Here is a 57,671-nt window from a genome sequence, read left to right as displayed (position 1 = left end):
CATCGCGCCACAGGGCCCAGCCCAGGCCGGGGAAGACATGCCCGTACTTGTGCCCCGAGGTGTTGATGGAGGCGACCCGTTCGAGCTGGAAGTCCCACATCAGGCCGGGGTCCAGGAACGGCGCCACCATGGCACCGGACGCACCGTCGACGTGCACGGGGATGTCGGTGCCGGTGGCGGCCTGGTAGCCGTCCAGGGCCATGCAGATGTCGGCGACGGGCTCGTAGGAGCCGTCGAAGGTCGAGCCGAGGACGGTCACGACACCGATGGTGTTGTCGTCGCAGTAGGCGGTGAGCGTGTCGGGCGTGAGGTGGTAGCGGCCGGGCTCCATCGGGACGTAACGCGGCTCGACCTCGAAGTAGTTGGCGAACTTCTTCCAGCACACCTGGACGTTCGCGCCCATCACCAGGTTCGGGCGCCCGGTGTCCTTGCCCTGGGCCCGCCGGCGGTCCTGCCAGCGGCGCTTGAGCGCGAGGCCGCCGAGCATGGCCGCCTCGCTGGAGCCGGTGGTGGAGCAGCCGCGGACCCGCTCGGGGCGCGGCGCGTGCCAGAGCCGGGCGAGCATCCGTACGCAGCGTTCCTCCATCGCGGTGATCTGCGGGTACTCGGCGCGGTCCGCGAGGTTCTTCTCCGCGGTGTCCGCCATCAACTGCCGTGCCTGCGGTTCCATCCAGGTCGTCACGAAGGTGGCGAGGTTGAGCCGCGCGTTGCCGTCGAGCATCAGCTCGTCGCGCACCCGCCGCAGCACCAGGTCGGGCGACGAAGCCGACTCGGGCAGTTCGTCGACCGGCAGCAGGAGACCGGTGCCGGTGGGCGTGGTCAGGGTGTCGAACTCGGACGCGGACATGACGTCGGTAGCGGACACGACGTCGGTATTCGGGATGGGCATGCGTGCCTCGGTGCTTTCTGGTGCGTGTGGCCCCCGTGCACTTCGACGCTAGATCGCCAAGCGGTCCGACATGTCTGCCGATTACACCGATCCGGTGATCGGTTTGCGCACTGATGAACTGAATTTTCCCTCGCATATACAGGGCGGTGCCGCGCCGCGGACGCGGGTGCCCCGGCGCATCAGATCGCCTTCGCCTCGGCGATGCGCAGGGCGCCCGAGGTCTCCGTCATGCCGGTGAGGCGGAAGCCGCCGTCTTCGAGGAGCACGGACAGCTCGCCCTCGGTGCGCTCCCGGCCCCGGGTCAGGGCGAGCATCATGACGTCCATCGCCAGCGCCGCCGGGGACGGCCGCTCGTCGGGCAGGACGTTCTCGACGACGAGCAGGGTGGCTCCGGCGGCGGCCGCCTTCCGGATCGTGGCGAGGATCCGCGCCGCCCGTTCGTCGTCCCAGTTGTGCAGGACGTGCATCAGGGCGTAGGCGTCGGCGGCCGGCACCGAGTCGAAGAAGTCCCCGGCCCGCAGCGCCAGGCGCGGGCTGTCGGGGAAGTCCAGGGCCTCGATGACGCCCGGCTGGTCGAACAGGATGCCCTCGGCGGCGGGCGCACGGTCCAGGATGCCGCGGAGCAGCTGCCCACGGCCGCCGCCTATGTCGACGATCACGCCGAACGACGTGAAGTCGTACGCCCCGACGACCGCCGGGACGTCGGCGGCCGACTTGGCGGACATGGCGTGGTTGAAGATCTCGGCGTCGTCGGGCCGGTCGTGCAGGTAGGTCCAGAGCCCGCCGGGTGCGAGCACCTCGATGGCCGGCTCCCCGGTCATCACGGTGTGCCGGAGCAGCGTGAGACTGTCCAGCTGGATCGGCAGACCCATCATGCGGAGCCGTGGACGCGCGCTCTTCGGATGGTCACCGCGCAGCACCCGGGACGCGGGGGTGTGCGCGTACCCGCCGTCCCGTTCCTCGAAGACGCCGTACGCGGTGAGCAGCCGCAGGACCCGGTCGAGCGTGCGGGGGTCTGCGCCGGAGCCGGCCGCGAGCCTGCCGACGGGTACGGGTCCGTCGTCGACGAGGTCGGCGACGCCGAGCTCGGCGACGACCTGGAGGCAGCGGGCCGGGTACGCGCCGTAGGTGAGCGCGTGAATCGTCTCGTGGGCTCGCTGTGTCATGACGGGAAAGCTAGTACCCCGCTGCCGGCACCGGCAGGGAATTGGTGGGACGCCGACCGATGCCAGGCATCGTGAACGCCCATTTCCGCCGCGCCGCCGGGCTGCTTAGCGTGACACGAGTTCCACGCCGGCCCGAAGTCCCACAGGAGGAGCGCCTTCATGAGCCAGCCGCCGCGCCGGATCGTCACCGGGCACGACGAGACGGGCGTCTCCGTGTTCCTCTCCGACGGCCCGCCGCCCGTGATCCGTACCGCTCCGGACGGCGCCGCCTTCTACGAGATGTGGAACACCGACTCCGTACCGGCCCCCGTCGCGGCGCACGAGCCCGAGCCGACGGAGCGTGACCTGACCGTGCCGCCGGCCCCCGGTGGCACCAAGATCCGCGTCAACGAGTTCCCGCCGGGCTGTGTCTCCCCGATGCACCGGACGCAGACCGTGGACTACGGCATCGTCCTGGACGGCGAGGTCGTCCTCGTCCTCGACGACTCCGAACGGGTGCTGCGCGCCGGGGACGTGGTGATCCAGCGCGGTACCGACCACCGCTGGGAGAACCGCACGGACACGGTGGCCCGGATGGCGTTCATCCTCGTGGACGGCGTCTTCAGCGAACCGCTGCTGAAGGTGCTGGGCGCCGAAGTGCTCGGCTCCCTCCACGGCAGCCCGCTGGCCCCCGGTCAGGCGTGACCGCCGGCCGACCGTACTCCCTGGCCGAACGGCCCGTTCCGCACGCGGTATGGCAGCCATACCGGAGATCGATCCACCCGTCGCGTCAGGTCCGTTGAACCCTGACCTCGGCTTCGGGAGAGTCTCCGGCAGTCCGCCGAGCCACCGGTACGGCAGCGAGTCGTGCCGGTCCGGTGTCGGCGCGTCCGGCTGTCCCCGGCCGGGCCCGCAGCCCGCGCACCCGTGTTCCGCCGCCGTACCCGCACCCGTGCGCAAGGCCGCCGTCGGGCCCGCCCCCAACTCCTTGGAAGGGCACACATGATGGCACCCCGCACCTCGTCCCGGACCTCCCGGAGACTCGCCCTGGCCGCCGTACCGGCGGTCTCCGCGCTGCTGCTCGGTCTCACCGCCGCCCCCGCGTCGGCCGGTGCGGCACGCGGCGCGGAGTGCGGCCCGTCCGCGGACGGCGCGTCGGCGTACGCGCAGAGCGAGGGCACGGTGTACGAGGACCACACCGCGTTCGCGTCCGCCACGAGCGACGAGTCGGCGGTCCTGGTCACCGGCGGTGAGCTGTTCCTGCGGCACTCCACCGTCGCCAAGACCGGCGACAGCTCCGACGCCCAGACCAGCAGCTTCACCGGCCTCAACGCCGGTGTCCTGGCGAACAACGGCGGCGCCGTCCACCTGGACCACACCTCCGTGACCACCAACGGGCTCGGTGCGAACGGGGTGTTCGCCACCGGAGCGGCCAGTGTCCTGACGATGACCGGCTGTTCGATCACCACGACCGGCCAGGGCGCGCACGGCGCCGACGCCACGCACGGCGCCACCCTCTCGCTGCGCGACGTCGACGTCTCCACACACGGCACCAGTTCCTCCGCCATCGCCACCGACCAGGGCGGCGGAACCGTCGACGTCCGCGGCGGACACATCGTCGGCGACGGCGAACGCACCGCCGGCATCTACTCCACCGGCGACATCACCGTGCACGGCGCCGACGTGACCTCCGTCCAGGACAAGGGCGCCGTCATCGACGGCGCCAACTCCATCACCCTCGACCACGCCCGACTCACCGGCGCGCTGGGCGGGTTCATGCTCTGGAACACCCTGCCGTTCCGCGAGGGGATCGACACGGTCAAGGTCGACGGCGGCGCGGTGACCGCCGAGTCCGGCGACCTCTTCTACGTCACCAACACCGAGTCCGACATCACCGTCGGCGACGGCGCCCGGCTCGTGCACCCGGACGGCGCCCTGGTGAACGCCGACAGGGCGAGCGTCGTCCGCTTCACCGGCGACCGGGTCCGTCTCCACGGCGACATCACGGCGAGCTCGGACAGTTCCGTCGCCGCCACCCTCAAGGACGGCGCGGCCCTGACCGGCACGGTCACCAACGCCGCGCTGACCCTCGACTCCGGCGGGCACTGGACCGTGACCGGCGACTCGGTCCTCACCTCCCTGACCGGAGCGGCGATCCACGGCGACCGGATCACCGACATCGCGGGCAACGGCCACACCGTCACCTACGACGCCTCCCTGGACGCCAACAGCGCGCTGAGCGGCCTCACTTACCGACTGGCGGGCGGCGGCGTCCTGACACCGGCCTCCTGACCCCGGCGTCCTGAAAGGGGTACGGGAGCCGGCCCGTCCGGTGTCGGGCCGGCTCCCGTACCCGCGCCGCCATTCCCAATTTCTGGAACACGTTCTACGGTGTGCGCCGTCAGGACCGCCCTTGGGGAGCCTGGAGGCGCCGTGCACCTCGACCACACGCCCGAGCAGCAGCGGCTGCGCACCGAACTGCGCGCCTACTTCGCCGGCCTGGTGCCGGACAACGCCTACGCCCGCTACGCCGACCCGGCCGCGCAGAAACGCTTCTACCGTGAGACCGTGCGGCGCCTCGGCACGGACGGCTGGCTCGGCGTGGGCTGGCCGAAGGAGTACGGCGGGCGCGGCCTGACCGCGATGGAACAGTTCATCTTCTTCGACGAGGCCGCCCAGGCGGGCGTACCGCTCCCGCTGATGGCGCTGAACACGGTCGGCCCGACGATCATGCAGTACGGCACCGACGAGCAGAAGTCGTACTTCCTGCCCCGCATCCTCTCCGGCGAGATCGACTTCGCCATCGGCTACAGCGAGCCCGACGCCGGCACCGACCTCGCCGCCCTGAAGACCCGGGCCGTACGGGACGGCGACGAGTACGTGGTCGACGGCCAGAAGATCTGGACGACCAACGGCGACACCGCCGACTGGGTCTGGCTCGCCACCCGCACCGACCCCGAGGCCCCGCCCCACAAGGGCATCACCATGCTCCTGGTGCCGACCTCCGACCCCGGCTACTCCTGCACGGTGATCAACACCCTCGCCTCGCACGACACCACCGCCAGCTACTACGAGAACATCCGCGTCCCCGTCTCCCGCCGGGTCGGCGAGGAGAACCGGGGCTGGCGGCTGATCACCAACCAGCTCAACCACGAACGCGTCACCCTCGCCGCCCACGGCACCATGGCGATCCGCGCCCTGCACGACGTACAGCGCTGGGCCACGGAGACCAAGCTCGCCGACGGCCGCCGGGTGATCGACCTGCCCTGGGTGCGCCGCCGCCTCGCGCAGACCCACACCCGCCTCGACGCCATGAAACTGCTGAACTGGCAGATGGTGACCGCCGTCCAGGAGGGCACCCTCACCCCGCAGGACGCCTCCGCCGTCAAGGTCTACGGCTCCGAGACCCGCCGCGACGCCTACGCCTGGCTGATGGAGATCGTCGGCGCGGCGGGCCCGCTGAAGGAGGGCTCGGCCGGTGCCGTGCTCCACGGTGACCTGGAACGCGGCTACCGCTCGGCGGTCATCTTCACCTTCGGCGGCGGCAACAACGAGATCCAGCGGGAGATCATCTCCTGGATCGGACTGGGGATGCCGCGGGTACGGCGCTAGTCTGCGGTCATGGGAGCCGACCCCGGGCTCTTCACCCCGGACTCCGTGACCTGGCAGCTGCACGGCGACCCCATGATGTGGGTCGCCGGCATCCGCGCGCTCTACCTCCAGGCCCTGCACCCGCGCGCGGTGCGCGGTGTCATGGAGAACTCCGACTTCCGGCGCGACGCCTGGGGCCGGCTGATGCGGACCGCGAACTTCGTCGGTACGACGACCTACGGCACCGCCGAGGCCGCCGAGCGGGCCGGGGCCCGGATCCGGAAGATCCACAGCATGCTGGGCGCGACGGACCCGGACACCGGTGAACGGTACGGCGTGGACGAACCCGAGCTGCTGCTGTGGGTGCACTGCGCCGAGATCGGCTCCTATCTGCACGTCCTGCGCCGCTCCGGCTTCCCGCTCACCGACGCCCAGGCCGACCGCTACATCGCCGAACACCGGGTCAGCGCCCGCCTGGTGGGCCTCGACCCGGACGCCGTACCGGGCGACCGGGGCGAGCTGACCGCCTACTTCGAGAAGGTACGACCGCGGCTCGCCGTCGGAGCCGACGCACGCACGGTGGACGACTTCCTGCTCCGCCCGCCGGCCCACCCGCTGCTGATCCCGGCGCGCGAGGTGCTGTGGCGGCGCGTGGCAGGGCTGGCGTACGCCTCTCTGCCGCCGTACGCCCACGAGCTGTACGGCAGACCGGCCCCCGCACCCGCCGTCGTGACCCGCCGACTGCGCGCCACCGGCACCCTGCTGCGCTGTGTTCCCGCACGTCTGCGCTGGCAACTCCCGCCCAAACACATTCTGCGCGCCATGGCGAGGCTCGGTCCCGACGCGCGCCCGGCACCGTACAAAGTCGGGCGATAGGTCGCCATACTGGACGAGTCGGGGGTGTGCGGCACGGCGCGGCCACGCTGTGCCGGTGACCCCCGGGGGAGGGCCGGGCTGGAGGCGACGGGGGGCGACGGCGCGCGATGGCGGACAGCAGGCTGGTCCAGGGGCGGTACCGGCTGCTCGATCTGATCGGGCGGGGCGGGATGGGCGAGGTGTGGCGCGCCCGCGACGAGTCCCTCGGCCGGCAGGTCGCCGTGAAGTGCCTCAAGCCGCTCGGCTCGCACCACGACCAGACCTTCACCCGCGTCCTGCGCGAGCGGTTCCGCCGCGAGGCGAGAGTGGCCGCCTCGCTCTCGCACCGCGGGGTGACCGTCGTCCACGACTTCGGCGAGTACGACGGCGTCCTCTACCTGGTGATGGAACTGCTGGACGGCCGCAACCTCTTCCAGCTCCTGGAGGACAACAGACACCATCCGCTGCCCGTCGGCGACGTCGTCGACATCGCCGAGCAGGTCGCCGCCGCCCTCGCCTACACCCACCAGCAGGGCGTGGTGCACCGGGACCTGAAACCCGCCAACATCATGCGGCTCACCGACGGCACGGTGAAGCTCTGCGACTTCGGCATTGCCCGCCTCGGCCACGACATCGGCCTCACCTCCCGGCTGACCGGCACCGGCATCGCCATGGGCACCCCGCACTACATGTCCCCCGAGCAGATCGGCGGTACCGAGGTCGACCAGCGCAGCGACCTGTACTCCCTGGGCTGTGTGCTGTACGAGATCGCCACCGGGGCACCGCCCTTCGACCTCGAGGACGCCTGGGCGATCCTCGTCGGCCACCGCGACACCCCGCCCGTTCCGCCCCGCGACCACCGCCCCGAACTGCCCGGCTGGTTCGAGAAGGCCGTCCTCGACCTGCTGGCGAAGAGGCCGGACCAACGCCCTTACGACGCGAAGGAGCTGGGGCGCCGGATCACCCTCGGGCGGACGACACCCACCTACGTCCCCACCGTCGTCACCGCGCAGCCCCGGCTCCGGCCCCCGCAGTCCCGCGAGCCCCGGCTGCCGTCCTGGACCCGGGGCATGACCACCGGCCACAAGGCGACCGGCACCACCCTGAGCGCCACCCCGCCCGACCCGGGCGCCGGCCTCACCGGCGAGTGGATCGCCCGCCCGGCCACCGGCGTCGCCGAACCCCCGCCGGCCGTCCCCGCGCCCTCCCAGGAGACCCTCGCCGCCCTCGCCGGCCGCCACAACGCGGGGCTCAGCCTCGGACGCCTCGGACGCTGGGCCGAGGCCGGCGAGGTGCACCGCGGCGTCGCCGCCGAACGCGCCCGGCTCCTCGGCCCCGACCACCCAGACACCCTCGCCAGCCGCTACGAGATCGCGTTCACCCTCAGCCGCACCGGCCGCGCCGCCGACGCCCTGCGCGAGTACACCGCGGTCGCCCGCGCCAGGGAGCGCGTCCTCGGCGCCGACCACCCGGAAACCCTCGCCGCCCGCCAGGAGATGGCCTACGTCCTCGGCCAGTTGGGCCGCCACTTCGACGCCCACCAGGTGTACACGGCCGTACTCGCCGCCCGGCAGCGGCTGACGGGCCCGGACCATCCGGACACCCTGCGCTGCCGCCACAACCTCGCCTTCAACCTCAGCAGACTGGGCCGCCTGGAGGACTCGTACCGCATGGCCCGCGACGTCGCCGTCGCCCGCGCCCGCGTCCTCGGCCCGCAGCACCCCGACACCCTGGTCACCCGCTACGAAGTCGCCTACGCACTGGGCCAGTTGGGCCGCTGGGAGCAAGCCCTCGGGACCTACCGCGAGGTCGCGGAAGCCCGCGCCCGCGCGCTCGGCCCCGACCACCCCGACACCCTCGCCGCCCGCTACGAGGTCGGCATCAGCCTCGGCCGCCTGGGCCGCAGCGCCGACGCGCTCACCCTCTACCGCGCCCTGACAGAGGACCGCACCCGCGTCCAGGGCCCCGCCCACCCCGAGACGCTGCGCGCCCGCCACGGCCTCGGCGTCAACCTCGGCCGCCTGGGCCGCTGGGAGGAGGCCCTCGCGGAATCACGTGACGTGTGCGCCATCCGCGAGCGCGTCCTGGGCCCCGACCACCCCGACACCCTGGTCAGCCGGCGCGAGGTGGCGGTGAGCCTGGGATGGCTGGGACGCTGGGCGGACGCGCTGACGGAGTACCGGCGGGTGGCCGGCGCACGGGAGCGGGTCCTCGGCCCGGACCATCCGGACACCCTGGCCAGCCGCAACGACGAGGCGCACTGCCTGGAGCAGCTGGGGAGGGGCGCGGAGGCGGTGGAGCTCTACCGGAGGGTGGCGGTACTGCGACAGCAGGCGTCACTGAAACGGGCCCCGTGAGGGGCGCGGGGAACTGCGCGAGCAACCACATGCGGCCCGCGCATGCGAACGGCGCCGTCGCGGAGCGAACCGGCAAGCCTCTTACCCCCCTAGATCATCATGTGTTACGAAGAACCATGCCCGCTGCCACCGAATCCCCCCGCACCTACGACGCCGTGATCGTCGGCGGCGGCCACAACGGCCTGGTCGCCGCGGCCTACCTCGCCCGCGCCGGGCGCACCGTACTCGTGCTGGAGCGGCTCGGCCGCACCGGCGGCGCCGCCGTCTCGACCCGCCCCTTCACCGGCGTCGACGCGCGCCTGTCGCGCTACTCCTACCTGGTCAGCCTGCTGCCGAGGAAGATCGTCCGCGACCTCGGCCTGAACTTCCGCGTCCGCGGCCGCACCATCTCGTCGTACACCCCCGTGGAGCGCGACGGCCGGCCGACCGGACTGCTGGTCGGCGGCGGCGAACGGCGGATCCGCGAGGCCTTCGAACGACTGACCGGCGGCAAGGCGGAGTACCAGGCCTGGCAGCGGTTCTACGGCATGACCGGCAAGGTCGCCGAACGCGTCTTCCCGACGCTCACCGAGCCGCTGCCCTCGCGCGAGGAGCTGCGCCGCCGTATCGACGACGAGGAGGCGTGGCGGGCGCTGTTCGAGGAGCCGATCGGGGTCGCGATCGAGGAGAACTTCACGGACGACCTGGTGCGCGGGATCGTCCTCACGGACGCCCTCATCGGCACCTTCGCCGACGCCCACGACGCCTCCCTCCGCCAGAACCGCTGCTTCCTCTACCACGTCATCGGCGGCGGCACGGGCGCCTGGGACGTGCCGGTCGGGGGCATGGGCGCCCTCACCGACGCGCTGGCCGCGGCCGCGCGCTCGGCGGGCGCGGAGCTCGCCACCGGGCACGAGGCGGTACGGATCGAGACGGACGGCCGCAGTGCCGAGGTCTCCTACCGCACGGCCGACGGCGAGGGCGTCGCCGCCGCCCGGCACGTCCTGGTCAACGCGTCCCCGCAGGAACTCGCCGCGCTCACCGGCGACCCGGCCCCGGAGCCCGCCGAGGGCGCCCAGCTCAAGGTGAACATGCTGCTCAAGCGGCTGCCCAGGCTGCGCGACACCGCCGTCGACCCGCGCGAGGCGTTCTCCGGCACCTTCCACATCGCCGAGGGCTACCGGCAACTGGCCACCGCCCACGCCGAGGCGGCGGCCGGCCGGCTCCCCGCCGCCCCGCCCTCGGAGATCTACTGCCACTCCCTGACCGACCCCACGATCCTCGGCCGCGACCTGGTCGCCCGCGGCTACCAGACCCTCACCCTCTTCGGCCTGCACGCCCCCGCCCGGCTCTTCGCCGCCGACAACGACGCCGTACGCGCGCAGCTCCTCAGGTCCACCCTCGCCCAGCTCGACGCCCACCTCGCCGAGCCGATCGTCGACTGCCTCGCCCTCGACGCGGACGGCCGCCCCTGCATCGAGGCGAAGACCCCCCTGGACCTCGAACACGACCTCCGTCTCCCCGGCGGCAACATCTTCCACCGAGACCTCTCCTGGCCCTACGCCCAGGACACCACCGGCCGCTGGGGCGTCGAAACCCGCCACGCCAACGTCCTGCTGTGCGGGGCGGGCGCGGTACGCGGGGGAGGGGTGAGCGGGGTACCGGGGCACAACGCGGCGATGGCGGTGCTGGAGGGCGAGTGACGGGCAACCCGCCTCTCCCGTCCGGGAGTCCGGGTGCCGGGGTCGGCGCGTGACTGATCTCCCCGCCCGGCCAGAAATCTGACGGAGCATCAGAAAACCTCTTCCGTCGGCCGCCCGGCTGCGGCATCCTGCGCCCATGCAGACGGAGCTGAGCAAGACCCTGGGAGTCGAGCACGCCGTCTTCGGCTTCACGCCGTTTCCCGCCGTGGCCGCGGCCATCAGCCGGGCCGGCGGATTCGGAGTGCTCGGCGCGGTCCGCTACACCGACCCCGACGACCTCAAACGCGACCTCGACTGGATCGAGGCGCATGTCGACGGCAAACCGTACGGACTCGACGTCGTCATGCCCGCCAAGAAGGTGGAGGGCGTCAGTGAGGCCGACGTCGAGGCGATGATCCCGGAAGGGCACCGGCAGTTCGTCCGGGACACCCTCGCCAAGTACGGCGTGCCCGGCCTCGCCGAGGGTGAGGCCTCCGGGTGGCGCATCACCGGGTGGATGGAGCAGGTCGCCCGCACCCAGCTCGACGTCGCCTTCGACTACCCGATCCGGCTGCTCGCCAACGCCCTGGGCTCCCCGCCCGCCGATGTCGTCGCCCGCGCCCACGACCGCGACATCCTGGTCGCCGCGCTCGCGGGCAGCGCCCGGCACGCCGTGAAGCACAAGGACGCGGGTATCGACATCGTGGTGGCGCAGGGCTACGAGGCGGGCGGGCACACGGGTGAGATCGCCTCGATGGTCCTCACCCCGGAGGTCGTCGACGCCGTGGCCCCGCTGCCCGTGCTGGCGGCCGGCGGCATCGGCAGCGGGCAACAGGTGGCGGCCGCGCTGAGCCTCGGCGCCCAGGGGGTGTGGCTGGGCTCCATATGGCTGACCGTCACAGAGGCCGATATGTCCTCACCCGCCGTGACCCGCAAACTCCTCGCCGCCGGCTCCGGCGACACCGTCCGCTCCCGCGCCCTGACCGGGAAACCGGCCCGTCAGCTGCGCACCGAGTGGACCGACGCCTGGGACGACCCCAACGGCCCCGGCACCCTCCCCATGCCGCTGCAGGGCCTGCTGGTCGCCGAGGCGCTCACGCGTATCCAGAAGTACGAGGTCGAGCCCCTGCTCGGCACCCCCGTCGGCCAGATCGTCGGCCGTATGACCGGCGAACACAGCGTCCAGGCCGTCTTCGACGACCTCACCCGCGGCTTCGAACAGGCCGTCGACCGGATCAACCGCATCGCCGGAAGGAGCGGCAAGTGACCAGCACGCCCCCCGCCGGATTCTGGGCCCAGGCCACGAGCGACCCCGACCGCACGGTGCTGATCGCACCCGACGGCTCGGAGTGGACCGCCGGCCGTCTGCTCGCGGCCACCAACCGCCTCGTCCACGGACTGCGCGCCGCCGGCCTGGAACGCGGCGACGCCTTCGCGGTCGTCCTGCCCAACGGCATCGAGTTCTTCACCGCGTACCTGGCCGCCACCCAGGCCGGCTTCTACCTCGTCCCCGTCAACCACCACTTCGTCGGCCCGGAGATCGGCTGGATCGTCGCCGACTCCGGGGCGAAGGTGCTGATCGCCCACGAACGGTTCGCCGGTCCCGCCCGCCACGCCGCCGACGAGGCCGGCCTCCCGGCCACCCACCGGTACGCCGTCGGCGAGGTAGAGGGCTTCCGGCCGTACACCGAACTCCTCGACGGACAGCCCGGTTCTGCGCCCGCCGACCGCGAACTCGGCTGGGTCATGAACTACACCTCGGGTACGACGGGACGCCCCCGCGGCATCCGCCGCCCACTGCCCGGGAAGCTCCCCGAGGAGGCCTACCTCGGCGGCTTCCTCGGCATCTTCGGCATCCGGCCCTTCGGCGACAACGTCCACCTGGTCTGCTCGCCGCTCTACCACACCGCCGTACTGCAGTTCGCGGGAGCGTCACTCCACATAGGCCACCGGCTGGTGCTGATGGACAAGTGGACCCCCGAGGAGATGCTCCGCCTGATCGACGCACACAAGTGCACGCACACCCATATGGTCCCCACCCAGTTCCACCGCCTGCTCGCCCTCCCGGAGGATGTGCGCGCACGCTATGACGTCTCCTCCATGCGGCACGCCATCCACGGCGCCGCCCCCTGCCCGGACCACGTCAAGCGGGCGATGCTCGACTGGTGGGGCCCCAGCGTGGAGGAGTACTACGCGGCCAGCGAGGGCGGCGGCGCCTTCGCCACCGCCGAGGACTGGCTGAAGAAGCCCGGTACGGTCGGCAAGGCCTGGCCCATCAGCGAGCTCGCGGTCTTCGACGACGACGGCAACCGGCTGCCCGCGGGCCAACTCGGCACCGTCTACATGAAGATGAACACCGGCGGCTTCTCGTACCACAAGGACGAGGACAAGACGAAGAAGAACCGCATCGGCGACTTCTTCACCGTCGGCGACCTCGGCTACCTGGACGAGGACGGATACCTCTTCCTCCGCGACCGCAAGATCGACATGATCATCTCGGGCGGGGTCAACATCTACCCCGCCGAGATCGAGTCCGTGCTCCTCTCCCATCCCGCCGTCGCCGACGCCGCCGCCTTCGGCATCCCGCACGACGACTGGGGCGAGGAGGTCAAGGCCGTCGTCGAACCCGCCCCCGGACAGGAACCGGGACCGGACCTCGCCGCCGCCCTCCTCGCCCACTGCGCCGAGCAGTTGGCGGGCTACAAGTGCCCCAAGACCGTGGACTTCATCACCGAGATGCCCCGCGACCCCAACGGCAAGCTGTACAAGCGACGGCTGCGGGACCCGTACTGGGAGGGGCGCACCCGGCCGGTGTGACCGGGTCCCGCGTCCTCAGGGGCGCGGGCGGTGACGGGCCTGGAGGAACCCCGCGAGGCCGGCCGCGTCGGTGCCGATCTTGCGGTACACGCGGGACAGCAACTGCCGTACGCCCTGCTCGGTGAGGCGCAGTTCCTTGGCCACCACCGCCACCGGGTGCCCCTGGACGGTCAGTTCCGCGGTGCGCAGCTCCTGCGCGGTCAGTGTGTCCGCCTGCACATAGCGCAGCGGCAGCGGACGCAGCCCGGCCGCCGAGAGCTCCTCCCGGGCCCGGCCGGCGAGCGCCTCGGCCCCGCAGTGGACGGCTCCTTCCAGCCCCTGGTAGAGGCGTTCGGCGGCCTCCTGCAGCCGTCCGTTGCGGGACAGCGCGGCACCGTGGCCGATCTGGGCCCGGGCCAGCTCGTAGGCGGCGGGCGACTGCTCCAGGTGGTCGACGGCCGCCGCGTACAGGCCGACCGCCGACGGCCCGCCGGTCACCTCGGCGAGCGTGTGCAGGGCCTGGCCGACGGCGGAGGCGGCACCGAAGTCCCGCGCGCGCCGTACGGCGTCCTTGGCGTGCTCGACCGCCTCGTCCGGGGCGGTCGGGGCGAGCGCGGAGGCGAGCCGCAGCTTCCACGGGCACCAGGCCGGATTGCGCCAGCCCCGCCCGTCCAGCCAGTCCCCGACCGCGGACAGCAGCCGGGCGGCTTCGGCGTGCCGGCCCTCCGCGAGGAGCAGTTCGGCGTACACGGTGCGCGGGTCGGGATAGATGACCGTGTTGAGGGGGGTCTCGTCGAAGTGGTGCTCGTCGGCGAGCGAGCGCGCTTCGGCGACGCGCCCCCGGGCCAGCAGGGTCTTGACGAGAATGCTCACGCCGAACCACTCGGCGGCCACGACCCCGTCCACCTTGCCGGCGATGCGCAGACCCTCGCGGACGGCGTTCTCGGCCTCGGCCAGCGAGCCGCGGCGGTAGCGGATGTAGCCGGCGATGGTCTGGCCGAAAGCCAGGTGGGAGCCGTGCCAGCCCTTGGCCACGCATTCGGCGATCCCCTGGCCGAACAACTCCTCGGCCCGTTGCGGCTGGTCGCCGTACATGAACACCAGCGCGACGGAGAGGGGTACCTCGAACCCCCGGTTCTCGCCGGTCCAGCTCATCCCGCCGCGCAGTGCTTTCTCGGCATATGCCAGGGAGGTCTGCCTCGGCTCGCCGCGCATGGCCGCGTCCCATGCCCGCAGCCCCAGGATGTAGCGCTCCTCCAGACTGCGGCCGGGCAGCTGTTCGGCCAGACGTGCCAGGGTCCGGGAGCGGGCGGGGGAGTCGTGGTCGTCGGAACGCACCATGCTCCAGACGAACTGATCGGCCTGCATGCGCAGTTTGACGCGTGGATTCGTCGCCTTCCGGGCCTCTTCGGCGGCCACGGTCACGGCCTCCGCCAGCTGGTTCGTGTGGGCCAGAGCCGTCGTCAGCAGGTAGACGACGGAGGCGCGCAGATCGGGGTCGACGTCGGGCTGCGCCAGCGCCTGGCGCAGATGCCGCACCGTGGCCGTGGGCTCGATCAGGAAGGTGGCGCAGGCGAGTTCGTGGAGGACCGCGGCGTGGTCCCGGGGCAGGGGCGGTTCTTGCAGCGCCCGGGTCAGCAGGCGCCGGGCCGCGTCGGTGGCCCCGGCGCGAAGGTAGTCGCGAGCGGCCTCGCGCAGACAGGCGACCGTCTCGGGACGTTCCTCGCAGGGGACTTCCAGCAGATGCCGGGCGGCGGTGGTGGGTCCGTAGCCCGCGGCCAGGAGGGCCTGCGCGGCGGTGTTGTGCAGACCGGTCCGGAAGCCCGTGCGGATGGACCGGTAGATCGTCGTGGCGATGAGGGGGTGAACGAACTCCAGCTCGCCCTCGGGGCCGTGGCCGTAGGCCAGGATCCGGGCCGCGCGCAGTTTCCCGGTCGCCTCCGCGACGGCCTCGTCGCCGAGCACCGAGATGGTCGCGGCGAGCTGGGGCGAGAAGGGCGAACCGAGCACGGCCGCGGTGTGCGCGAAGCGGACGGTCGCGGTGCCGAGCCGTTCCAGACGCTCGATCAGCCCCGGGCCCTTGATGGTCGCGGCGAGCTCGCGCATCGCGGGCAGGTCGTCGTCGGTGCCGCGCAGTTTCCGCTCGGCGAGTCCGATGGCCAGCTCCACCGCCTCGAAGGGGCTGCCACCGGTGGCCGACCAGCATTCCTTGCAGAACGGGTCCTCGGCGGCCTCCCCGATCTCGCTCCTGACGATCCGGGCCACCCCTTCGGGGGTGAGCAGCGCCAGGCTGTGGGGGCGGTCCCCGTGATCTCCCATGAGCCCGCGGAGTTCGCCCGCCTCGGAGGGCAGTTCGTCGGGCCGGTAGGTGACCACGATCAGCAGGGGGAGGTCGTCCACCCGCGGTGCGAAGGAGGCGAGCCAGCTCAGTGACTCGGGGTCCGTCCAGTGCAGATCGTCCAGGAGCAGGACGACGGGAGCCTTCCGCACCGTGAGACGCGTCATGACCCAGTCGAGACCGTCGCGGACGCCGGTCGGGTCCGGCGCGGGGGCGGGCCCCCGCGCTTCGAGACTGAGCACGGCGGCGACGGTGTCGTACCAGCTGCCCAGGAAGGCGTGGAGTTCCGCCTCGTCCATCCTGGCCAGTGAAGGCTGCATCAACTGGCGAACGACGCGGAACGCGGAACCCTGTTCCGCCTCGCCGCCCCTGCCCGACAGCACGGTGAATCCGTGTGCCGCGGCCCGGGCACGGGCTTCCGTGAGCAGTGCCGTCTTGCCCAGTCCGGCCGGTCCGGTGAAGGCGAGCAGGCCTTTTCGCCTTGCCCGCGGTTTGCCGTCAGCGGTGCGTCGCAGCTCCTGGAACGCGGCGTCGAGGGCCTGAAGTTCCTGCCGGCGTTCGATCAACGTCTCCTCGTCCGTGACCGATTGCCGCAGCTCCGTCGCCATGTGCCGTACCGCTTTCTGTCGTTCGGCCTGCGGGACAGCCGAGCGTACGCCCCGGTCAGGTGCGATAGGCCGGATTGAGCACTATAGGGTGAATCATTAACCGGGAAACGGGAGAATGTCCGCGCCGCTGGGTACGAGGCCTGGATGGACGCCTCCGGTGGCGCTGTCCCCGGAGTGCGCCCGGGTCCTTACGGCACGGCGGGGACCGAGGCCACGTCCGAGTAGCGCGGCACGGCGCGGGACCAGTGGTAACACCCCTGGATCCAGCCGGCCATGCCGTCCACATAACCGACGCCGGTGGTGCTCAGCTCCGGTCCGACCCTTTGGCGGAGCCTCTGGAACTCCTCGATCGTGCGGTTGATCTGCTGGACGGCGAGGAGGACGGCAACCTGCAGAGAGCACCGGTGCTCGCGCTGGTACGCCAGGGCCAGGTTGATCATTTCGCCCGCACGCTGTTCCTTCACCGCGGAGAACAGGTCGGCCGTCCACACCGCCGCGTCGGCCGACAGCCGGCCGAGTCGCTGTACGTCGGGGTGGTGGAGTTCGGCAGGGGACATTTCGTGCGGTTGGGCGGCCTCGTACAGCGGGTGGAACGGCTCGACTCCGGCGGTGAGCGACCGTATGGAGGTGCAGTCTCCCGGCCGCAGGGGGAAGGGCTGGGCCTGCGCCACCGCCTCGTACAGCAGACCGTGCACGTATTCACGGCTCTTCCAGGCCCACCGCGCGGCCTGCGCCGGTGTGCACCGTTCGCGGACCTGCCGGTGGAGATCGGCCAGGGCCGCGCCGAGGCGTGTGCCGGGCGGGCGGCCGTCCCGCAGGATCGCGATGCTCTCGCACAGCATCGGCACCAGCAGGCCCGGAGAGCGCCGGCCGACGTCCTCCGCACGGTCGTCGAAGACGAACTGGTAGGCGATCTGATGGGCGACGATCTGGAGCATCCCGGAATCCACGGCGGGGCTGGTGCGGGAGGCGAGCTCGGCAGGGCGAGTACGGGCGATCATCGTCGCCACACCCGGTTCGTCGGTCAGCCCCCACCTCCTCAGCCAGGCGTCGACGCCGGCCGCGGCCTCGGATTCATGAGGGTTGCGCGCGCACGGGAAGGGCATGTGGAGATGGGAGTCGATCAGGTCCCTGAGGCTGGAGTCCCGGGTGACGTTCAGTACACCGGGCATGCTTTCCTCATGTGTTGTCGACAACGTGATCACCTGCCGTTCGGGGTGAAGTGCGACGGGTGGGACGGGCTTCGCACGCCATGACCAGTGATCGCGGCCCCAGGGTGATCGCCGGCCGCGGTGTCCGTGCGACGTACCCGGGCAGGTGGCTCAGACGCCGGCGACCGGCGATGGTCGCGAGCGCGAGGGTGGTCTCCACCATGGCGAACTCGTCGCCGAGGCACTTGCGGCTGCCCACGGCGAACGGCATCATCGCGCGCCGCTGTTCGGCGGTCGGGCACCCGGGCGCCCAGCGACCGGGGTCGAAACGCTCGGGGTCGGGGAACGACGAGGGATCGTGGTGCAGGAGGTAGGGGCTGTAGAGCACGGTGGCCCCCTCGGGCAGCCGGCGCCCGGCGAGTTCGGTCTCCCTGGTGGTGACGCGGGTGAAGAGCCAGCCGGGTGACGAGTGGCGCAGCGTCTCGGAGACGACGGACCGGGTGTAGACGAGGCGCGGCAGATCGTCGGGGCCGGGGCGGCGGCCGTCGGTGAGAACGGTGTCGAGTTCGGCGTGCAGACGGCGTTCCGCCTCCGGATGACCGGCCAGCAGGCTGAAGGCCGCGGCCAGGCACAGTGCCGTGGTCTCGGCGCCCGTGAGCAGCAGGGTGATCAGGTGGTCGTGGATCTCCTGGTCCGTGATCGCCGCCGCTCCGGCGTCACCGCGCCCTGCCGCCAGCAGAGTTCCCAGCACGTCGTCGCGGTCGGCGTCCCGGCGGCGCTGTGCGATCGCCGTGTCGATGACGGCGTGCAGGCGGTCGAGCGCGCGCCGGTAGCGGCGGTTGGCGGGGGTGGGGAGGCGGAACAGGACGTCGACGGGTACGACCGTGCGGACGAAGAGGCCGCGGACGACATCGGAGAGACAGTCCCGCACCTCGGCGGTCGTGGTGTCGTCCAGCGAGTCGGAGAGCAGGACCCGGCTGATCACGCGGGTCGTGAGGGTCATCATCGCCTCGGTGACGGGAACGGCCCGTCCCGCCTGCCAGCCCTCGCACACCGCCTCGGCCTCCTCGGTGACGAGGTCCGTGTACCCGGCGACGTGCGAGGAACGGAAGCCGGGTTGCAGCAGCCGCCGCTTGTCCCGGTGCGTCGGCCGGCGGCAGGTGACGATTCCGTCCCCCATCAGCTTTCCCAGCCTGTCGTAGAGCGGGCCCCCCTTGTCGAAGGTGTGCGGATCCATGAGCACCTCGTGGGTCAGCTCCGGGTGGCACACCATCCAGGCACGCCGGGGGCCAAGGCGTATCTCGACCAGATCCCCGTGCGCGGGCAGAGAATTCAGAAACGCCAGCGGGCGTCGGTACAAGGCGATACCGTGGCCCAGAAGAGGGAATATGCCGGGAGCAGTACCTGTCGTCCACGTTCGTTTTTGTTCAGGCGTAGCACGGTTCATGGGAACCTCCTGCCCGGTGCGCTACGTGTCCTGCCCAATTGAACGGAGTTCGGGTTTCCGGAAACCTTTCTCCAAAGGGGCGCACAGGGGCACGCCGAAGCAAAGGTCATATGCGGCGAACGACCATTGATGTACTGTGCATCGACTGCGATTTCCTCTCGTCACACGAGTGTGGTCCCGCCCCACAGGAAGAGCGGGACCACATGTGCTCAGTGCCCGTGTACGCGGACGGATTTCAGTACGGGTGACGACAGGATGTCCTTCTCGCAGAACCGCGCGGTCACCCATTTCTCACCCGAGAACAGCAGCGTCTGGTCGCTGTAGTGGGGCGAGTCCGGGTTCGAGGACTGGGAGTACGTCAACAGGGTGCGGGCCACCGGGCAGCCGGTGCCGTCCCAGCCGACCGCCTGGATGTGGCTGGAGCCGGTCGTCACCTCGGTGTAGCCGCCCTGCGCCGCGTTCCAGACCGGCTCCACCTTGTTCCACACCCCCAGCCTCTCCGTGCCGCCCGGCACGGGGATCCGCTTGCCGTCACGGACCACGAACTGGTGCTCCCCGAGCGGGGAGTCGAGCGGTATGCCCGCCGCGCGCAGCTCGGCGACGGTGTCGGCCAGGGCCGTGGCGAAGCCCGGAGCCGCGGTGTCGAGCGTGTTCGGCGTGTGCACCGGGTCCGCCGTGGAGAACGGCACCTTCCAGAACTGGGCCGCCGGCACCGAGACGATCAGCTTCCGCCAGAAGCGGTCGAAGAGCAGGGCTCCTCGGCTGTCCGTGTTCATGGTCCGGTCCCAGGACGCGAGCACCGGGCAGGCCGCGGAGACGTCGACGACCGTGCTGTCACTGCCCGTCGCCGTACCGCCCGGCAGCGCGGCACACGCCTTCGCCGCGTCGGCCGCCGCCAGGGCGCCCGCGGGCGCCCGGTTCGCGAACTCCTGGTCCTGCAGGTCCCGGACAGTCAGCCCGCCCCGCTCCGCCATCGCGGACACGTCCGCGAGCGCGCCCCGGGTCCGCAGCGAGCGCGGCGTCCCGACCGTGCCGAAGATCCGCTCGTACCCGGTGAGCGGCCGGTCGGCATTGGCCAGCCAGGCGCTGTCGTTGGAGTTCTCCGCGTACGGCGCGTCCTTCCGGGTCGGCATGCGGGACGGCCCGAAGATGCCGGACTGGACGGCGTCCGCGTCACTGCCGGGTGCGCAGTCGCTCCGTGAGCCGTCGAGGACCGCGAGGCCCGCCTGCGGGTAGGTGATCCTGCCGAGGTCGGTGGAGCAGCGTGCCGCGAGGTCGTCGGTGATCCTGGGCAGCACCTGCGACTGGGTGTAGAGGGTGTGTCCGGCGGAGTCCGCGGCGACGGTGTTCACCCAGGGCAGGCCCTGGTGCCGGTCGAGGGAGGCGAGGACGTCCGCGGTGGAGCGCGCCTTGCCGAAGCCGAGCGAGGTGTCGGCGAACCGGAAGTTCGCGGCGTTGGGGTCATTGAACGCGTACGCCGTCGTGGCGGTCCAGGGCAGCGGCGGCTCGCCCCCGGGGTCGGCGACCACCGGGCCGTACCGCGTCCACCACTGGGTACGGGTGACCGGGGCGCCACCCTCGACGGGGACGGTCACGGTCCGTTTCGTCATCCGCTCCGGCTCGCCGTCCACCAGGTAGACGGTCGGGTCGGACGGGTCGAGTGTCAGCCGGGTCAGGTTGAAGGGGACACCGGTCGAGACGGTGTGGCTCCATGCCACCCGGGAGTTGTAGCCGATGGCGATGGTCGGCGTGCCGAGCAGCGACGCCCCGGCGACGTCCAGCTCGCCCGGGATGGTCTGCTGCGACTGCCAGAACCGGCGCCCGCCCTGCCACGGATAGTGCGGATTGCCCAGCAGCAGACCGCGGCCGTTCGCGGTGGTCGCCCCGCTGAAGGCGACCGCGTTCGATCCCATGCCGGAGGTCGCGGACCGCGCCTGCACCGCCTTGACCAGGGCCTCGGCGTCGACACTCCGCTCTGGGGCCGCGGTGCCGGTGGGGGGTTCGGCCCCGGTGATCTCGTCCACGGCGCCGCCCTGGCCGCCGAGCACGGAGATGGCGTAGTAACGGGAGGCCACGTCCAGCGTGCTGATGGGCCGCACCCAGGCGGCGCCCCGGCAGGCCGGGTCGGTGATCCGGTGCTGCGCCAGCCAGGCGTCGTACCCGGCGGCGAAGCCCCGCATCAGGTCCTTCACCTGCCGGCTCGGGCCCAGCGGAGCCGGTTCGGCGAGCAGCTTCGCCACCGTGCCGGACCGGCGTACGCCACGGAAGTACAGGTCGCTGGAGAGATTGTCGCCGGCGGACGACAGCGAGAAGTCGGTGGCGGCGGTGGGCCCGAAGAACCGCGAGCGGTCGCCGCGCACGGTCACGAAACCGTCGGCGAGGGTGCAGACCTGGTCGGCGGCCTGCGCCCAGCCGGAACCGAAGCCGAGGTCGGCGTAGTTCCCGGCGAGGATGTGCGGAATGCCGTACTCGGTATAGCGGATGACGGCGGACAGCCCGCCGTGCGAGGGACGGTCCTGACGGCCTTGCGCATCGGCCGCGGCGGCCGGTAACGCGGCCGATGCGGTGAGCAGCGCGACGGCTCCGACGAGCAGCTGTCTCATACGGGTGGTGCGCATCCGTGCCTCCCAACGTCGTTGCGGGAAGGAGAAGTTGAGCACGTACGTACAGGTGCTGTGGCCATGGTGCTTGACCTGCCCCGGCCACGGACCGAGGATCATGAGTCATGACGCAGGGACAGGGCAGCACGGTTGACGGGGTACTGCGACGCAGCGCCCGGCGCACCCCCGCAAGGGTGGCGGTCGAGTACGGCGAGCGCCGGTGGACGTACGAGGAACTCGACGACGCCGTCTCACGGGCGGCGAGCGTGCTGCTCGACCAGGGCCTCGAACGCGGCGACCGGGTCGGCGCCTACGGCCACAACTCCGACGCCTACCTGATCGCGTTCCTCGCCTGCGCCCGGGCCGGCCTGGTGCACGTCCCCGTCAACCAGAACCTGACCGGCGCCGATCTCACGTACATCGTCGGCCAGTCGGGCAGCACGCTCGTGCTCGCCGACCCGGGCCTCTCCGGCCGACTCCCCGACGACGTACGGGTGCTGCCGCTGCGGGACGCCGACGGCTCGCTGCTCGCGCGACTCCCCGACGCGGCGCCCTACGACGGGCCCGAACCGCGCACCGAGGAACTGGTGCAGCTGCTCTACACCTCGGGGACCACCGCGCTGCCCAAGGGCGCGATGATGACCCACCGGGCGCTGGTGCACGAGTACTTGAGCGCGATCGCAGCCCTCGACCTCAGCGCCGGGGACCGGCCCGCGCACGCCCTGCCGCTCTACCACTCCGCCCAGATGCATGTGTTCCTGCTGCCGTATCTGGCGGTCGGGGCGACCAACATCATCCTTGACGGACCGGACGGCGACACGCTCTTCGACCTGGTCGAGGCCGGGCGCGTGGACAGCCTGTTCGCGCCGCCCACCGTCTGGATCGGCCTGTCCAACCGCCCCGACTTCGCGACCCGCGACCTGAGCGGACTGCGCAAGGCCTACTACGGGGCGTCGATCATGCCGGTCCCCGTGCTCGAACGGCTCCGTGAACGGCTCCCGGAACTGGCCCTGTTCAACTGCTTCGGGCAGAGCGAGATCGGTCCCCTGGCCACCGTGCTCGCCCCCGAGGAGCACAAGGGGCGGCTGGACTCCTGCGGCCGTACCGTGCTGTTCGTCGAGGCACGCGTGGTCGGCGAGGACGGCGCGGACGTGCCCGACGGCACCCCCGGTGAGATCGTCTACCGCTCACCGCAGTTGTGCGAGGGCTACTGGGAGAAGCCCGAGGAGACCGAAGAGGCCTTCCGGGACGGCTGGTTCCACTCCGGCGACCTCGCGCTGCGCGACGCCGACGGCTACTTCACCATCGTCGACCGGGTGAAGGACGTCATCAACTCCGGTGGCGTACTGGTCGCTTCACGGCAGGTCGAGGACGCCCTCTACACCCATCGGGCGGTCGCCGAGGCCGCCGTGATCGGCCTGCCCGACGAGCGGTGGATCGAGGCGGTCACGGCGGTCGTCGTGCCGCGCGGCGAGGCCGACGAGGCCGAACTGATCGCCCATGTGAAGGAGACCCTGCCCGCCTTCAAGGCACCCAAGCGGATCCTGTTCGTGGACGCGCTGCCCCGCAACGCCAGCGGGAAGATCCTGAAGCGGGAGCTGCGGGAGCGGTTCGGCCACGCCTCGTGAGGAGCCAAGAAGTCTGGTTCCATACCTTGCGCGGCTTCCGGCACCACGTCCGGCGTTCACCGGTGGCGTGCAGACAGCAGACATGCGCTGCTGCCTCCCCGTCCCCCTCGGCGCACTCGCGGGCCTGCCCGGCCCCTGCGAGGTGCTGCGCTCCGGTTTCCTGCTGACTCCCGCCCTGCTCCGGTCCGCCGTCCCCACGGCCCGCCCCCGGCACCCCCGCTCCCTCGCCGCCGTCCACCTGGAACTGGTCACCCTCACCGAGGACCGCGCCGTCATCACCTGGCACACCGCCCTGCCCGGCACCGACGACGGCACCGGCCGCATGCTGCCCGCCGTCACCGAGGGCGAGGTCGTCTACGGCACCCACCCCGCCCGCCTCAACCGCACCGCGGGAGAGGACCGGCCCACCGCACACCACCACATAGAGCTCACCGGCCTGGAGCCGGGACAGACGTACTACTACCAGGCCCGCTCCCGGGGCGTCCCCGCCACTCCCACCGCGCTGCACCTGGTACGCGGCAACGCGGCCGGCACCTCCCGGCACGGCCTCGGCTCGCCCGGCGGCCCCTACTCCTTCACCACCCCCCAGCCCCCGCCCGGCCGCCACCTCCTCTCCGTCGCCCTCTGCAACGACCTGCACATCGGTGAGAGCGTCGCCGGTCTGGTGGCCGGCGTCCCCTTCCTGCGCGGAGTGGCCCAGCGGGCGGGGCTCACCCCGTACCCGGAACTCATGAGCCGCGCAGTGGTCGAGGAGGCCCGCCGCCGCGGAGCCCAGCTGCTGCTGGCCGCCGGCGACCTCTCCGCCGGCGGCGGGCCGCACGACCTGGCGGAGGCCAGACGGATCCTGGACGGCTTCGGCACCCACGCACGGGACTACTTCGTCGTGCGGGGCAACCACGACCGCGGCACGCGCGACGGCGACGCCTTCCACCGGGTGTTCGGCGGACAGGACCGTCCCGGCTGGTTCGAGCACGACGTGGGCGGACTGCGGATCATCGGGCTCGACACCTACGACAAGCGCGGCAACGGCGGTGACGCCGGCGGCCTCGGCGCCGAGCAGCTGTCCTGGTTCCGGCGCCGGCTGCGCGCCCACAGGGAACAGCCCACCGTGGTCTTCGGACACCATCCGCTCACCGTCCGGGACGCCCTCTTCCCGGTGAGCCCCGCACAGCGCCTGGGCCGCCGCCAGGCCCGCGACATCCTCCGGGCCTATGCCGCCGCCCCGGGTGTGTTCCTCCACCATGTCGGCCACACCCACCGAAACAAGCGCACCCATGTGCCGCTCGCCCCTCATGTGACCCTGCAGGAGGTGGGCGCCGCCAAGGAGTACCCGGGCGGGTTCTTCCTGCTGCGGATCCACGCCGGCGGCTACGCGCTCAACTTCTTCCGGGCCCGCGCCGCCGAGGCCCTGGAGTGGAACGAGCGCAGCCGCCGGCAGGCCGGGGGACTGTGGCCGTACCACGCCCTGGGCCGCACGGTCGCCGACCGCAACAGCGTGACCGCCCGCGACCTGTCCGGCATCGGCCGGCCGGTGCCGTCGTCCGCGGTGCCCCGTTCGCCCCAAGGGATGACAGACGCCCCGAACCCCCGTCTGGATGTGGCCTAGCGAAGGGCACCTCCGTAGCTTGGGTGCATGTCGACGCTGTGGGAACTCATGCACGACTGCATCCCCGACGACCACGCCCGCCAGGTCACCTCCCGCTACTACCTCGACGAGGCCATGCGCTCGCCGCGGGCACCGGACCGGGTGGTCGACCTCGGGTGCGGCCGGGGCACGTCGGCCGAGCTCTTCCGCAAGCACGATTCCGGCGTCCGGTGGGTGGGCGTCGACATCCGCGACTCCCCGGAGGCCGCGCAGCGCCGGTCCGGAGCCGACACCGTGGTGTACTTCGACGGCGTCAACCTGCCGTTCCGCTCCGACACCCTGCCGCTGGTCTACTCCCACCAGGTCTTCGAGCACGTCGCCCGGCCCAGGGAACTGCTCGCGGAGGTGGGCAGAGTGCTGCGACCGGGCGGGCTGTTCATCGGCAGCACCTCCCAGTTCGAGCCCTACCACTCCTACAGCCTGTGGAACTACACGCCGTACGGATTCCGGGTGCTGGTCGAGGAGGCGGGGCTCGCCCTGGAGGAGATCCGGCCCTCGCTCGACGGCGTGACACTGATCATGCGCACCTACCACGGCACCCGGAAGTACGAGTACGGCCGGTTCTGGCGGAAGGAGTCGCCGCTCAACACGCAGATCGACACCTGGGCACGCAAGGGCGACCGCAAGACGGCCCTGGTGAACCTGCGCAAGCTCACGTTCTGCGGACAGTTCGCGTTCCGGGTGAGCAAACCGGTCCCGGCCGCCTGACGCCGGGGCGAACCGCTCGTCGTGCTGCCGGGCGGGCCCATGCGTGCCTCCGCCTATCTCGGGGACCTCGGCGGACTGTCCGCTCACCGCCGGCTGGTCCTGCTCGACCTGCGGGGGACCGGCGACTCCGCGGTGCCCGCCGACCCGGCGTCGTACCGCTGCGACCGCATGGTCGACGACGTGGAGATGTTGCGGACCCACATAGGGTGCGACCACATGGATGTACTGGCGCACTCGGCGGGCGCGAGCCTGGCGATCCTGTACGCGGCGGCCCATCCGCACCGGATACGGCGGCTCGCGCTGATCACCGGCAACCCCTCGGCCCTGGGCCTGCGGACCACCCCCGAGGAGCGGCTCGCGGCGGCCCGGCTGCGGGCGGCGGAGCCCTGGTTCGAGGAGGCGTTCCCCGCGCTGGAGGCGTGGCTGGCGGGCACCGGGGACTTCGACGAGGTGTTCATGCCCTTCTTCTACGGCCGTTGGGACGCCGCCGCCCGGGCCCATGACGCGGCCGCCGAGGCGCAGACCAACGACCGGGCGGGCGCCCGGTACTTCGCCGACGGCGCCTTCACCCCGGACGCCACCCGCGCCGCCCTGCGTGCCCTGACCGCCCCCGTCCTGGTGTACGCCGGTGAACTCGACGGCGGCCCCGGCCCCGCACTGGCGCGGCGCGCCGCCGAGGCCTTCCCCGCCGCCGAGGTCGCCGTCCAGCCCGGTGCCGGTCACTACCCCTGGCTCGACGATCCGGAGTGGTTCCTCGGCCGTACCGCCGGCTTCCTGGACGCCTGAGCCGGACTCAGCCCTGCGGCCCGAACGCCGTCATGAACCGGTCCCGGAACTTGTTCATGGCCCACTCCGGTGCGTTGTCCGCGGGCTTGAGCCCCTCCGTCCAGCCCCACCCGGAGACCCGGTCCAGGACCTTCGGGTCACGGGCGACGATGGTGACCGGAACGTCCCTGCTGGTGCTGCCGGCCGTGACCGTCGGGACGGGCTGGTGGTCGCCGAGGAAGACGAGGACGGTGTTGTCGTCGCCGTAGCGCTGCATCCACTGGGTCAGGCTGTCCAGGGAGTACTGGATCGCCTTGCGGTACTCCGTCCGCACGCGCTGCGCGCTCTTCCAGACCTCCGTGGGGTTCGTGCCCTCCTTCTTGATCTTGTAGAAGATCTTGCCGTCCCCGAGGTCCTTCCAGTCGATCATGTGGGCGATGGGGGACCAGGGGTTGTGGCTGGAGGCCAGGATGATCTCCGCCATGATCGGGTCGCGGTTCTTCTTCCCGTGCTCCAGCTTCTGGAAGGCCTCCAGGCTGAACTGGTCCGGCACCGGCGTCCAGCTGAAGTACGGACCCTCGTAGCCGAGGTGCGTGGAGTCGTAGATGTGGTCGAGGCCGAAGTACTTGCCCTCGGGCCAGGCCTTGCGCACACCCGGGACGATGCCGACCGTGCGCCAGGCCCCGGTCTTCTGGAAGTAGCTGGTGAGGGTCGCGCGGTCACTGGTGGTCAGGGTCCGGTACCGCTGCTGGTTCTTCACCCACAGGCCGGACAGGAACGTCGAGTGGGCGAGCCAGCTGCCGGCGCCAGTCACGGGCGACCTGAGCCAGCCGCTGCGTGCCGCGAATCCGGCCGCCTTGAGCCGGTTGTTCCCCTCCGTGAGCGTCGCGTCGATCTCCGGCGCCATCGCCGGATCGTCGATCGCCACCCGGCCGTAGCTCTCGATGAAGGTGAACAGCACGTCCTTGCCGCGCAGTCCGGTCAGCAACTGGTCGGACGGGGTCTTGGCGTAGGCGTCGACGACGAGCTGCTTCTTGAAGACGTCGGCGTCCCCCAGCCCGTCGCGGACGTACTGCACACGGTTGGCGAGGAACTGGCTGTAGCCCTTGGTGGCGAACGGGACACTGCCGAACTGCACGCTCAGCGTGAAACAGGTGATCCACACGGTGCCGAGAACGAGCGTGGTGGGCACGGCCAGCGGGCGGTGCCGGGCCATCACGTTCGCCAGCCGCACCATCGCGAGCGCGCTCAGCACGAGCACGGCGATGAGCAGGACGATCACGCCGATCACCGCGAGCACCTCGCCCGCGTGACCGAACGAGTCCTTCACCCAGTCCGCCGCGTCGGTCAGCAGAACCCAGTCGAAGACCAGGTCGAACGGTCGGGCCAGGGTCTGGTAGAAGCCCATGTCGAGGCACTTCAGGACGGTGGACAGGCCGAGGAGCGCGCCCGTGGCGAAGGCCGCGATCCGCCGTGCCTTCGACGGCAGTGCGAGCAGCACGATCGCGAGGACGACCGCCTCGACGGGGAGGCGGAGGAAGGACTGGACGGTGAACCGGTCGAGGCGGTCGGGCATGAGGATCGCGCCGAGCACGAACGCACCGGCCAGGACACTCGTGCCCACCCGCACACCGGCCGCGGCGCGGGGGTAACGACGGCGCCAGCCGAACCAGCCGGGCCGGGTGGAGGCGGCGGCCGGCGACGCGGGTTCGGTTTCCTCCGCGCCCTCCCCTTCCACCCCTTCGTTCTCGGCCGTGGCGGGGTCGGCCTGTGGCTCCGCGGCCTCGGGGACGCCGTCGTCGTCGACGGCGGAAGGGTGCGCGTCGGCGGTCGCCTCGCCCGCCGCGCCGTGCTCTTCGCCGCGGGTCGCCTCGTCCGCCGCGTCGTTGGTCTCTTCGTCCGCCGCGCCGCGGGCTTCGTCGGCGGTCGCCTCGTCCTCCGGGGCGCGCTGCGCGTCGCCGGTCGGCGCTTCCGGTGCCGCGCGCTGCTCGTCGCCCGCCGCCTTCTCCGCTCCGGGAGGCGTGTCCGAGTCGGTTTCCTCGGCTGCCTCGGGTCCCCTGCCCGGATCGTTCGTCTCGGTCTCGGTCTCGGCCTCAGCTTCGGTCTCGATGTCGGTCTTGTCGTCCGTCGGGCGCGCGTCCGGCACGGCGCTCGGCTCGGGGGCGGTGTCCGCCGGTGCGGCCGATGTCCCCTCCGGCTGATCCGGAGGCGGCGCGTCCGCGTCCGTGTCCAGCAGTTGGCGAGGGGGCGGGAGGTGCGACACCCGTACGTCCTTCCGTGCGAAGCCCGGTGATGGCACGGCGGACCGGACCTGCAGGCCAGAGCCGCCAACCTGGCGTACGGCCTGACGTAACCCCACGTTCAACCACCCGAGTCAACCGCTCGCAAAGAGTACGGCCCCCGTACCGCCCCGCAGCGGTGGCGCACCCGCGCTCCCTATCGGTCGGCGGCCACCGCCACCTCCCGTGCCCACCGGTAGTCCGCCTTGCCGCTCGGCGACCGCTGGATGGCCTCGGTGATCACCAGCTGGCGGGGGATCTTGTATCCGGCCAAGTGGCTGCGGCAGTGGGTCTGGATGTCGGAGAGGGACGGCTGTGCCGCGCCCTCGCGCAGTTGCACCACGGCCGCCACATGGTTGCCCCACGTCGCGTCCGGCACCCCGGCCACCAGCGCGTCGTACACATCCGGATGCGACTTCAGGGCCTGTTCGACCTCCTCCGGGTACACCTTCTCGCCCCCGGTGTTGATGCACTGCGAGCCCCGCCCGAGCACGGTCACCACTCCGTCCTCGTCGACGGTCGCCATGTCACCGAGGAGGACCCAGCGGCGGCCGTCCTTCTCGAAGAAGGTCTCGGCGGTTTTCCGCGGGTCGTTGTAGTAGCCGAGCGGTACGTGTCCGCTCTGTGCGACCCGGCCGATCTCGCCCACCGCGACCGGCTCATGGGTGGCCGGATCGACCACCTGGGTACGGGAGTTGACGCGGACCCGGAACCCGCTGCCGGCCCCGGAGTCGTCGGTCGCGGTGCCGTTGAAGCCGGACTCGGAGGACCCGAAGTTGTTCAGCAGCATGGCGTTCGGGACGAGTTCGCTGAACTGGCGGCGGACGGTCTCGGAGAGGATCGCACCCGACGAGGAGACGCTGAACAGGGCGGAGCAGTCGGTGCCCTTCATCGGCCCGTTCAGCGCGTCGATCAGCGGACGCAGCATGGCGTCGCCGACCAGCGACATGCTGGTGACCTTCTCCTTCTCGACGGTCCGCAGCACTTCCTCGGGCACGAACTTGCGGTGGATCACCACCCGTTGCCCGAAGTTGAAGCCGATGAAGGAGGTGAGCGTCGATGTGCCGTGCATCAGCGGGGGAGTGGGGAAGAAGGTGATCCCGGTCCCGCCCGCCGCCACCCGTTCCGCCAGCTCCTCCGGCCGCTTCACCGGCTCACCGGTTGGCGATCCGCCGCCCAGCCCGGCGAAGAACAGGTCCTCCTGACGCCACATCACACCCTTGGGCATCCCCGTGGTACCGCCGGTGTAGATGATGAACTGGTCGTCGCCCGAGCGTGCCGGGAACCCGCGCCCGGGCGCCCCTGCCGCCTCGGCCTCCGCGAAGGCGAGGGCCTTGAGCCCCGCGCCCACCGGGTCGCCCACGCGTACCAGGTGCCGCAGCTTCGGCGCCCGGGGCAGCGCCGCCGCCACCCGGTCGTCGAACTCCGCGTCGAAGACCAGCGCGACCAGATCGGCGTCCCGGTAGAGGTAGACCAACTCCTCCTCGACGTAGCGGTAGTTGACGTTGACCGGCACGACCCGCGCCTTCAGGCACCCGAACACGGTCTGGAGGTACTCGACCCCGTTGTAGAGGTGCAGCCCGAGGTGCTCGCCGGGGCGGATCCCGCTGTTGATCAGATGATGGCCGATGCGGTTGGCGGCGGCGTCCAGCTCCGCATAGGTCAACCGGCGTTCCGCACCCGTGCCGGGATGGTCGACGTACACGAGCGCCTCGCGGTCCGCGGCCACGTCGACGACCGACTCGAACAGGTCGGCAAGGTTGTACTCCACCGTTCCTCCTGACCCCGGCAACCATGACGAAGAAAGGCGCAACTGTCGGTTCGCCGGTCATCAGAGCAAAGGGCGCGGCAAGTGGGAAGGGTTCGCGCGAAGAAATCTGACTGTGTGTCAGAAAACCCTTGAAGTGCCTCCCGCCCTACTGCAACCTGTTCTCGTTCTTTCAGAGGGGAGACGGTCCATGGGTGGGACGGAACACCTCACCGTGCGGCGCGAGGGCGCCACACTGGTGCTCACGCTCAACAGGCCCGAGGCGAAGAACGCGCTCTCGATCTCCATGCTCGTCGGACTGTACGACGGCTGGATCGAGGCCGACGAGGACGACGGCGTCCGCTCGATCGTGCTCACCGGGGCCGGAGGTGCCTTCTGCGCCGGGATGGACCTCAAGGCGCTGGCCGGAAAGGGCATGGAGGGCGAGCATCTGCGCGACCGGCTGAAGGCCGACCCGGATCTGCACTGGAAGGCGATGCTCCGCCACCATCGCCCGCGCAAACCGGTGATCGCCGCCGTCGAGGGGTACTGCGTCGCGGGCGGCACGGAGATCCTCCAGGGCACCGACATCCGGGTCGCCGGCGAGTCCGCGACGTTCGGTCTCTTCGAGGTCAGACGCGGGCTCTTCCCGATCGGCGGCTCCACGGTCCGGCTGCAACGCCAGGTCCCGCGCACACACGCGCTGGAGATGCTGCTGACCGGACGGCCGTACACCGCGCGTGAGGCCGCGGACATCGGGCTCGTCGGGCATGTCGTCCCGGACGGGGGCGCGCTCGACAAGGCGCTGGAGATCGCCGAGCAGATCAACGCGTGCGGGCCGCTGGCGGTCGAGGCGGTCAAGGCGTCGGTGTACGAGACCGCGGAACTGACGGAGACCGACGGGCTGGCCGCGGAGCTGAAGCGGGGGTGGCCGATCTTCGACACGGCGGATGCGAGGGAAGGGGCCCGCGCTTTTGCGGAGAAGCGGCTGCCCGTCTACAAGCGCGCGTGAGTGTTTCGAGGTGCGTTTGACACTGCGGGCCGTGTGTGGCTGGTCGCGCAGTTCCCCGCGCCCCTTTCGGGGCGCTACACACCGGCCTTGTCAAGGAGGCAGCCAGGATGCCTGAAGTCCTCAAAGCTCCCCTCGTCGTCGAGTTCCCCTTCACGCGGTCCCTCGGGCCCGTTCAGAGCGCCTTTCTCACCGGGCTGCGCGAACGCGTCGTCCTCGGGGTGAAGACCGGCGACGGCCGCACCCTCGTCCCGCCCGTCGAGTACGACCCCGTCAGCGCCGAGGAGATCCGCGACCTCGTCGAGGTTGCTCCCATGGGCACGGTCACCACCTGGGCCTGGAACCACGAACCCCGTCGCGGCCAGCCCCTCGGCACCCCCTTCGCCTGGGTGCTGGTCCGGCTCGACGGTGCCGACACCGCCCTGCTGCACGCCCTCGACGCGCCCGGACCCGACGCCGTGCACACCGGCATGCGCGTCCGTGTCCGCTGGGCCGAGGAGCGCTCCGGCGCCATCACCGACATCGCCTGCTTCGAGCCGTACGACGGCGAGGCGGTCGAACCCGGCGGGCACGACGGCGTGTTCGAGGACGCCGTCCACGGCATCGTCGCCCACGCCCGCCTCGACTACACCTACTCGCCCGGCCGCGCCCAGTCCGCCTACATCAACGCCCTGTCGTCACAGCGGACCTACGGCGAGCGCTGCCCCTCCTGCCGGAAGGTGTACGTCCCACCGAGGGGTGCGTGCCCCACATGTGGGGTGGCCACATCGGAACAGGTCGAGGTGGGTCCCGGGGGCACGGTCACCACCTTCTGCATCGTCAACATCAAGGCGAGGAACCTCGACATCGAGGTGCCGTACGTCTACGCCCACATCGCCCTCGACGGCGCCGGCCTCGCCCTGCACGGCCGGATCGGCGGCATCCCCTACGACCAGGTGCGGATGGGGCTGAGGGTCGAACCCGTGTGGACCGAAGGGGCGCGTTATCCCGACCACTACCGGCCCACCGGCGAGCCCGACGCGGACTACGACACCTACAAGGAGCTGCTGTGATGCGTGACATCGCACTGGTCGCCTTCGCGCAGACCGACCACCGGCGCACCAGCGAGGAGCTCTCCGAGGTGGAGATGCTCATGCCGGTGCTGCACGACGTACTCGAACAGACCGGGCTGAAGACCGCCGACATCGGCTTCACCTGCTCCGGCTCCAGCGACTACCTGGCCGGCCGCGCCTTCTCCTTCACCCTCGCCCTCGACGGTGTCGGCGCCTGGCCGCCGATCTCCGAGTCGCATGTCGAGATGGACGGCGCCTGGGCGCTGTACGAGGCCTGGACCAAGCTGCTGACGGGAGACGCCGACACCGCGCTCGTGTACTCCTACGGCAAGTCCTCGCCCGGCTCGGTGCGGGACGTGCTGACCCGGCAGCTCGACCCCTACTACGTGGCCCCCCTCTGGCCGGACTCCGTCGCGCTCGCCGCCCTCCAGGCGCAGGCCCTCATCGACGCGGGGGAGACCGACGAGCCCGCGCTGGCCGCCGTCGGCGCCCGGAGCAGGGCGGACGCCGGCTCCAACCCCCATGCGCAGCTCAGGGGTTCGGTGGCCCAGGGGGAGTACGCCGTACGGCCCCTGCGGACCGGCGACTGCCCGCCCATCGGCGACGGGGCCGCCGCCGTGATCCTCGCGGCGGGGGAGCGGGCCCGTGAGCTGTGTGAGCGGCCCGCCTGGATCCGGGGGATCGACCACCGCATCGAGGCGCACAGCCTCGGCGTCCGCGACCTCACCGACTCGCCGTCCGCGCGGCTCGCCGCCGAGAAGGCCGGTGCCTTCGAACGGCCCGTGGACACCGCCGAGCTGCACGCGCCGTTCAGCTCCCAGGAGGTCGTGCTGCGCAAGGCGCTCCGGCTCGGCGACGACGTGCGCGTGAACCCGTCCGGCGGGCCCCTGGCCGCCAACCCGATCATGGCCGCCGGGCTGATCCGGATCGGCGAGGCCGCCGCCCGGATCCACCGGGGCGAGTCCGACCGCGCACTCGCCCACGCCACCTCCGGGCCCTGTCTGCAACAGAACCTGGTCGCCGTACTCGAAGGGGATCCGCGATGAGCAAGGAGCCCGTGGCCGTCGTAGGGATCGGCCAGACCAAACATGTCGCGGCCCGGCGGGACGTGTCCATCGCGGGGCTCGTGCGCGAGGCCGCGCGCCGCGCGCTCGACGACGCCGAGCTGGGCTGGGCCGACATCGACGCCGTCGTCATCGGCAAGGCGCCCGACTTCTTCGAGGGCGTGATGATGCCGGAGCTGTATCTCGCGGACGCCCTGGGAGCCGTGGGCAAACCCATGTTGCGGGTCCACACGGCGGGCTCGGTGGGCGGGTCGACCGCGCTGGTCGCGGCCAACCTCGTCGCCGCCCGCGTCCACTCCACCGTGCTGACCCTCGCCTTCGAAAAGCAGTCCGAGTCCAACGCCATGTGGGGGCTGTCCCTGCCCATCCCCTTCCAGCAGCCGCTGCTGGCGGGCGCGGGCGGCTTCTTCGCACCCCATGTGCGGGCCTACATGCGGCGCAGCGGCGCCCCCGACACGGTCGGCTCGCTGGTCGCCTACAAGGACCGGCGCAACGCGCTGAAGAACCCGTACGCCCACCTGCACGAGCACGACATCACCCTGGAGAAGGTCCAGGCGTCCCCCATGTTGTGGGACCCCATCCGCTACTCGGAGACCTGCCCCTCCTCCGACGGCGCCTGCGCCATGGTCCTCACCGACCGGGCGGGAGCCGCCCGCTCTCCTAAGCCGCCGGCCTGGATGCTGGGCGGCGCCATGCGCAGCGAACCCACCCTGTTCGCCGGCAAGGACGCCGTGTCGCCGCAGGCAGGGAAGGACTGCGCGGCGGACGTCTACCGGCAGGCCGGCATCGCCGACCCGCGCCGGGACATCGACGCCGTGGAGATGTACGTACCGTTCTCCTGGTACGAGCCCATGTGGCTGGAGAACCTGGGCTTCGCCGAGGAGGGCGGGGGCTGGAAACTCACCGAATCGGGTGTCACCGAACTCGACGGGGACCTCCCCGTCAACATGTCGGGCGGAGTGCTCTCCACCAATCCGATCGGCGCCTCCGGCATGATCCGGTTCGCCGAGGCGGCCCTCCAGGTGCGCGGCCAGGCCGGAGAACACCAGGTGGACGGGGCCAGGAAGGTCCTCGGACACGCTTACGGCGGCGGTTCCCAGTTCTTCTCGATGTGGCTCGTCGGGGCCGAGGCCCCGGACTCCTGAAAGGACCGCCTCACGTGGCCTGTCGAGTGCCGGAACCGATCGCTAGGCTGGCCGCGGACGACGAGTCGGGAGGAGCACGGACGTGGCCGAGAGCACCATCCAGCAGCAGCGGACACTGGGCTGGGAGAAGCCGGAGCTGGATCTCAGCGGAGCCGAGTGGCAGTCCAGCAGCCGTGGCCTGGGGGATGTCCAGATCGCCTTTGTCGAGGGATTCATCGCGATGCGCAACAGCGGCAGCCCGGAGAGCCCTTCCCTGATCTTCACCCCCGCCGAATGGGGAGCCTTCGTGTCGGGGGCCCGGGAGGGCGAGTTCGATCTGACCTGAGTGCTGCCCCCGGTTCCGCGGCAGAGAGGTGAACCGGGGGGTGTTCCACAAGGATTTCCGGACACGTGACCAGCAGCGCCCTTCCGGGGCCGCCGCCTGAGACAGGCTGGCCCCGGATCGGAAGGTCGTATTCCGGAGGTGAGGAACGATGAGCACTGCGCCGGTCATCGCCGCGGTGGACGGTTCGGACGACAGCCTGCGCGCCCTGGACTGGGCCGCCGACGCGGCCCGGCGACGGGACGCGCCGCTGCGCGTGGTGCACGTACGCCAGTACGCCGCCTGGGGGCAGCCGGACGTCCTGGTCGCCGGGGAGGACGCCCCCGCGGGCGACCCCGTGCTCGACGAGGTCCGCGACCGGCTGCACGCCGGCGCCGGGCGGCCGACCGTCGAGTACGTCGCCCTGGAGGGCGCGCCGACCGCGCTGCTGCCCGAACTGGGCTCCGACGCCCAGTTGCTGGTGCTCGGCTCCCGCGGCCGCGGCGGCTTCGCCAGCCTGCTGCTCGGCTCCAACGGGATGGCCGCCGCCCGCGACGCCGAGTGCCCCGTGGTCGTCGTACCCCGGCCGGGCCGCCCGGTCGACGACGAACTGCCCGCCGAGCCCGGGCCGCGGGTCGTCGTCGGGCTGGACGTGGACAGCCCCGACGAACCGACCCTCACCTTCGCCTTCGCGGAGGCCGCGCGGCGCGGTGCCCGGCTCCAGGTGATCGCCGCCTACCCGTGGCCGCTGCAGTCCTGGGTCGCGGCCGGGGAGATCGTCCCGCCGGTCATCGGCCAGGGCGAGGTCGAGGAGGAGACCCGCACCCTCGCCGAGGGCTTTCTGGCCCCGTACCTCAAGGATCACCCGAACGTGCGAGCCGACGCCTTCGCGCTGCCCGGCGACGCGGCCGGCCTGCTGGTCGCCGCCTCCAAGGGCGCCGAGCTGGTCGTGGTCGGCCGGCACCGCCGGCGGCTGCTCGCCCCGGCCCGGATGCTGGGATCCGTCACCCACGCCGTGCTGCTGCACGCGGTCGGCCCGATCGCGGTGGTCCCGCCTGCACCGGCCGAGGAGTGATGTCAAGACCCCCGGACCAGTAACCCACAGTAGGGAGCGGATCACCCCCGCGGGGCGTACGCTGAGCTGCCTGCAAGCCACGGTGCGCGCCCGCCCCCCGCGCTCGCGCATCACCGTGGCAGGGGGTGGTCATGGGACAGCGGGTCCTGCGGAACCGACGGACGCTCTACGAACGCGAGAGCGAACTCACCGCCGTGGACGAGGCGTTGGCCGAGCTCACCGAGCTCACCGGCCTGGACACGGACGGCGCGGCACCGGCCGACCGGCCGCTCGGCGCACTGCTCGCCTTCGCCGGCCGTGCCGGCATCGGGAAGACCACGCTCCTCGCCGAGGTCCGCCGCCGCGCCACCGCCCAGGGCTGCACCGTGCTCTCCGCACGCGGCGGCGATCAGGAACAGCGCGTCGCCTTCCATGTCGCCCGCCAGCTCCTGCAGCCCCGCCTCGCGGGCGCGCCCGAGGCCGAACTCCGTGCCTCACTGGGCAGTTGGTACGACATCGTCGGCCCCGCCCTCGGTCTCTGCGCGCCGACCGAGGGCGCCCCGCCCGACCAGCAGGGCCTGCGCGACGGCCTCGACTGGGTGCTCACCCACCTCGCCGTGCGGCGCGCCCCGATGGTCCTCGTCCTCGACGACGCACACTGGGCCGACCCCGAATCCCTCGGCTGGCTCGCCGCGTTCGCACCCCGCGCCGAGCAACTCCCGCTGCTCGTCGTCGTCGCGTACCGCCCCGACGAACTCCCCGACCACGCCGAGGCGTTGCGCGGACTGCCCGGCCGGGCCGGCGGCCGCCCGCACGACCTCGAACCGCTCAGCGCCGACGCCGTCGCCGGACTGGTCCGCGAAAGCCTCGGCGCACACGCCGACGACACCTTCTGCCACGAGTCCTGGGCCGTCACCTCCGGCAACCCCTTCGAGATCGTCGAGCTGACCGCCAAGGTCCACGACCGGGGCCTGGACCCCACCGAGGCCGGCGCGCCGCTGCTGCGCGACCTCGCCGCCGCCGTCAAGGGCAGCGGGCTGATCGCCCGGCTCGAACGCCTCGGCCCCTCCGCCGTCCGGTTCGCCTGGGCCTGCGCCGTCCTCGGCACCGAGATCCATCCCGCGCTCGCCGCCGCCGTCGCAGGCCTCGGCCACGAGGAGGCCGCCGACGCCGCCGACGCCCTGCGCGGCGCCCGGGTCCTCACCGGGGCCGAGACCCTGGAGTTCGTCCACCCGCTGATCGCCACCGCCGTCTACCGGGCCATCCCGCCCGCCACCCGCGTCGCCCTGCACGGCCAGGCCGCCTGGTGCGTGATCGACGACGGCCAGGGCGCCACCGCCGCCGCCCGCCACCTCCTCGAAACCCACCCCGAGGGCGACGTCTGGGTCGTCCAGCAGCTGCGCGCCGCCGCCGGTGAGACCCTCCGGGCCGGCGCCCCCGACACCGCCCGCAACTACCTCGCCCGGGCCCTGCGCGAACCCCCGCGCGCCAAGGAGCGCGCTGCCGTCCTCCACGAACTCGGCAGCGCCTCCCTGCTCACCGAACCCGCCACCACCGTCAACCACCTCCGCGCGGCCCTCCAGGAGCCCATCGCCGACCCCGCCCTGCGCCACCAGATCGTCTACCGGCTCTCCCAGGTACTCGCCCACAGCGACCGCCTCGCCGAGGCCTCCGAGACCCTCGCCCACGAGATCCGGGTGACCGGCGACGCCCGGGTACGGCTGCGGATGCTCTCGGAACAGTTCATGTGGGACGCCTTTCGCGCCGACGAACCCGACCATCCCGCCCGCTCCCGCCGCCTGGCCCGGCTCGCCGACCGCCTCCAGGGCCGCGACCTCACCGAGCGGTACATCATCGGCCTGCGCACCTGGGACGCGATCCAGCGCGGCGAACCCGCCGACGTCGCCCTCCACCACGCCGAACGCGCTCTCACCGGCGGCCTGAGGTGGGCCGAGCCCGACCGCGGCTTCGAGGTCCCCGTCCTGGTCTCCCTCGCCTTCATGTACGCCGACCGGCCCGACCGCACCGAGGAACTCTTCGCCGATGGGATCGCCGACTACGAACGCCAGGGCTGGCGCGGCGCCCACCTCTCCTTCGCCTACACACTCCTCGGCTACGTCCGCTACCGGCGCGGGCGCCTCGCCGAGGCGGAGGACCTCGTCCGCTCCGGCCTGCGCCTCGCGGAGCGGGTCGGCCCCGGCACCCCCGCCCACTGGTACGCCCTGGGCACGCTCATCCAGACCCTCATCGCCCGCGGGCGCACCGAGGAGGCCACCCGGGTCGCCGAGAACCACTCCTTCCGGGAGCCGTTCCCCGCGGCCGTGGTCTTCCCCGACGCCCAGACGGTCTACGGCGAGCTGCTCCTGGCCCGCGGCCTCACCAAGGCCGCCGCGGCCGAGCTCACCGCGGCGGGCCGCCGCCTCGAACCACGCGGCATCCGCAACCCCGCGTGGTGCCCCTGGCAGCTCCACCTGGCCCGGGCCGAGGCCCACGACACGCCCGACCGCGCCCTCGCCACGGCCCTGGAAGCGGTCGCCCGCGCCCGCCAGTTCGGCGCCCCCTCGGCCATCGGCCAGGCCCTGCGCACGGCGGCGGAGGTCTCGACGGGCGAGGCCCGCGTGCGGTACCTGGAGGAGTCGGTGGCCCACCTGGACCGCTCCCCGGCGGCCTACGAACTGGCGTGCGCGCTGGTGGCCCTGGGCACGGAACTCGGCGACGCCGACCAACTGCGCAGGGGCCTCGAAACGGCCGAGCGGTGCGGAGCGGACGGCCTGGCGGAAACGGCCCGAGCCGAACTGGCGGCGATGGAACGCGCACCGTTGTAGCGGGCGCCGGCACCGACACCCCAGGGGCGCGGGGCTGCATCCGATATGCGGCCCCGCCGCGTGGGCGGCGGAGGTCCCGCACCCGTCCACCGGGCCTCACGCACCCCCGCCGCTCACACACACCGGCACTGATCCCCGCCCCACCACTTGGGCCCCGTACCATGGACCGCATGTCGTTCCTCCGTCGCCGCAGCGCCACTCCCGCCGGCCCCGACTTCGACGTACTGGCCATGGACCCGGGCGACTGGCCCGGTAACCTCGGCGCCGGGCTGTTGCCCGCCCCCGACGGCACCTGCCAGGGCGTTTTCCTGCGCTACGACCTCTTCGGCGGCCGCGGCCCCGCGATGATCATCGGCAACCTCCCCGAGGGCTCACCGGCCCGCGAGGTGGAGGAGGGCGAGATCCCGTTCGAGGTCGGCCAGCTCCTCCTCGCCCTGGAGAACGACGAGGACGTCACCGTCGTGGGAACCGAGGACATGCCGGTCCTGCAGGGCGACAACCTGCTGATCGTGCGCCGTCTCAAGCTCTCCGAGAGCCGGATCTCCTGCGTCCAGTTCGACCGCAGCGACGGCGTCCTGGTGACCATCGCCGCCTGGGACCGCCCCATCACCGACGACCTGTACGCCCTGCTGAAGCCGCTCCCGGCGGAGCTTTTCCAGCAGGGCTGACAGCCGGCTACCGCTTCGCCCACCTGCTCGACGGCGCCACAACGACGTCGGCCGCGCGGACGAAGGCGACGCGGTGGCCGTACTGGATCTCGTAGTACAGATCCTTGCCGACCACGACCCGGTGCGAGTCGGTGGTGAAGGTGACCGCGTAGAAGTACTCGCCCGGCACCTCGTCACCGACCACGTACTCCTGGCCCGCGGGGACCGTGTACGGCAGCGGGGAGATCGACTGGGCCGGCACTCCGGAGGGGTAGGCGGCCGCCTCGGGATAGGCGCGGCCGTACACCGGGACGCTGGTCAGACCGGCCTTGGGCGTGATCACCAGGCCTGCCGCGGGCACCGCCGTCGGCGCGTTCGCCGGGTTCTTGAACCAGGCCTTCTGCCCCAGGTACCAGATCGCCGTCCAGTCCCCCCAGGTGTCCGCCACCGCGTACTGCTGGCCGGTGGAGACCCGTGAGGAGAGGTCGTTCACATCGGTCGTCGGGGTCCTACCGAGGCCGATGTCCTTGATCAGGGCCGAGTTCTCGTCGTGGTCGGAGTACAGCCGGACCTCGTCGGAGCCGTGCGCGGCGCACGGCTGGCCCTTGGTGACGCAGCCGGTGTACGACGGCTGGTTCGTGGCGTAGTCCGGCAGGATCGTGACCAGGCCGCCCTTCTTGCCCGCCGTGCGCTTGAAGGGGTGCTCCAGCAGCTCGAAGTAGTGCCGCCAGTCCCAGTAGGGACCCGGGTCGGTGTGCATCCCGGGGATCGTGGAGGTGGTCGGGCCGGGCACCGTGTCGTGGCCGAGGATGTGCTGCCGGTCCAGCGGGACGCCGTACTCGTCGGAGAGGTACTTCACCAGCCGGGCCGACGCCCGGTACATCGCCTCCGTGTACCAGGCGTCCGGCGAGGCGAGGAAGCCCTCGTGCTCGATGCCGATCGACTTGGCGTTGATGTACCAGTTGCCCGCGTGCCAGGCCACGTCCTTCGCCTTGACGTGCTGGGCGATCAGACCGTCGGTCGAGCGGATGGTGTAGTTCCAGGACACATAGGTCGGGTCCTGGACCAGCTTGACGGTCGTGTCCCAGGAGCCCTCCGTGTCATGGATGACGATGTACTTGATGCTCTGCGAGACCGGCCGGTCGCTCAGGTCGTGGTTGCCGTAGTCGTTGGTCCCGAACTGCGCGTACGGCGCCGGGATCCACTCGCACGACACCGTTGTCGGGCACTCGGTGTCGTCCGCCGCCACCGTGTGCAGCCCGGTCAGCCTCAGCTGCGCGGTGTCGGCCTTCAGGCCCGGCTGGGCGGCGAGCGCGACGCGCTGTCCGGCGTCCGTGGTGCGCTCCTCGCCCGTGTGGAGCACGTCGAACACGTCGTTCGCGTACGCCGCGGCGGTCGCCGTGTCGTCGGCGCCGGAGAAGCGGGCGATCGCGCCGTACCAGTCCGCGGGATCGGCGCTGGGCGGCTGGTGCAGGTCCTTCTGGGCGGCCGCGAGCAGGGCGGCGCCGCCGGCCACGTTGGCCGCCGGGTCGGTGCGCAGTTCCGCGGCCGGGATGCCGGTCAGTTCGGCGGCCCTGGTGAGCGTCTTGAGCCGGGCCGGGAGCACGGAGTTCGCCGGCACCTTCGCGCTCGGGTGCAGGGCGGGCCGGGCGCTGTCGCCGCGGGGGTCCTCGGTGCCGTCGGCGAAGTGCTCGGTCGCGGTGGCCAGCGCGGTGTGCGCGTCGGTCAGGTGCATCGGGCCGTAGCCGCCGGTCACGCTCGGCGCGCCGTCGTGCGTGTCCCAGCGGGACTGGAGGTAGGAGACGGCCAGGAGAACGCTCTGCGGCACGTGGTATTCGGTGGCGGCGGACGCGAACGCGCGCTGGAGCAGTCCGGCGGACGACTCGGTCGTGTCCGGGGGCGGAGCCGCGCCCAGCAGCGGCAGCAGCAGTGCCGCGGAGGCGACGGCACCGGCCGTCCTGCGCGTACGTCTGCCACGGTGGGCGGGATCTGGCTCGGTGACGTGTCCTCGCAATGCGGCCTCCTGGGGCGTTTCGAGCGCGGCGGGGCGTGCGGGGCTGAGCGTGGCTCAGTGGTACCGGCTTGCCGACGATCCGTCAATCATGCCCAGAGGAGGGTGATTTCCCATGTCATACGATGTTCTTGGGAGTTTCGCGCCGGGGGCGTCGGGCCCCGCGCGGGCACACAAGAAATCCGCGATGCGCCAATGCCCTGAGCGCACCGCGGATTCCCGTCCCCGTCAGCGAGTGCCGACCGCCGCGCGCACGGCCCGGCGGGCCATGTGGCAGTCGTCGTGCAGCCGCCGGAGCAGCAGCCGCTGTTCCTCGCCGGTCGGCGCGACGCCCGGGTGGGCCGTACCCGGTGCCGCCGGGGTCGCGTCGTGCATCGAACGCTGCACGGCGGTCTCGTAGGTCCGGATCTCCCGGGTGAGCACCAGCATCAGGTTCACCAGGAAGGCGTCACGGGACGCGGGCCCCGCCGACTGGGCGATCTGGCTGATCTGACGGCGTGCCACCGGGGCGTCGCCGAGGACCGACCAGAGCGTCGCCAGGTCGTACCCCGGCAGATACCAGCCCGCGTGCTCCCAGTCCACCAGCACTGGACCGGCCGGGGACAGCAGGATGTTCGAGAGCAGGGCATCGCCGTGGCAGAACTGGCCCATCCCCTGGCGGCCCGCCGCGACCGAGATGCCGTGCAGCAGCTTCTGCAGGTCCCCCATGTCCCGGTCGGTGAGCAGACCCAGCTCGTGGTACCAGGAGATACGGGCCGCGTAGTCCAGCGGGGCGTCGAAGGTGCCCGCCGGGGGCCGCCACGCGTTCAGCCGGCAGATCGCGCCCAGGGCGGCCCGGATGTCCGCCCGGGGCGGAGCCTCCGCCGGATGGCGCTGCATCGCCGCCACCCGGCCGGGCATCCGCTCGATCACCAGCGTGCAGTTGTCCGGGTCCGCCGCGATCAGCCTCGGCACCCGGATCGGCGGCCGGTGCCGGACGAACGAGCGGTATGCGGCTATCTCGTGGCGGGACCGCTCCGCCCAGGCGGGGGAGTGGTCCAGTAGACACTTCGCCACGGCCGTGTTGCGCCCCGTCGTCCCGACGAGGATCACCGACCGCCCGGTGCGGCGCAGCACCTGGACCGGAGCGAACTCCGGGCAGATCCGGTGCACCGACGCGATCGCGGCGCGCAGCTGCGCGCCCTGGGGGCCGGACAGGTCGAGTCTCCCGCTGAGGGGCTGGGTGCCGAGACCCGCGCCGCGCCGCTGCCGGCCCACGACCGGAACGGCGGCCCCTGTACGTGCGGGGTCGAGATAGGGTCCGCTGCCCGCCGGACGGGGGCGCAGCGGCCGGGGCGGGGCGGACACGGAGGACGATGCTGCGTACATGGGCGATACAGATCCCTTCGTGTACCTGCGGTGCCTGCCTGAGAAGTCCTGCTGTGAGGTTCTCGTGTCCAACCCGTCCCGGCCGCCCGGGCACACCCTGGGGAGTGTGTCCGTTCGGTGGCGACCGGGTCGGGGTGGCGCTTTCCTACCTGACACCCGAGGCCCAGTGGCACACCATCTGGCGCACCCTGGCGAACCGTGGCGAATAGTCGCCCGGCAACCGTCACGGGGCTACTGTCAACTCAGCCGAGAACCTGGGGGCTTGACGTGAGCGGACAACCCAACACCCGCCTCTCGGACCTGTTCGGCCTGGCCGGCTGGTCCAAGGGCGAACTCGCGAGGCTGGTCAACCGGCAGGCGGCGGCCATGGGCCACCCCCAGCTGTCGACCGACACCTCCCGGGTGCGGCGCTGGATCGACACGGGAGAGATCCCGCGCGATCCGGTACCGCGGGTGCTGGCGGCCCTGTTCACCGAGCGTCTCGGCCGTGTCGTGACCATCGAGGACCTCGGTCTGGTACGGCACGGGCGTACGGGAAAACGGCCGGACGACGGGAACGTGGAACATCCCGACGGCATGCCGTGGGCGCCCGAACGAACCGCCGCGGTCCTCACCGAATTCACGGGAATGGACCTCATGCTCAACCGACGCGGCTTGGTGGGCGCGGGTGCCGCGCTCACCGCGGGATCCGTACTCAGCGGTGCCATGTACGACTGGCTGCACACCGACCCCACACTCAAGGCCGACGCCCCCGTCCTCGACGACCCTCTGCACGCCGACCCCGCTGGGTTCGACCGCTACGAGGCCGCCCCCATCGGGTCCGAGGAGATCGAGGAACTGGAGCGCTCCGTCGAGGTGTTCCGTGCCTGGGACGCGGCCCGCGGCGGCGGGCTCCAGCGCAAGGCCGTGGTGGGACAGCTCAACGAAGTGGGCGGCATGCTCGCCTACCGCCACCCCGACCATCTCCAGCGGCGCCTGTGGGGCGTCGCCGCCAACCTCGCCGTCCTCGCGGGCTGGATGTCGCACGACGTCGGCCTGGAGCCCACGGCCCAGAAGTACTTCGTCATCGCCGCCCACGCGGCCCGTGAGGGCGGCGACCGGCCGCGTGCCGGGGAGGCGCTCTCCAGAGCGGCTCGCCAGATGGTGCACCTCGGCCGGCCCGACGACGCACTCGACCTGATGAAGCTCGCCAAGTCCGGCTCGGGCGACGAGGTGCTGCCGCGCACCCGGGCGATGCTCCACACCATCGAGGCCTGGGCACAGGCGTCGATGGGCAGGGGCCAGGCGATGCGCCGCACCCTCGGCCAGGCGGAGGACCTCTTCGTCTCCGACCGGGGCGACGTGCCGCCGCCGAGCTGGATGCAGATGTTCCGGGAGGAGGATCTGTACGGCATGCAGGCCCTGGCCTACCGCACCCTGGCCGAGCACGACCCGAGCGCGGCCGCGTACGCCCAGCACTACGCGGAGAAGGCCCTGGCGCTCCGGGTCGACGGCCGGCAGCGGTCGAAGATCTTCGACTTCCTGTCCATGGCGTCCGCCTGCTTCATCGCGGACGACCCCGAACAGGCGGACCGGTACGCGCGGTTGGCCCTGATGTCGATGGGGTCGAACTCGTCCCACCGCACCTGGGACCGGCTGCGCCAGATGTACCGGCTCACCGCCGAGTACTCCAGCTATCCGAAGATCCAGGAACTGCGGGAGGAGATCAAGCTCGCCCTGCCCAAGCCCAAGAGCAGGGGGGGCAACAACAGCGCACAGGCATAGGGGCCTGTGCGCTCGACGTGTGCTGAATTGGTTATTCACTCACCTTGGCGATGAGCACGCAGGCCTCGTCCTCGCGCCCGTTCTCGCCGAACTCCTCGACCACCGCCCGTACGCAGTCCTGAGCGGTGTCCGCCGTCCCGAACCGCGGGGCCAGGCCGAGGAGACGGTCCAGGGAGTCCGCTCTGCCGTGTCCGGGCACCAGTCCGTCGGTGCCCAGCAGAAGCAGGTCGCCCGGTTCCAGGGTCACTTCGGCCTGCCCGTAACCGGCTCCCGAGGTGGCGCCGAGCAGCACGCCGTCCGGTGCGCTGAGCACACACCCCGTCCCGCCGCGGTACAGCAGCGGGGCGGGGTGTCCTGCCTGCGCCCAGGTCAGGGTGCGGGTGGCGGGCCGGTAGCGGCAGCAGACGGCGCTGCCCAGCGCGGGTTGCACGGTGGCGTCGAGTAACTGGTTGAGCAGGGACATGAGATGGGCCGGCTGGGCGCCGGCCATCGCCATACCGCGTACCGCGCCCAGCAGCATCGCCATGTCCGAGGTGACGGAGACACCGTGCCCGGTGAGGTCGCCGACGCTCAGCAGGGTGTCGCCGTCGGCCAGCTCCAGCGCGTCGTACCAGTCGCCGCCGAGCAGTGTGTCGGTACCGGACGGCAGATGGTGGCCGGCGAGATCGAGCGTGCCGGGGCCCCGGCCCGGGAGCCGCAGCATACTCCGCCCCGGCGGCAGCACGGCCTCCTGCAGCTCGGCGGCGAGCCGTTGCCCGGTCCGGGCCTGCCGGCGGTGGCGCTGCATCGAGTCATGGGTCTCGCGCACCGTCCGCTGGCTGCGCCGCAGTTCGCTGACGTCCCGCAGCACGGCCCACATCGAGGCGGTGCTGCCGTCGCCGCCGAGCACGGGCTCGCCCATCATGTGCACGGTCCGCACATGTCCGTCGGACCGTACGACCCGGAACTCGCCGTCGATGGGTTTGGCGTCGACCAGGCAGTCGGTGACCATCGAGGTCAGCCTGGACCGGTCCTCGTCCAGTACCAGGGAGGGCAGTTCGTCGAGGGTGAGGGCGGGCGTGGCCGGGTCGCGGCCGAGGATCTGGTAGAGCTCGCCGGACCAACCGGCCTCGTCCGTCAGGAGGTTCCACTCCGCGCTGCCGACCCTGCTGAGCAACGACTCGCGCGCGACACCGGCCGGCTCCGGGCGGAGCTCCGGCAGGGACCCATCGCCCTCGGCCGCGGCGGGCAGCGGCGCAGGACCGTCCCGCAGCTGGGCCAAGTGCTCGTCCAGGTCGTTGAGTTGATGCAGCGCCAGATCGTACAGCGCCCGCTGCCACCGCTCCTGGGGATCCGCCCCCTCGCTGCGGCTGTCCCGGCGCACGGCGTCCACGTCGCCCTTGAGCCGCCGCGTCTGCGATATCAACGCCTCGACCGAGCCGCGCCCGGGCGGCTGGGCCGCGGGGCGGTCCGCGGAGACATGGGACGGCATGACGCACTCCGATGCGGGACTGTACGGCCAAGGCGAACGGTGGGACCGGTTACGACTGTTGCACAGCCTGCGACGCCCTGTAAGGGATTTGGCAACACACGATACGGTGGTGCTTCTGGCATATGCCAGAGTCTTCACGGGCTGGTCGACCCGCATGAAAGGCGTAGGCGACCAGGTGGGGCAAGTCGTAGAGGGACTACGTGACTTGCTCTACCTTTCGAGGAATTCGTGTCGCGCTCGGGCGGCTGTTCGACGTGCCTGTGTTCACAGTGTCGCGGTCTCGGCCAACCGCGGCAACTCTGTCCGGATTTCGCGTCATGCGAAGGGCTCCGACGGAGTCCTACAGGCATGGACATCACCTTCGAGCAACCCGCTCGCGCCCGGCTGATCACCGCCGAGGACCAGGAGGTCCCGGTGCCCGCCACGCTCCGCTACACCTCCGGCGACCCGCTGGCCGTGTTCGTCGACTTCCCCGCCGAGGTCACCCTCGGCGGCGAGGAGGTCACCTGGACCTTCGCCCGCTCCCTGCTGGACCAGGGTCTGAGCGCCCCGGCCGGCCGCGGGGACGTCCACATCTGGCCCTGCGGCCGGGGCCGTACGGCCGTGGAGTTCCACTCGCCGCACGGGCTCGCCCTGCTCCAGTTCGACACCCAGGCGCTGTTCCGCTTCCTGCAGCGCACCCACGAGGTCGTCTCCCCCGGGGAGGAGGACGTCGAAGCGGTCGTGGAGCGGGGGCTGAGCGCGCTGTTCGGGGGCGTGTGAGGCTCCTGGGGTCTACCTACGCGTACTTTGACTTCTGTTCATTCCCGCCTCACCGCTCCGGTCCGGAGCCTGCCGACCGCCCCGTGCACCCTGGCGCGCGGTGTGCCGCAGGGGCACTCCGGTGACGAGGACGGGGCGAATGACACCGATCAGCCGAAGAGGCTTCGTGGGACTGGGCGCTTCCGTGGCGGCGGGCATGGCGGTGGGCGCCGCCGGCCCACGGACCGCGGCCGCGGCCCAGAGCACGGCGACCGGCACGATCTCGGACGTCAAGCACGTGGTGATCCTCATGCAGGAGAACCGCAGCTTCGACCACTACTTCGGGCGCCTCAAGGGCGTCCGCGGCTTCGCGGACCGCAGCGGCATCACCCTCGGCGGCGGGTATCCGGTCTTCGACCAGCCGAACGGCTCCGGCCGCCAGTACCCGTGGAAGCTCAGCGCCACCCCCGACGCGGGCGGCAAGGACGGCGAGACCCTCGCCCAGTGCAACGGCGACCTGCCGCACTCCTGGTCCTCCCAGCACTCCGCGTGGAACAAGGGCCGACTCGACAACTGGGTCGCGGGCGTCGGCAACGTCCGCTCCCTCGGCTACCTGGACCGCTCCGACATCCCCTTCCACTACGCGCTCGCCGACGCCTACACCATCTGCGACGCCTACTTCTGCTCCACCCTCAGCGCCACCGGCCCCAACCGCACCTACCTGTGGAGCGGCAAGGTCGACCCCACCAGCTACGACGGCGGTGACGAGTCCGGCCTGACCTGGCAGAACTACGCCGAGGCGCTGCAGAACGCCGGTGTGACCTGGAAGGTCTACCAGAACGCCCAGGACAACTACGGGGACAACGGCTGCGCCTACTTCAAGAACTTCGCGGGCGCCAAGGCGGGCAACCCCCTCTACGACCGCGGCATGTCCTCGGTCCCTGCCGTGACCGGCTCCACCCCCGACGACATCGCCGCCGCCATCAAGGCCGACGTCGTCGCGGGCACCCTCCCGCAGGTCTCCTGGGTGGTCGCCAACCAAGCCTTCTCCGAGCACCCCTACGCCCCGCCGGGCGACGGCGCCCACTTCGTCAACCTGGTCTACCAGGCACTCGCCGCCGACGCGGACGTCTTCGACTCCACCGTCCTGTTCCTCAACTACGACGAGAACGACGGCTACTTCGACCACGTCCCGCCCCCGGCCCCGCCCGCCGGCACGGCAGACGAGTTCCTGAACGGCGTGCCGTACGGCTTCGGCTTCCGCGTCCCGATGATCGTCATCTCGCCCTGGACCCGCGGCGGCTGGGTCTCCTCGGAGGTCTTCGAGCACACCTCCGTGCTGCGCTTCCTGGAGACCTGGACCGCGGCCCTGGGCAAGCCGGCCACCTGCCCCAACATCAGCGGCTGGCGGCGCAGGGTGAGCGGCGACCTGACCGGTGTCTTCGACTTCGCCAACCCGGTCCACGGCGCCGTCTCCCTGCCCGCGACCGGCGTCATCGGCTACTCCACCTGCGGCCCGCTGCCCAACCCGGTCCCCACCACCAACGCCCTGCCCGCCCAGGAGTCCGGCACCCGCCCCGCCCGCGCGCTGCCCTACCAGCCGAACGGCTGGCTGGACCACTTGGAGTTCGGGACCGTCGGCCAGATCCGCGCCTGGTTCACCATGGCCAACCAGGGCACCCCGGCGACCCGGGCGGCGCACTTCTCCATCCACCCGAACGCCTACCGGGACACCACGCCCTGGCAGTACACGGTCGACGCCGGGGGCACCGCCTCCGACTACTTCAACATCGGCACCGGATACGGCGCGGGCAAGTACGACCTGACCATGGTCGGCCCCAACCGCTTCCTGCGCCGCTTCCAGGGCGACGCCACCCAGGCCGGCAAGTCGGCCGAGGTGAGCCCCCGTTACGCGGTGGAGTCCGGCACCGGCAAGCTCGCCATCTGGTTCAGGATGACCAACTCGGGCTCGTCATCGGTGAAGTTCACCATCACCGCGAACAACTACCGTACGGACGGCCCCTGGACGTACACCGTGGCGGCCGGTGCCGCGACCGAGGACTACTTCAACGCCGTTGCCTACCAGGGCGGTTGGTACGACTTCACGATCACGGTGGACTCCGACGCGACCTGGTCGCGCCGGTTCACCGGCCACCTGGAGACGGGCGCCGCGAGCGTCAGCGGCTGACGTCCGCGTACAGGTCCGGGCGCGGGGCGAGTTCGACGGTCGTACGGCCGCCGGACTCCAGCGCCCGGACCCCGGCCTCGGCGACCACGGAGGACGCGTAGCCGTCCCAGACGCTCGCCCCGGTGACCCGGCCCTGCCGGGTGGCGTCGACCCAGGCCTGCACCTCGCGGTCGTAGGCGTCGGCGAACCGCACCAGATAGTCCTGGGCCACCTCCTCGCGGGCGCCGCCGGCCGAGGTGACCAGCATGGTGTGGTCCTCGCCGATCCGGGCGCTGCCCCGCTCGCAGACGGCCTCACAGCGCACCTGGTAGCCGAAGCCGCAGTTGACGAAGACCTCGACGTCGACGAGGGCGCCGCCGTCGGTCTCGAAGAGCACCAGCTGCGGGTCGAGCAGCCCGTCCGGGGCACCCGAGGACGGCCGCGGCCGCAGCACGGTCACCGCGGTCAGCTCCTGGCCGAGCAGCCAGCGGGCCGCGTCGATCTCGTGCGAGACCGAGCTGTTGATCAGCATCGCGCTGGTGAAGTCGGGCGGCGAGGACACATTGCGGTGGGTGCAGTGCAGCATCAGCGGCCGGCCCAGGCCGCCGCCGTCCAGCAGGGACTTCAGGCGCCGGTACTCGGCGTCGTAGCGCCGCATGAAACCGATCTGGGCGAGCCGTCGCCCGAGCCTGGCCTCCGCCTCCACCACCCGGAGCGCACCAGTGGAGTCCGGCACCATGGGCTTCTCGCACAGCACCGGCAGCCCCCGCTCGAAGGCCGCGAGCAGCGGCTCCTCGTGCGCCGGGCCGGGGGAGGCGATCAGCACGGCCCCGACACCGGGCGCGTCCAGGGCGGCCAGCGGATCCGCGTGGACCCCGACGCCGTCCAGGCCGGCCGCCGCCTCCTTGGCGCGGTCGAGGTCGGGATCGGCGACAGCCGCCACCCGCGCCCCGCTCACCACCCGGTCGAGTCGTCGTATGTGGTCGGCGCCCATGTGTCCTGCACCCAGCACCGCAACGCCCAGCAGCTCAGCCACGCCACACTCCCTCTCGGCCGACGATCACGACTCCGAGCCTAGGGGCTGTCCCGGACGTCGGCCGAGAGGGGCTCATCAGTAGCGCAGCACGCCCGCGATGCCGTTCTCGTCGCCCAGCGTGCCGTCCGGGACGAAGCGGACGTCGGCGCCGGTCTCCAGGCACTGCTCGACGATCTCGTCCACGATGTCGTCACGGGCGTCGAGATCGCCGCTCACCGCCGGGACCAGGTGGTCGCCGTCGTCGCGGACCGTGGTGCGGTAGTTCTCCTCGACCGCGAGGAGCCGGACGCGGCCCTCGCGGGCGTTCTGCCAGACCTCGTCGACACCGGCCGCGAACGTCTTGTGACCGCGCGCGGATTCGAGCTCGCGGGTCACCGACGAGGTGCTCCGGCGGGACTCCGCCTCCAGTTGCGGTGTGATCGCCTGCCACACGGCCTCCGGGCCCGCGTGCGCGAGACCGCCGTGCCGCACGGGGATGCTCTGCCTGGCGACGTTGCCGAGTTCCTCCCACAGGGCCAGGGCCGCCTGCTCGCCGGTGACGTAGAGCGGACGGGGATCCTCACGCAGGAGCGCGGCCATCGCGGTGTCCGCCTCCCGCAGGAAGTGTTTGGTGTCCTCGTCGCGGAAGGTGCTCGGCGTGTCGCCGATCTGTTCCCGCCGCTCGGCGTCGAAGTTCTCCTGGCTGCGGGTCAGCGGGAAACCGTCGGAGCGGATCTCGGCGACCCGGTCGACGCCGCCGTTCCACAGCGTGACCCGGTCGGCCGAGAGCGACAGGACCCAGAACGGCCGTTCGGCGGCGTGCGCCGAGACCAGGTTGCGGGTGAGGAACGTGTCCGAGAGCACCACCCGCTCGGGCACACTGCGGGCCAGCGACCACACCTGGTGCTCACCGGGCGCGGCGAAGATCACCAGGCCGTCCTCGGCATGGGCCAGATCGACCTCGGCGAGGGCCCGGTCGAGCTGGTCGACGACATCGGAACGCCGTTCCCGGGTGACCGAGGGATCGGCTTCCAGCTGCTTCTTCGCCTCGGCCACGACATTGCGCAGCCGGACGGGATCCTGGGCGTTGTCGGGCTCGCGGCGGTGCGTCGGCGTCAGCACGGAGACAGCGGGGTAGAGACGCGGGCGGCGCAGCTCGGCGAGGGACGTTGGACTGAGTGCGTGCTCCATATCAGCACCATAGGGCCGATTCACGACGGGGGCATTTGGGGTAATTCCCTTGCGAGTGGAGGAGGTGGGTGCGATGGCCCGGCTGACCGTGGACGACGACGAGGTCGTCGTCCGTCTGAGCGGGCGGGAGAAGCTGCTCGCCCACCGACGCCAGGTGCGGGTGCCGCTCGCGCAGGTGCGCTCGGCCTCGGTGGAACCCGACTGGTGGCGGGTGCTGCGCGGCGAGGCACACCACGGCCACTGGCTCCCCGACCGCTTCTGCATCGGCGCCTGGGAGTACCCCGGCGGACGTGACTTCGTCGCCGTCCACGAACACGGCCCGGTCGTCCTCGTCGACCTGGCGCCGTCCGCGCCCTTCGCGCGGCTCGCGGTGTCCGACGCCGACGCCGAGGCCGCCGTACGGGCCATCCTGCGCACTCTGTAACCCTGTTGAGGCCGGCTTCCCGGTGACGTCGGGCGATGCGGCCGGTTACCGTACCCGGCAGTAACCGGATCGCGCCCCAGGAGGCCCCCATGCCGCAGCTCGAAGTCGACGGAGCGGCGCTGACGTACGACGACGAGGGCCCCCGCGACGGCGCCGCCGCGCCCCTGGTGTTCATCCACGGCTGGACCGCGAACCGGCACCGCTGGGACCACCAGATGGCGCACTTCGCCGGGCACCGCCGGGTGATCCGCCTCGACCTGCGCGGCCACGGCGAGAGCACCGGGGCCGGCGTGCGGACGGTCGCCGAGCTCGCCCAGGACGTCGTCGCCCTCCTCGACCATCTGGAGGTGGACCGTTTCGTCCCCGTCGGTCACTCCATGGGCGGCATGATCTCCCAGACCCTCGCGCTCGGCCACCCCGGGCGGGTCGAACGGATGGTGCTGGTCAACTCCATCGGCCGGATGACCTACAGCCGCGGCCGCGGTCTGCTGATGGCCGCCTCGACCCTGGTGCCGTACAAGCTGTTCGTCGCCGCCAACATCCAGCGTGCCTTCGCCCCGGGGTACCCCCGCGAGGAGATACGCGAGTACGTCCGCGCCTCCGCCGCCACCCCGCGCGAGGTCGTCATGACGCTGTACGGCGCCATGCGGGCCTTCGACGTTCTCGACCGGGCCGGCGAGATCGCCGCCCCGACCCTGATGGTGCACGGCTACCACGACATCCAGCTGCCGGTGCGGCAGATGCTGCGGATGGCCAAGGCCTACCCGGACGCGGAGGTCCGGATCATCGACGCGGGCCATGAGCTCCCGGTGGAGCGGCCGGCCGAGCTGACGGCGGCGCTCGACCGCTTCGTGGCGGCGAAGCCGTAGCGCGAGGGGGCGGCAGCACCGAGTGACCGGCGCCGGGCGGACAGCCCGGCGCCGGTCTGCTTGGAGAACTTTTTGCGCTTGGCCGGTTCGGGGCGGGCCGGGCCCGATGCGGGGCGGATGCGCGGCTCTCGCGCGGGCAAAACGCGGCCGAAAGGGTGGGGCGGATCGGCCGTCCGTGTTACGGCCAAGTTGACCGGCCGGGGTCCCGGGAGCACGCTCGTTATATAGGTGCTGAATACAAGTGGTTCGCCAGGGCAATCGTCTCCTCCATGGAACCGCAGGTGGCGCAGCTTGCCCGGCCGACCGGCAGCGGGAGGTAACGCATGTGTGGCATCACCGGCTGGGTCTCCTTCGACCGTGACCTCACCACCGAGACACGCGCATTGGATGCAATGACGGAGACCATGGCCTGCCGCGGCCCCGACGACCGCGGCACCTGGAGCGAGGGCCCCGCCGCCCTGGGCCACCGCCGGCTCGCGATCATCGACCTGCCCGGCGGCCGCCAGCCCATGACCGTCCGCACCCCGGACGGCACCGTCGCGATGGTCTACTCCGGCGAGGCCTACAACTTCACCGAACTGCGCCGCGAACTCACCGACCGCGGCCACCGGTTCATCACCGACTCCGACACCGAGGTCGTGCTCCGCGGCTATGTGGAGTGGGGCGACGCCGTCGCCGAGCGGCTGAACGGCATGTACGCCTTCGCCGTCTGGGACGGCCGCCACGACAAGCTCGTGATGATCCGCGACCGCATGGGCATCAAGCCCTTCTACATGTACCCGACCCCCGACGGCGTCCTGTTCGGCTCCGAACCCAAGGCGATCCTGGCGAACCCGCTGGTCCGCCCCCGGGTCGGCCTCGACGGGCTGCGCGAGCTGTTCACCATGGTCAAGAACCCCGGGCGCGCCGTGTGGGAGGGCATGCGCGAGGTCGAACCCGGCACCGTCGTCACCGTCGACCGCTCCGGTCTGCGCACCCGTGTCTACTGGCGCCTGGAGACCCGCCCGCACCCCGACGACCGCGACACCACCGTCGCCACCGTCCGCGAACTCCTCGACGACATCGTGCGCCGCCAACTGGTCGCCGACGTGCCCCGCTGCACCCTGCTCTCCGGCGGCCTCGACTCCTCCGCCATGACCGCCATCGCCGCCCGCCAACTCGCCGCACAGGGCGAGAAGGTCCGCAGCTTCGCCGTCGACTTCGTCGGCCAGACCGACAACTTCGTCGCCGACGAACTGCGCGGCACCCCCGACACGCCCTTCGTGCACGACGTGGCCCGGCTGGCCCGCACCGACCACCAGGACATCGTCCTCGACGCGGGCAGCCTCGCCGACCCCGCCGTCCGCGAGCGGGTGATCCGGGCCCGCGACCTGCCGGCCGGGTTCGGGGACATGGACACCTCCCTCCTGCTGCTGTTCCGGGCCGTCCGCGACCAGTCCACCGTCGCCCTGTCCGGGGAGTCCGCCGACGAGGTGTTCGGCGGCTACCTGCAGTTCTTCGACGAAGGCGCCCGCACCGCCGACACCTTCCCCTGGCTGGTCCAGTTCGCCCGCCACTTCGGCGACGACTCCGACGTCCTGCGCGCGGACCTCGCCAAGTCCCTCGACCTGGAGTCCTACATCGCCGACGGCTACCACTCCGCCGTCACCGAGATCCAGCGCCTCACCGGCGAGAGCGACTTCGAGTACCGCATGCGCCGCATGAGCTATCTGCACCTCACCCGGTTCGTGCGCATCCTGCTCGACCGCAAGGACCGGATGAGCATGGCCGTCGGCCTGGAGGTCCGGGTGCCGTTCTGCGACCACCGGCTCGTCGAGTACGTCTACAACGCGCCCTGGGCCCTCAAGTCCTTCGACGGCCGCGAGAAGACCCTGCTCAGGGAGGCCACCAGGGACGTCCTCCCGCAGTCCGTGTACGACCGCGTCAAGAGCCCCTACCCGTCCACCCAGGACCCGGACTACGGCCGCGCCCTCCAGGACCAGGTCAAGGACCTGCTGACCCGGCCCGACCACCGGGTCTTCGACCTCGTCGACCGCGAGAAGGCGCACCGCGCCGCCCACCGGACCGGACTGGGCACCCAGGCCGCCCGGCGCGGCCTGGAACGCACCCTCGACCTGGCCCACTGGATCGACCTCTACAACCCGGACCTGACCCTCTCCTGAGCCTCGGTCCGGCGGGCCCCAGCCCGGCGCGCCTCAGTCCGGCGAGTCGGTGACGGCGCTGCGGCCGTCGCCGTCCGCCGGGCAGGAGCTGCCGTCGGGCGGCAGCGTGCCGTACAGCAGGAAGTCGTCGACCTTGCCGTGCACACACTTCGAGGACGTGTACCCGGTGTGGCCGTCGCCCCTGTTGTCCAGCACCACGGCCGACGGCCCGAGCCGCTTCGCCGTCTCGATCGTCCACGGGTACGGCGTCGCCGGGTCGCCCCGCGTGCCCACGAGCAGCATCCGCGCGGAGGACACGTCCTTCACCTCGTCGCGGATGAAGTCCGTGCCGCGCGGCCGGCCGTAGCACAGCAGCACCTGGGTGAGCCGTTGCCGGCCGAAGACGGGGGACACCCGCTGGTACTCCTTGTCCAGCCGGGCGATGTCCCGGGTCAGCTGCTCGGCGCCCGGCCGGTCCGGGTCGTCGGCGCAGTCGATCGCCATGAGGGCCGCCGTCAGGTTGTCCGCGGGGATGTCCGTGCTGTCCACCAGCCCGCCGTCGCGCTGCCGCCCGGGGAGGGCGTAGCCGCCGGACGCGACGTTCTGCACCCCCCGGGTGTCGCCGTCCTCGATCAGCGAGGCCAGCGCCCGTTCCAGCCGCGGCCACTGCTCCTTGCCGTACAGCCCCTGACCGAGGGCGTCCACCAGGTCCCGGCCGGTGTAGGCGCCGCCGAAGTCCGACGGCATCGGGTGCTGGTCGAGCGAGCGGACCCGCTCGACGACGGCGTCCCCGGCCTTGCGCCGGTCCTGTCCGAACGGGCATGCGACGTCGGTGACACACCAGTCCAGGAAGTCGTCCAGCGCCGTCTGCTGCCCCCGGGCGCCCGCCTTGCCCTGCTCGGCCAGCGACTCGGTCAGGGTGTCCACGCCGTCCAGCGCCATCCGGCCCACGTTGTGCGGGAACTGCGCCGCGTACACCGCGCCGAGCCTGGTGCCGTAGGAGAAGCCCAGATAGTTCAGTTTCCGGTCGCCGAGCGCCTGGCGGATGACGTCCAGGTCCCGGGAGGCGTTCACGGTGCCTATGTGGGACAGCACGGCGCCGGAGTGCCTGCTGCACCGGACCGTCAGCAGCTTCAGCGCCTTCATCAGGGCCTGCGGATGGCCGATGTCGGGGAACTCGTCCGTGCCGCCTCCGTCCGAGGACCCGCCGGGGCTCTCGCCGCAGCTGACGGGGGAGGAGCGGCCGACCCCGCGCGGATCGAAGGCGACCACGTCGTAGCCGTTGGTCAGGCTCATGAAGTCCTTGCCGTCGAGCCCGAGCTGGCTGACGCCCGAGCCACCCGGGCCGCCGAAGTTCAGCAGCACCGAACCCCGTGACGTCCCCGTCGCCCGGTACCGGGACAGCGCGAGATCGACGGTGCCCTTGTCCGGCCTCGCGTAGTCGAGCGGGACGGTCACCTTGGCGCACTGCATGTCCTTGGGCAGCTCCGCCTCCCTGCACGCCACCCACCGGACCTTCTGCCGGTAGAACCGGGTCAGGTCCGGCTGCCGGCCACCCGCCGCCGCGGCCGCGGGCAGCCCCGCGCCCAGCAGGGTCAGTACGACGGCTCCGGCACCGGCGCAGCGTCGCACGGCGGACCGGGAACGTCGCACGGCGGGCCGGGTACGGGGCAGGGCCGGCATCGAGGGCCTCCAGGAACGCGCCGCTCTCGGCAGGGCTTTCGATCACCATAAGCGGGCCCTGCGGGGCACGCCTCCCGGCGAGCGGGCCGGGGCCGGGGGCCGTGTTCTCCGCGCGATCACCCGCTTCGGTGCCCTTGCACATTTTTGCCGCCGGTTCGAGAGCGGCATCACTCGATGGGGTGAAACGGAGGAAAGCCATAACTCAGATGGTTCGTCTGCGTTTTAACCGTTGCGGGCGAGCGCCCGCAATCATGTCTGGAAGGCAGGGAACCTATGAAACGGGTTACCCGAAACGGTGTGATCGCCGTCGCCGCCGCCTCCGGTGCGATGGCTGTGGCCGTCCCGGCCTGGGCCGACGCGGGCGCGGACGGCATCGCGGCCGGTTCGCCCGGGGTGATCTCCGGCAACGGCATTCAGCTGCCGGTCCACGTCCCGGTGAACGTGTGCGGTAACACCGTGAACGTGGTGGGGCTGCTCAACCCGGCGGCCGGCAACACGTGCGTGAACAAGGGCGGCGGCGTCCGTCACCACGCGCCCGGTGACTCGGACGCGTCCGGCGGTTCGGCCACGTCCGGTGGCTCGGCCACCTCCGGCGGTGCGTCCGCGCAGGGCATCGAGAAGGACTCGCCCGGGGTGATCTCCGGCAACGGCGTCCAGTTGCCGGTCGACCTCCCGGTGAACGTGTGCGGCAACACCGTGAACGTGGTGGGGCTGCTCAACCCGGCGGCGGGCAACACCTGCGTGAACGAGAGCGGCGACCACCCGAGCACGCCGACGAGTCCGGTCCCGGAACCGCCCAAGGCCCAGCCGCCCACCGCCCGGCCGCCCGCCCCGGAGCCGCCGGCCCCGACCCCGGTCAGGAACCACCCGGCACCGAAGCCGCAGCACCCCGCCGAACCACCGGCCCCGGTGACCACCCTCGCCCACACCGGCACGGACCTGGCGGGCCCCGCCGTCGCGGGCAGCGTGGTGCTCCTGCTCACCGGGACCGCCCTGCACCGGCGCTTCCGGCCCGGCCGGAAGCGCTGACCGGCCGACGTGATAACCGAGGCGGGACACCGCCGTTCTCGTCGACAAGGCCCCACCGGACCCCGACCGGTGGGGCCTTCGCCATGCACGGACCCGGCAACACCTGCGCGGCCCCAGGCCGACAGAAGCCCCGTAAGGGCCTGTTGGGCACGGCGACGGCTTGATCCCGGCGTGGCGCGGGGCACGGTGATCGGGAAGGATGCTGCGGGCGCGGTGCCGGTCGCCGCGCCGTCCGGCCCAGCCACGCAAGGGAGCGCACCGATGACCTCTCCGGCCCCCGCAGACCTCGTCGTCACCCGGGCCACGCTCGACGACTGGCCGGTGATCAGCGGCTGGGCGGCGGACGAGGGCTGGAATCCGGGTCTGTCGGACGGCCCCGCCTTCTTCGCCCAGGACCCCGACGGGTTCTTCATCGGCCGCGTCGACGGGGAACCGGTGTCGGCCATCTCCGTCGTCAACTACGGCGCCGACTACGCCTTTCTGGGGTGTT

At 71.8% G+C, this 57,671-nt stretch carries 41 protein-coding genes and 1 pseudogene (2 of these 42 only partly in view); 28 read left to right on the top strand and 14 right to left on the bottom strand.

Annotated features, from left to right (window positions below):
- Both AB0D85_RS35825 and AB0D85_RS35820 read right to left on the bottom strand, forming a co-directional pair.
- On the bottom strand, positions 1-889 hold the 5' portion of the coding sequence (locus AB0D85_RS35825; protein ID WP_362329505.1) for a glutamate decarboxylase. Its footprint begins 512 nt before the window's first position; only the first 889 of its 1,401 coding nucleotides appear in the window; its start codon is at positions 887-889; its stop codon lies off the left edge, out of view.
- 179 nt (positions 890-1,068) lie between these two features.
- Complete coding sequence (locus AB0D85_RS35820) at positions 1,069-2,055, bottom strand: methyltransferase (protein WP_362329502.1); 987 nt, start codon at positions 2,053-2,055, stop codon at positions 1,069-1,071.
- Positions 2,056-2,214: 159 nt separating this feature from the next.
- On the opposite strand from AB0D85_RS35820, the gene AB0D85_RS35815 reads away from it, so the two are divergent.
- From AB0D85_RS35815 to AB0D85_RS35780, 8 genes are all read left to right on the top strand, one after another.
- Positions 2,215-2,739 carry a cupin domain-containing protein gene (locus AB0D85_RS35815; protein WP_362329499.1) on the top strand — a complete coding sequence of 175 codons (525 nt, stop codon included), beginning with the start codon at positions 2,215-2,217 and terminating at the stop codon, positions 2,737-2,739.
- 297 nt (positions 2,740-3,036) lie between these two features.
- Complete coding sequence (locus tag AB0D85_RS35810) at positions 3,037-4,326, top strand: hypothetical protein (protein WP_362329496.1); 1,290 nt, start codon at positions 3,037-3,039, stop codon at positions 4,324-4,326.
- Positions 4,327-4,467: 141 nt separating this feature from the next.
- Positions 4,468-5,646 carry an acyl-CoA dehydrogenase family protein gene (locus AB0D85_RS35805; protein ID WP_362329493.1) on the top strand — a complete coding sequence of 393 codons (1,179 nt, stop codon included), beginning with the start codon at positions 4,468-4,470 and terminating at the stop codon, positions 5,644-5,646.
- Between the two features lie 9 nt (positions 5,647-5,655).
- Positions 5,656-6,501, top strand: coding sequence for an oxygenase MpaB family protein (locus tag AB0D85_RS35800; protein ID WP_362329490.1), 846 nt, complete (start codon positions 5,656-5,658; stop codon positions 6,499-6,501).
- A 107-nt stretch (positions 6,502-6,608) separates the two neighbouring features.
- On the top strand, positions 6,609-8,837 hold the full coding sequence (locus AB0D85_RS35795) for a serine/threonine-protein kinase (RefSeq protein WP_362329487.1): 2,229 nt from the start codon (positions 6,609-6,611) through the stop codon (positions 8,835-8,837).
- Positions 8,838-8,953: 116 nt separating this feature from the next.
- Positions 8,954-10,519, top strand: coding sequence for an NAD(P)/FAD-dependent oxidoreductase (locus AB0D85_RS35790; RefSeq protein WP_362329484.1), 1,566 nt, complete (start codon positions 8,954-8,956; stop codon positions 10,517-10,519).
- A gap of 136 nt (positions 10,520-10,655) precedes the next feature.
- A complete protein-coding gene (locus tag AB0D85_RS35785; protein ID WP_362329481.1) occupies positions 10,656-11,765 on the top strand; it encodes a nitronate monooxygenase family protein in 1,110 nt (369 codons plus the stop codon).
- A complete protein-coding gene (locus tag AB0D85_RS35780) occupies positions 11,762-13,315 on the top strand; it encodes an acyl-CoA synthetase (RefSeq protein WP_362329478.1) in 1,554 nt (517 codons plus the stop codon). Before AB0D85_RS35785 ends, AB0D85_RS35780 begins: the two co-directional genes overlap by 4 nt.
- 15 nt (positions 13,316-13,330) lie before the next feature.
- Here AB0D85_RS35780 and AB0D85_RS35775 read toward each other — a convergent pair whose 3' ends face one another.
- The 4 genes from AB0D85_RS35775 to AB0D85_RS35760 all read right to left on the bottom strand — a co-directional run bounded on the left by AB0D85_RS35775 (position 13,331) and on the right by AB0D85_RS35760 (position 21,456).
- Positions 13,331-16,240, bottom strand: a complete 2,910-nt coding sequence (locus tag AB0D85_RS35775) for an AAA family ATPase (protein WP_362329475.1) — start codon at positions 16,238-16,240, stop codon at positions 13,331-13,333.
- 188 nt (positions 16,241-16,428) lie between these two features.
- Positions 16,429-17,412, bottom strand: a complete 984-nt coding sequence (locus AB0D85_RS35770; RefSeq protein ID WP_362329472.1) for a (-)-alpha-amorphene synthase — start codon at positions 17,410-17,412, stop codon at positions 16,429-16,431.
- Positions 17,413-17,419: 7 nt separating this feature from the next.
- On the bottom strand, positions 17,420-18,838 hold the full coding sequence (locus tag AB0D85_RS35765; protein ID WP_362329469.1) for a cytochrome P450: 1,419 nt from the start codon (positions 18,836-18,838) through the stop codon (positions 17,420-17,422).
- Between the two features lie 209 nt (positions 18,839-19,047).
- The gene (locus AB0D85_RS35760; RefSeq protein ID WP_362329466.1) at positions 19,048-21,456 is read right to left on the bottom strand and encodes a penicillin acylase family protein; all 2,409 of its coding nucleotides are present in this window, start codon (positions 21,454-21,456) and stop codon (positions 19,048-19,050) included.
- 107 nt (positions 21,457-21,563) lie between these two features.
- On the opposite strand from AB0D85_RS35760, the gene AB0D85_RS35755 reads away from it, so the two are divergent.
- From AB0D85_RS35755 to AB0D85_RS35740, 4 genes and pseudogenes are all read left to right on the top strand, one after another.
- Complete coding sequence (locus AB0D85_RS35755) at positions 21,564-23,066, top strand: acyl-CoA synthetase (RefSeq protein WP_362329463.1); 1,503 nt, start codon at positions 21,564-21,566, stop codon at positions 23,064-23,066.
- A gap of 67 nt (positions 23,067-23,133) precedes the next feature.
- Positions 23,134-24,672 carry a metallophosphoesterase family protein gene (locus tag AB0D85_RS35750; protein ID WP_362329460.1) on the top strand — a complete coding sequence of 513 codons (1,539 nt, stop codon included), beginning with the start codon at positions 23,134-23,136 and terminating at the stop codon, positions 24,670-24,672.
- A 27-nt stretch (positions 24,673-24,699) separates the two neighbouring features.
- Positions 24,700-25,419 (top strand): class I SAM-dependent methyltransferase, encoded by a 720-nt coding sequence (locus tag AB0D85_RS35745; RefSeq protein WP_362329457.1) that lies wholly within the window; start codon positions 24,700-24,702, stop codon positions 25,417-25,419.
- Positions 25,420-25,425: 6 nt separating this feature from the next.
- Positions 25,426-26,205, top strand: a pseudogene (locus AB0D85_RS35740) (alpha/beta hydrolase); the annotation flags it as partial.
- A gap of 7 nt (positions 26,206-26,212) precedes the next feature.
- Here AB0D85_RS35740 and AB0D85_RS35735 read toward each other — a convergent pair.
- Positions 26,213-27,760 carry a sulfatase gene (locus tag AB0D85_RS35735; RefSeq protein WP_362329602.1) on the bottom strand — a complete coding sequence of 516 codons (1,548 nt, stop codon included), beginning with the start codon at positions 27,758-27,760 and terminating at the stop codon, positions 26,213-26,215.
- A gap of 860 nt (positions 27,761-28,620) precedes the next feature.
- Positions 28,621-30,234 carry an acyl-CoA synthetase gene (locus AB0D85_RS35730; RefSeq protein WP_362329453.1) on the bottom strand — a complete coding sequence of 538 codons (1,614 nt, stop codon included), beginning with the start codon at positions 30,232-30,234 and terminating at the stop codon, positions 28,621-28,623.
- 187 nt (positions 30,235-30,421) lie between these two features.
- Here AB0D85_RS35730 and AB0D85_RS35725 point away from each other — a divergent pair, with 187 nt between their 5' ends.
- The 8 genes from AB0D85_RS35725 to AB0D85_RS35690 all read left to right on the top strand — a co-directional run bounded on the left by AB0D85_RS35725 (position 30,422) and on the right by AB0D85_RS35690 (position 39,328).
- Positions 30,422-31,222 (top strand): crotonase/enoyl-CoA hydratase family protein, encoded by an 801-nt coding sequence (locus AB0D85_RS35725; protein WP_362329450.1) that lies wholly within the window; start codon positions 30,422-30,424, stop codon positions 31,220-31,222.
- A gap of 107 nt (positions 31,223-31,329) precedes the next feature.
- Positions 31,330-32,271, top strand: a complete 942-nt coding sequence (locus AB0D85_RS35720) for an OB-fold domain-containing protein (protein WP_362329447.1) — start codon at positions 31,330-31,332, stop codon at positions 32,269-32,271.
- The gene (locus AB0D85_RS35715) at positions 32,271-33,317 is read left to right on the top strand and encodes a thiolase domain-containing protein (protein WP_362329444.1); all 1,047 of its coding nucleotides are present in this window, start codon (positions 32,271-32,273) and stop codon (positions 33,315-33,317) included. Before AB0D85_RS35720 ends, AB0D85_RS35715 begins: the two co-directional genes overlap by 1 nt.
- Positions 33,314-34,480, top strand: a complete 1,167-nt coding sequence (locus AB0D85_RS35710; protein ID WP_362329440.1) for a thiolase domain-containing protein — start codon at positions 33,314-33,316, stop codon at positions 34,478-34,480. The genes AB0D85_RS35715 and AB0D85_RS35710 overlap by 4 nt, the downstream gene beginning before the upstream one ends.
- Positions 34,481-34,562: 82 nt before the next feature.
- Positions 34,563-34,805, top strand: a complete 243-nt coding sequence (locus AB0D85_RS35705) for a DUF397 domain-containing protein (protein WP_362329437.1) — start codon at positions 34,563-34,565, stop codon at positions 34,803-34,805.
- Positions 34,806-34,953: 148 nt separating this feature from the next.
- Entirely contained in the window at positions 34,954-35,856 is a 903-nt protein-coding gene (locus AB0D85_RS35700) for a universal stress protein (RefSeq protein ID WP_362329434.1), read from the top strand.
- A 131-nt stretch (positions 35,857-35,987) separates the two neighbouring features.
- Positions 35,988-38,660: an AAA family ATPase gene (locus AB0D85_RS35695; RefSeq protein WP_362329431.1), complete on the top strand. Its 2,673-nt coding sequence runs from the start codon at positions 35,988-35,990 to the stop codon at positions 38,658-38,660.
- Between the two features lie 170 nt (positions 38,661-38,830).
- Positions 38,831-39,328 carry a hypothetical protein gene (locus AB0D85_RS35690; protein ID WP_293997271.1) on the top strand — a complete coding sequence of 166 codons (498 nt, stop codon included), beginning with the start codon at positions 38,831-38,833 and terminating at the stop codon, positions 39,326-39,328.
- Between the two features lie 7 nt (positions 39,329-39,335).
- Here AB0D85_RS35690 and AB0D85_RS35685 read toward each other — a convergent pair whose 3' ends face one another.
- Together AB0D85_RS35685 and AB0D85_RS35680 are read right to left on the bottom strand one after the other, a co-directional pair.
- Positions 39,336-41,321 carry a peptidoglycan recognition family protein gene (locus tag AB0D85_RS35685; RefSeq protein ID WP_362329428.1) on the bottom strand — a complete coding sequence of 662 codons (1,986 nt, stop codon included), beginning with the start codon at positions 41,319-41,321 and terminating at the stop codon, positions 39,336-39,338.
- A 225-nt stretch (positions 41,322-41,546) separates the two neighbouring features.
- Complete coding sequence (locus AB0D85_RS35680) at positions 41,547-42,686, bottom strand: aminoglycoside phosphotransferase family protein (protein ID WP_362329424.1); 1,140 nt, start codon at positions 42,684-42,686, stop codon at positions 41,547-41,549.
- Positions 42,687-42,953: 267 nt separating this feature from the next.
- Here AB0D85_RS35680 and AB0D85_RS35675 point away from each other — a divergent pair, with 267 nt between their 5' ends.
- Positions 42,954-44,450 carry a hypothetical protein gene (locus AB0D85_RS35675; RefSeq protein ID WP_362329421.1) on the top strand — a complete coding sequence of 499 codons (1,497 nt, stop codon included), beginning with the start codon at positions 42,954-42,956 and terminating at the stop codon, positions 44,448-44,450.
- 31 nt (positions 44,451-44,481) lie between these two features.
- Here the strand turns inward: AB0D85_RS35675 and AB0D85_RS35670 are convergent, their stop codons facing one another.
- Positions 44,482-45,921 (bottom strand): SpoIIE family protein phosphatase, encoded by a 1,440-nt coding sequence (locus AB0D85_RS35670; RefSeq protein ID WP_362329418.1) that lies wholly within the window; start codon positions 45,919-45,921, stop codon positions 44,482-44,484.
- Positions 45,922-46,269: 348 nt separating this feature from the next.
- On the opposite strand from AB0D85_RS35670, the gene AB0D85_RS35665 reads away from it, so the two are divergent.
- Together AB0D85_RS35665 and AB0D85_RS35660 are read left to right on the top strand one after the other, a co-directional pair.
- Positions 46,270-46,683: an SsgA family sporulation/cell division regulator gene (locus AB0D85_RS35665; RefSeq protein ID WP_355728501.1), complete on the top strand. Its 414-nt coding sequence runs from the start codon at positions 46,270-46,272 to the stop codon at positions 46,681-46,683.
- A gap of 139 nt (positions 46,684-46,822) precedes the next feature.
- Entirely contained in the window at positions 46,823-48,850 is a 2,028-nt protein-coding gene (locus AB0D85_RS35660; RefSeq protein WP_362329414.1) for a phosphocholine-specific phospholipase C, read from the top strand.
- Here the strand turns inward: AB0D85_RS35660 and AB0D85_RS35655 are convergent.
- Together AB0D85_RS35655 and AB0D85_RS35650 are read right to left on the bottom strand one after the other, a co-directional pair.
- Positions 48,840-49,865 (bottom strand): Gfo/Idh/MocA family oxidoreductase, encoded by a 1,026-nt coding sequence (locus AB0D85_RS35655; protein ID WP_362329411.1) that lies wholly within the window; start codon positions 49,863-49,865, stop codon positions 48,840-48,842. The two genes, AB0D85_RS35660 and AB0D85_RS35655, sit on opposite strands and share 11 nt — an antisense overlap.
- Positions 49,866-49,940: 75 nt before the next feature.
- The gene (locus tag AB0D85_RS35650; RefSeq protein ID WP_362329408.1) at positions 49,941-51,035 is read right to left on the bottom strand and encodes a chemotaxis protein; all 1,095 of its coding nucleotides are present in this window, start codon (positions 51,033-51,035) and stop codon (positions 49,941-49,943) included.
- Positions 51,036-51,108: 73 nt separating this feature from the next.
- On the opposite strand from AB0D85_RS35650, the gene AB0D85_RS35645 reads away from it, so the two are divergent.
- The 3 genes from AB0D85_RS35645 to asnB all read left to right on the top strand — a co-directional run bounded on the left by AB0D85_RS35645 (position 51,109) and on the right by asnB (position 54,490).
- Complete coding sequence (locus AB0D85_RS35645; protein ID WP_362329406.1) at positions 51,109-51,459, top strand: hypothetical protein; 351 nt, start codon at positions 51,109-51,111, stop codon at positions 51,457-51,459.
- A gap of 89 nt (positions 51,460-51,548) precedes the next feature.
- Entirely contained in the window at positions 51,549-52,328 is a 780-nt protein-coding gene (locus AB0D85_RS35640) for an alpha/beta fold hydrolase (protein ID WP_362329403.1), read from the top strand.
- A gap of 323 nt (positions 52,329-52,651) precedes the next feature.
- Positions 52,652-54,490 carry an asparagine synthase (glutamine-hydrolyzing) gene (gene asnB, locus AB0D85_RS35635; RefSeq protein WP_362329400.1) on the top strand — a complete coding sequence of 613 codons (1,839 nt, stop codon included), beginning with the start codon at positions 52,652-52,654 and terminating at the stop codon, positions 54,488-54,490.
- A 33-nt stretch (positions 54,491-54,523) separates the two neighbouring features.
- Here the strand turns inward: asnB and AB0D85_RS35630 are convergent, their stop codons facing one another.
- Positions 54,524-56,152 carry an alpha/beta hydrolase gene (locus AB0D85_RS35630; RefSeq protein WP_362329397.1) on the bottom strand — a complete coding sequence of 543 codons (1,629 nt, stop codon included), beginning with the start codon at positions 56,150-56,152 and terminating at the stop codon, positions 54,524-54,526.
- Positions 56,153-56,425: 273 nt separating this feature from the next.
- Between AB0D85_RS35630 and AB0D85_RS35625 the strand changes: the two genes are divergently transcribed.
- Positions 56,426-57,181 carry a chaplin gene (locus AB0D85_RS35625; protein ID WP_362329394.1) on the top strand — a complete coding sequence of 252 codons (756 nt, stop codon included), beginning with the start codon at positions 56,426-56,428 and terminating at the stop codon, positions 57,179-57,181.
- Between the two features lie 261 nt (positions 57,182-57,442).
- Positions 57,443-57,671 carry the beginning of a GNAT family N-acetyltransferase gene (locus AB0D85_RS35620; protein WP_362329391.1) on the top strand. 626 nt of this gene lie beyond the right edge of the window, so only the first 229 of its 855 coding nucleotides appear in the window; it begins with the start codon at positions 57,443-57,445; its stop codon lies off the right edge, out of view.

Origin of the sequence: Streptomyces sp. NPDC048277, from assembly GCF_040652235.1 — a bacterium.
In the GTDB taxonomy this organism is placed as follows: Bacteria; Actinomycetota; Actinomycetes; order Streptomycetales; family Streptomycetaceae; genus Streptomyces.
The sequence above is the reverse complement of the archived record's forward strand: the minus strand, read 5'-3'. Positions and strand labels throughout refer to the sequence as shown.

Coding starts and splice junctions, on each gene's coding strand:
- AB0D85_RS35820 (WP_362329502.1), bottom strand. CDS start 2,055: ATGACACAGCGAGCCCACGAGACGATTCACGCGCTCACCTACGGCGCG.
- AB0D85_RS35815 (WP_362329499.1), top strand. CDS start 2,215: ATGAGCCAGCCGCCGCGCCGGATCGTCACCGGGCACGACGAGACGGGC.
- AB0D85_RS35810 (WP_362329496.1), top strand. CDS start 3,037: ATGATGGCACCCCGCACCTCGTCCCGGACCTCCCGGAGACTCGCCCTG.
- AB0D85_RS35800 (WP_362329490.1), top strand. CDS start 5,656: ATGGGAGCCGACCCCGGGCTCTTCACCCCGGACTCCGTGACCTGGCAG.
- AB0D85_RS35795 (WP_362329487.1), top strand. CDS start 6,609: ATGGCGGACAGCAGGCTGGTCCAGGGGCGGTACCGGCTGCTCGATCTG.
- AB0D85_RS35790 (WP_362329484.1), top strand. CDS start 8,954: ATGCCCGCTGCCACCGAATCCCCCCGCACCTACGACGCCGTGATCGTC.
- AB0D85_RS35785 (WP_362329481.1), top strand. CDS start 10,656: ATGCAGACGGAGCTGAGCAAGACCCTGGGAGTCGAGCACGCCGTCTTC.
- AB0D85_RS35775 (WP_362329475.1), bottom strand. CDS start 16,240: ATGGCGACGGAGCTGCGGCAATCGGTCACGGACGAGGAGACGTTGATC.
- AB0D85_RS35770 (WP_362329472.1), bottom strand. CDS start 17,412: ATGCCCGGTGTACTGAACGTCACCCGGGACTCCAGCCTCAGGGACCTG.
- AB0D85_RS35765 (WP_362329469.1), bottom strand. CDS start 18,838: ATGAACCGTGCTACGCCTGAACAAAAACGAACGTGGACGACAGGTACT.
- AB0D85_RS35760 (WP_362329466.1), bottom strand. CDS start 21,456: ATGCGCACCACCCGTATGAGACAGCTGCTCGTCGGAGCCGTCGCGCTG.
- AB0D85_RS35755 (WP_362329463.1), top strand. CDS start 21,564: ATGACGCAGGGACAGGGCAGCACGGTTGACGGGGTACTGCGACGCAGC.
- AB0D85_RS35745 (WP_362329457.1), top strand. CDS start 24,700: ATGTCGACGCTGTGGGAACTCATGCACGACTGCATCCCCGACGACCAC.
- AB0D85_RS35735 (WP_362329602.1), bottom strand. CDS start 27,760: ATGCCCGACCGCCTCGACCGGTTCACCGTCCAGTCCTTCCTCCGCCTC.
- AB0D85_RS35725 (WP_362329450.1), top strand. CDS start 30,422: ATGGGTGGGACGGAACACCTCACCGTGCGGCGCGAGGGCGCCACACTG.
- AB0D85_RS35720 (WP_362329447.1), top strand. CDS start 31,330: ATGCCTGAAGTCCTCAAAGCTCCCCTCGTCGTCGAGTTCCCCTTCACG.
- AB0D85_RS35715 (WP_362329444.1), top strand. CDS start 32,271: ATGCGTGACATCGCACTGGTCGCCTTCGCGCAGACCGACCACCGGCGC.
- AB0D85_RS35710 (WP_362329440.1), top strand. CDS start 33,314: ATGAGCAAGGAGCCCGTGGCCGTCGTAGGGATCGGCCAGACCAAACAT.
- AB0D85_RS35700 (WP_362329434.1), top strand. CDS start 34,954: ATGAGCACTGCGCCGGTCATCGCCGCGGTGGACGGTTCGGACGACAGC.
- AB0D85_RS35695 (WP_362329431.1), top strand. CDS start 35,988: ATGGGACAGCGGGTCCTGCGGAACCGACGGACGCTCTACGAACGCGAG.
- AB0D85_RS35690 (WP_293997271.1), top strand. CDS start 38,831: ATGTCGTTCCTCCGTCGCCGCAGCGCCACTCCCGCCGGCCCCGACTTC.
- AB0D85_RS35680 (WP_362329424.1), bottom strand. CDS start 42,686: ATGTACGCAGCATCGTCCTCCGTGTCCGCCCCGCCCCGGCCGCTGCGC.
- AB0D85_RS35670 (WP_362329418.1), bottom strand. CDS start 45,921: ATGCCGTCCCATGTCTCCGCGGACCGCCCCGCGGCCCAGCCGCCCGGG.
- AB0D85_RS35665 (WP_355728501.1), top strand. CDS start 46,270: ATGGACATCACCTTCGAGCAACCCGCTCGCGCCCGGCTGATCACCGCC.
- AB0D85_RS35660 (WP_362329414.1), top strand. CDS start 46,823: ATGACACCGATCAGCCGAAGAGGCTTCGTGGGACTGGGCGCTTCCGTG.
- AB0D85_RS35650 (WP_362329408.1), bottom strand. CDS start 51,035: ATGGAGCACGCACTCAGTCCAACGTCCCTCGCCGAGCTGCGCCGCCCG.
- AB0D85_RS35645 (WP_362329406.1), top strand. CDS start 51,109: ATGGCCCGGCTGACCGTGGACGACGACGAGGTCGTCGTCCGTCTGAGC.
- AB0D85_RS35640 (WP_362329403.1), top strand. CDS start 51,549: ATGCCGCAGCTCGAAGTCGACGGAGCGGCGCTGACGTACGACGACGAG.
- asnB (WP_362329400.1), top strand. CDS start 52,652: ATGTGTGGCATCACCGGCTGGGTCTCCTTCGACCGTGACCTCACCACC.
- AB0D85_RS35630 (WP_362329397.1), bottom strand. CDS start 56,152: ATGCCGGCCCTGCCCCGTACCCGGCCCGCCGTGCGACGTTCCCGGTCC.
- AB0D85_RS35625 (WP_362329394.1), top strand. CDS start 56,426: ATGAAACGGGTTACCCGAAACGGTGTGATCGCCGTCGCCGCCGCCTCC.